Source organism: Citrobacter sp. Cpo109 (assembly GCF_030332565.1).
Taxonomy (GTDB): Bacteria; Pseudomonadota; Gammaproteobacteria; order Enterobacterales; family Enterobacteriaceae; genus Citrobacter; species Citrobacter portucalensis.
Genome location: NZ_JAOWHQ010000069.1, coordinates 115343 through 172650, shown reverse-complemented (window position 1 = coordinate 172650; position 57308 = coordinate 115343). Strand labels below are relative to the sequence as shown.

Annotated in this window: 57 protein-coding genes and 7 tRNA genes (2 of these 64 running past the window's edge); 51 read left to right on the top strand and 13 right to left on the bottom strand. The window is 51.4% G+C overall.

The window, feature by feature from the left end; translation table 11 throughout:
- The 12 genes from nagB to OGY71_RS18715 form a co-directional block, all read left to right on the top strand.
- Positions 1 to 2, top strand: a 2-nt sliver of a protein-coding gene (nagB, locus tag OGY71_RS18770) for a glucosamine-6-phosphate deaminase (protein WP_003022803.1). It extends 799 nt beyond the left edge of the window; just 2 of its 801 coding nucleotides fall inside the window; the start codon falls outside the window, past its left edge; its stop codon straddles the left edge of the window (only 2 of its three bases are visible, at positions 1 to 2).
- A 61-nt stretch (positions 3 to 63) separates the two neighbouring features.
- Positions 64 to 1212, top strand: coding sequence for an N-acetylglucosamine-6-phosphate deacetylase (gene nagA / locus OGY71_RS18765; protein WP_003831339.1), 1149 nt, complete (start codon positions 64 to 66; stop codon positions 1210 to 1212).
- A gap of 8 nt (positions 1213 to 1220) precedes the next feature.
- Positions 1221 to 2441 (top strand): DNA-binding transcriptional regulator NagC, encoded by a 1221-nt coding sequence (gene nagC, locus OGY71_RS18760; protein ID WP_003831335.1) that lies wholly within the window; start codon positions 1221 to 1223, stop codon positions 2439 to 2441.
- Positions 2442 to 2607: 166 nt separating this feature from the next.
- On the top strand, positions 2608 to 3360 hold the full coding sequence (gene nagD / locus OGY71_RS18755) for a ribonucleotide monophosphatase NagD (protein WP_003022792.1): 753 nt from the start codon (positions 2608 to 2610) through the stop codon (positions 3358 to 3360).
- 251 nt (positions 3361 to 3611) lie between these two features.
- Positions 3612 to 5276, top strand: coding sequence for an asparagine synthase B (gene asnB, locus OGY71_RS18750; RefSeq protein WP_003831332.1), 1665 nt, complete (start codon positions 3612 to 3614; stop codon positions 5274 to 5276).
- Positions 5277 to 5499: 223 nt separating this feature from the next.
- Positions 5500 to 5576, top strand: a tRNA-Met gene (locus OGY71_RS18745).
- 8 nt (positions 5577 to 5584) lie between these two features.
- A tRNA-Leu gene (locus OGY71_RS18740) sits at positions 5585 to 5669 on the top strand.
- A 23-nt stretch (positions 5670 to 5692) separates the two neighbouring features.
- Positions 5693 to 5767, top strand: a tRNA-Gln gene (locus tag OGY71_RS18735).
- 37 nt (positions 5768 to 5804) lie between these two features.
- A tRNA-Gln gene (locus OGY71_RS18730) sits at positions 5805 to 5879 on the top strand.
- Between the two features lie 21 nt (positions 5880 to 5900).
- A tRNA-Met gene (locus tag OGY71_RS18725) sits at positions 5901 to 5977 on the top strand.
- Positions 5978 to 6020: 43 nt separating this feature from the next.
- A tRNA-Gln gene (locus OGY71_RS18720) sits at positions 6021 to 6095 on the top strand.
- A gap of 36 nt (positions 6096 to 6131) precedes the next feature.
- Positions 6132 to 6206 (top strand) — tRNA-Gln (locus OGY71_RS18715).
- 120 nt (positions 6207 to 6326) lie between these two features.
- Here the strand turns inward: OGY71_RS18715 and ubiF are convergent.
- A complete protein-coding gene (gene ubiF / locus OGY71_RS18710; protein ID WP_003831329.1) occupies positions 6327 to 7502 on the bottom strand; it encodes a 3-demethoxyubiquinol 3-hydroxylase in 1176 nt (391 codons plus the stop codon).
- Between the two features lie 145 nt (positions 7503 to 7647).
- Here ubiF and miaB point away from each other — a divergent pair, with 145 nt between their 5' ends.
- From miaB to rihA, 10 genes are all read left to right on the top strand, one after another.
- Complete coding sequence (miaB, locus tag OGY71_RS18705; RefSeq protein ID WP_003831327.1) at positions 7648 to 9078, top strand: tRNA (N6-isopentenyl adenosine(37)-C2)-methylthiotransferase MiaB; 1431 nt, start codon at positions 7648 to 7650, stop codon at positions 9076 to 9078.
- A gap of 206 nt (positions 9079 to 9284) precedes the next feature.
- Positions 9285 to 10331, top strand: a complete 1047-nt coding sequence (locus OGY71_RS18700; protein WP_003022776.1) for a PhoH family protein — start codon at positions 9285 to 9287, stop codon at positions 10329 to 10331.
- Entirely contained in the window at positions 10328 to 10795 is a 468-nt protein-coding gene (ybeY, locus tag OGY71_RS18695; protein ID WP_003831323.1) for an rRNA maturation RNase YbeY, read from the top strand. The genes OGY71_RS18700 and ybeY overlap by 4 nt, the downstream gene beginning before the upstream one ends.
- 129 nt (positions 10796 to 10924) lie before the next feature.
- Positions 10925 to 11803 carry a CNNM family magnesium/cobalt transport protein CorC gene (corC, locus tag OGY71_RS18690; protein WP_003022770.1) on the top strand — a complete coding sequence of 293 codons (879 nt, stop codon included), beginning with the start codon at positions 10925 to 10927 and terminating at the stop codon, positions 11801 to 11803.
- A gap of 24 nt (positions 11804 to 11827) precedes the next feature.
- Complete coding sequence (lnt, locus tag OGY71_RS18685) at positions 11828 to 13366, top strand: apolipoprotein N-acyltransferase (protein WP_063940705.1); 1539 nt, start codon at positions 11828 to 11830, stop codon at positions 13364 to 13366.
- A gap of 419 nt (positions 13367 to 13785) precedes the next feature.
- Positions 13786 to 14694, top strand: coding sequence for a glutamate/aspartate ABC transporter substrate-binding protein GltI (gene gltI / locus OGY71_RS18680; RefSeq protein ID WP_003831318.1), 909 nt, complete (start codon positions 13786 to 13788; stop codon positions 14692 to 14694).
- A gap of 159 nt (positions 14695 to 14853) precedes the next feature.
- Positions 14854 to 15594, top strand: a complete 741-nt coding sequence (gltJ, locus tag OGY71_RS18675) for a glutamate/aspartate ABC transporter permease GltJ (RefSeq protein WP_003831316.1) — start codon at positions 14854 to 14856, stop codon at positions 15592 to 15594.
- A complete protein-coding gene (gltK, locus tag OGY71_RS18670; RefSeq protein ID WP_003831315.1) occupies positions 15594 to 16268 on the top strand; it encodes a glutamate/aspartate ABC transporter permease GltK in 675 nt (224 codons plus the stop codon). The genes gltJ and gltK overlap by 1 nt, the downstream gene beginning before the upstream one ends.
- Positions 16268 to 16993 (top strand): glutamate/aspartate ABC transporter ATP-binding protein GltL, encoded by a 726-nt coding sequence (gltL, locus tag OGY71_RS18665; RefSeq protein ID WP_003022754.1) that lies wholly within the window; start codon positions 16268 to 16270, stop codon positions 16991 to 16993. Before gltK ends, gltL begins: the two co-directional genes overlap by 1 nt.
- Before the next feature lie 116 nt (positions 16994 to 17109).
- Positions 17110 to 18045, top strand: a complete 936-nt coding sequence (gene rihA / locus OGY71_RS18660; protein WP_267390874.1) for a pyrimidine-specific ribonucleoside hydrolase RihA — start codon at positions 17110 to 17112, stop codon at positions 18043 to 18045.
- Positions 18046 to 18141: 96 nt separating this feature from the next.
- Here the strand turns inward: rihA and OGY71_RS18655 are convergent, their stop codons facing one another.
- Positions 18142 to 18624: a zinc ribbon-containing protein gene (locus OGY71_RS18655; RefSeq protein WP_003022748.1), complete on the bottom strand. Its 483-nt coding sequence runs from the start codon at positions 18622 to 18624 to the stop codon at positions 18142 to 18144.
- Positions 18625 to 18859: 235 nt separating this feature from the next.
- On the opposite strand from OGY71_RS18655, the gene leuS reads away from it, so the two are divergent.
- The 4 genes from leuS to nadD are packed head-to-tail and all read left to right on the top strand — an operon-like array spanning position 18860 to position 23730.
- Entirely contained in the window at positions 18860 to 21442 is a 2583-nt protein-coding gene (leuS, locus tag OGY71_RS18650) for a leucine--tRNA ligase (RefSeq protein ID WP_003831305.1), read from the top strand.
- Between the two features lie 14 nt (positions 21443 to 21456).
- Positions 21457 to 22056, top strand: a complete 600-nt coding sequence (lptE, locus tag OGY71_RS18645) for an LPS assembly lipoprotein LptE (RefSeq protein ID WP_003831304.1) — start codon at positions 21457 to 21459, stop codon at positions 22054 to 22056.
- The gene (holA, locus tag OGY71_RS18640; RefSeq protein WP_149335039.1) at positions 22056 to 23087 is read left to right on the top strand and encodes a DNA polymerase III subunit delta; all 1032 of its coding nucleotides are present in this window, start codon (positions 22056 to 22058) and stop codon (positions 23085 to 23087) included. Before lptE ends, holA begins: the two co-directional genes overlap by 1 nt.
- Position 23088: 1 nt before the next feature.
- Complete coding sequence (gene nadD / locus OGY71_RS18635; protein ID WP_191221717.1) at positions 23089 to 23730, top strand: nicotinate-nucleotide adenylyltransferase; 642 nt, start codon at positions 23089 to 23091, stop codon at positions 23728 to 23730.
- On the opposite strand, the gene cobD is transcribed toward nadD, so the two are convergent.
- Complete coding sequence (gene cobD, locus OGY71_RS18630; RefSeq protein WP_286613536.1) at positions 23705 to 24799, bottom strand: threonine-phosphate decarboxylase CobD; 1095 nt, start codon at positions 24797 to 24799, stop codon at positions 23705 to 23707. The genes nadD and cobD overlap by 26 nt on opposite strands.
- Positions 24800 to 24895: 96 nt before the next feature.
- On the opposite strand from cobD, the gene OGY71_RS18625 reads away from it, so the two are divergent.
- The 10 genes from OGY71_RS18625 to lipA all read left to right on the top strand — a co-directional run bounded on the left by OGY71_RS18625 (position 24896) and on the right by lipA (position 34369).
- The gene (locus tag OGY71_RS18625) at positions 24896 to 25507 is read left to right on the top strand and encodes an adenosylcobalamin/alpha-ribazole phosphatase (protein WP_063940710.1); all 612 of its coding nucleotides are present in this window, start codon (positions 24896 to 24898) and stop codon (positions 25505 to 25507) included.
- A gap of 254 nt (positions 25508 to 25761) precedes the next feature.
- A complete protein-coding gene (gene rsfS / locus OGY71_RS18620) occupies positions 25762 to 26079 on the top strand; it encodes a ribosome silencing factor (protein WP_003022728.1) in 318 nt (105 codons plus the stop codon).
- A gap of 3 nt (positions 26080 to 26082) precedes the next feature.
- A complete protein-coding gene (gene rlmH / locus OGY71_RS18615) occupies positions 26083 to 26550 on the top strand; it encodes a 23S rRNA (pseudouridine(1915)-N(3))-methyltransferase RlmH (protein WP_003022725.1) in 468 nt (155 codons plus the stop codon).
- 30 nt (positions 26551 to 26580) lie between these two features.
- Complete coding sequence (gene mrdA, locus OGY71_RS18610; RefSeq protein WP_003831292.1) at positions 26581 to 28482, top strand: peptidoglycan DD-transpeptidase MrdA; 1902 nt, start codon at positions 26581 to 26583, stop codon at positions 28480 to 28482.
- 2 nt (positions 28483 to 28484) lie between these two features.
- Positions 28485 to 29597, top strand: a complete 1113-nt coding sequence (mrdB, locus tag OGY71_RS18605) for a peptidoglycan glycosyltransferase MrdB (RefSeq protein WP_003022718.1) — start codon at positions 28485 to 28487, stop codon at positions 29595 to 29597.
- Between the two features lie 10 nt (positions 29598 to 29607).
- A complete protein-coding gene (gene rlpA, locus OGY71_RS18600; protein WP_286613535.1) occupies positions 29608 to 30717 on the top strand; it encodes an endolytic peptidoglycan transglycosylase RlpA in 1110 nt (369 codons plus the stop codon).
- A 142-nt stretch (positions 30718 to 30859) separates the two neighbouring features.
- Positions 30860 to 32071 carry a D-alanyl-D-alanine carboxypeptidase DacA gene (gene dacA, locus OGY71_RS18595; RefSeq protein ID WP_003022711.1) on the top strand — a complete coding sequence of 404 codons (1212 nt, stop codon included), beginning with the start codon at positions 30860 to 30862 and terminating at the stop codon, positions 32069 to 32071.
- Positions 32072 to 32177: 106 nt separating this feature from the next.
- Complete coding sequence (gene ybeD, locus OGY71_RS18590; protein ID WP_003022706.1) at positions 32178 to 32441, top strand: DUF493 family protein YbeD; 264 nt, start codon at positions 32178 to 32180, stop codon at positions 32439 to 32441.
- Positions 32442 to 32555: 114 nt separating this feature from the next.
- On the top strand, positions 32556 to 33197 hold the full coding sequence (lipB, locus tag OGY71_RS18585) for a lipoyl(octanoyl) transferase LipB (RefSeq protein WP_003831286.1): 642 nt from the start codon (positions 32556 to 32558) through the stop codon (positions 33195 to 33197).
- Positions 33198 to 33403: 206 nt separating this feature from the next.
- Entirely contained in the window at positions 33404 to 34369 is a 966-nt protein-coding gene (lipA, locus tag OGY71_RS18580; RefSeq protein WP_003022702.1) for a lipoyl synthase, read from the top strand.
- 98 nt (positions 34370 to 34467) lie between these two features.
- Here lipA and tatE read toward each other — a convergent pair whose 3' ends face one another.
- On the bottom strand, positions 34468 to 34671 hold the full coding sequence (gene tatE / locus OGY71_RS18575) for a twin-arginine translocase subunit TatE (protein ID WP_003022699.1): 204 nt from the start codon (positions 34669 to 34671) through the stop codon (positions 34468 to 34470).
- Positions 34672 to 34799: 128 nt separating this feature from the next.
- Positions 34800 to 35588: a deaminated glutathione amidase gene (locus OGY71_RS18570; protein WP_048214698.1), complete on the bottom strand. Its 789-nt coding sequence runs from the start codon at positions 35586 to 35588 to the stop codon at positions 34800 to 34802.
- 90 nt (positions 35589 to 35678) lie between these two features.
- Here OGY71_RS18570 and crcB point away from each other — a divergent pair, with 90 nt between their 5' ends.
- Positions 35679 to 36062: a fluoride efflux transporter CrcB gene (gene crcB / locus OGY71_RS18565; RefSeq protein WP_003831281.1), complete on the top strand. Its 384-nt coding sequence runs from the start codon at positions 35679 to 35681 to the stop codon at positions 36060 to 36062.
- 52 nt (positions 36063 to 36114) lie between these two features.
- Here crcB and cspE read toward each other — a convergent pair whose 3' ends face one another.
- Together cspE and pagP are read right to left on the bottom strand one after the other, a co-directional pair.
- A complete protein-coding gene (gene cspE, locus OGY71_RS18560; protein WP_000034825.1) occupies positions 36115 to 36324 on the bottom strand; it encodes a transcription antiterminator/RNA stability regulator CspE in 210 nt (69 codons plus the stop codon).
- Between the two features lie 189 nt (positions 36325 to 36513).
- The gene (pagP, locus tag OGY71_RS18555; protein WP_003831280.1) at positions 36514 to 37077 is read right to left on the bottom strand and encodes a lipid IV(A) palmitoyltransferase PagP; all 564 of its coding nucleotides are present in this window, start codon (positions 37075 to 37077) and stop codon (positions 36514 to 36516) included.
- A 462-nt stretch (positions 37078 to 37539) separates the two neighbouring features.
- Between pagP and dcuC the strand changes: the two genes are divergently transcribed.
- Positions 37540 to 38925 carry an anaerobic C4-dicarboxylate transporter DcuC gene (dcuC, locus tag OGY71_RS18550; protein ID WP_003022136.1) on the top strand — a complete coding sequence of 462 codons (1386 nt, stop codon included), beginning with the start codon at positions 37540 to 37542 and terminating at the stop codon, positions 38923 to 38925.
- A gap of 116 nt (positions 38926 to 39041) precedes the next feature.
- Here dcuC and dpiA read toward each other — a convergent pair whose 3' ends face one another.
- A complete protein-coding gene (gene dpiA / locus OGY71_RS18545) occupies positions 39042 to 39722 on the bottom strand; it encodes a two-component response regulator DpiA (protein WP_003831279.1) in 681 nt (226 codons plus the stop codon).
- Positions 39691 to 41352, bottom strand: a complete 1662-nt coding sequence (gene dpiB / locus OGY71_RS18540; RefSeq protein WP_286613534.1) for a sensor histidine kinase DpiB — start codon at positions 41350 to 41352, stop codon at positions 39691 to 39693. Before dpiB ends, dpiA begins: the two co-directional genes overlap by 32 nt.
- Positions 41353 to 41743: 391 nt before the next feature.
- Between dpiB and citC the strand changes: the two genes are divergently transcribed.
- From citC to rna, 8 genes are all read left to right on the top strand, one after another.
- Positions 41744 to 42820, top strand: coding sequence for a [citrate (pro-3S)-lyase] ligase (gene citC / locus OGY71_RS18535; protein WP_048214699.1), 1077 nt, complete (start codon positions 41744 to 41746; stop codon positions 42818 to 42820).
- Positions 42817 to 43113 (top strand): citrate lyase acyl carrier protein, encoded by a 297-nt coding sequence (citD, locus tag OGY71_RS18530; RefSeq protein WP_003831276.1) that lies wholly within the window; start codon positions 42817 to 42819, stop codon positions 43111 to 43113. The genes citC and citD overlap by 4 nt, the downstream gene beginning before the upstream one ends.
- Positions 43110 to 44018 (top strand): aldolase/citrate lyase family protein, encoded by a 909-nt coding sequence (locus tag OGY71_RS18525; protein WP_003831275.1) that lies wholly within the window; start codon positions 43110 to 43112, stop codon positions 44016 to 44018. The genes citD and OGY71_RS18525 overlap by 4 nt, the downstream gene beginning before the upstream one ends.
- Positions 44019 to 44027: 9 nt before the next feature.
- Positions 44028 to 45560, top strand: a complete 1533-nt coding sequence (citF, locus tag OGY71_RS18520) for a citrate lyase subunit alpha (protein WP_164563011.1) — start codon at positions 44028 to 44030, stop codon at positions 45558 to 45560.
- 3 nt (positions 45561 to 45563) lie between these two features.
- On the top strand, positions 45564 to 46118 hold the full coding sequence (gene citX, locus OGY71_RS18515; protein ID WP_126955861.1) for a citrate lyase holo-[acyl-carrier protein] synthase: 555 nt from the start codon (positions 45564 to 45566) through the stop codon (positions 46116 to 46118).
- Positions 46087 to 46992, top strand: a complete 906-nt coding sequence (gene citG / locus OGY71_RS18510) for a triphosphoribosyl-dephospho-CoA synthase CitG (protein ID WP_164563012.1) — start codon at positions 46087 to 46089, stop codon at positions 46990 to 46992. Before citX ends, citG begins: the two co-directional genes overlap by 32 nt.
- A gap of 25 nt (positions 46993 to 47017) precedes the next feature.
- The gene (citT, locus tag OGY71_RS18505; RefSeq protein WP_003831271.1) at positions 47018 to 48481 is read left to right on the top strand and encodes a citrate/succinate antiporter CitT; all 1464 of its coding nucleotides are present in this window, start codon (positions 47018 to 47020) and stop codon (positions 48479 to 48481) included.
- Between the two features lie 110 nt (positions 48482 to 48591).
- Positions 48592 to 49398, top strand: coding sequence for a ribonuclease I (gene rna / locus OGY71_RS18500; RefSeq protein WP_126955862.1), 807 nt, complete (start codon positions 48592 to 48594; stop codon positions 49396 to 49398).
- 41 nt (positions 49399 to 49439) lie between these two features.
- Here rna and OGY71_RS18495 read toward each other — a convergent pair whose 3' ends face one another.
- Together OGY71_RS18495 and OGY71_RS18490 are read right to left on the bottom strand one after the other, a co-directional pair.
- On the bottom strand, positions 49440 to 50063 hold the full coding sequence (locus OGY71_RS18495) for a flavin reductase family protein (protein ID WP_286613533.1): 624 nt from the start codon (positions 50061 to 50063) through the stop codon (positions 49440 to 49442).
- Positions 50064 to 50159: 96 nt separating this feature from the next.
- On the bottom strand, positions 50160 to 50990 hold the full coding sequence (locus OGY71_RS18490; protein ID WP_003831266.1) for an alpha/beta fold hydrolase: 831 nt from the start codon (positions 50988 to 50990) through the stop codon (positions 50160 to 50162).
- 275 nt (positions 50991 to 51265) lie between these two features.
- On the opposite strand from OGY71_RS18490, the gene rnk reads away from it, so the two are divergent.
- Together rnk and uspG are read left to right on the top strand one after the other, a co-directional pair.
- A complete protein-coding gene (gene rnk, locus OGY71_RS18485) occupies positions 51266 to 51676 on the top strand; it encodes a nucleoside diphosphate kinase regulator (protein WP_003831264.1) in 411 nt (136 codons plus the stop codon).
- Positions 51677 to 51859: 183 nt separating this feature from the next.
- Entirely contained in the window at positions 51860 to 52288 is a 429-nt protein-coding gene (gene uspG / locus OGY71_RS18480) for a universal stress protein UspG (protein WP_003022101.1), read from the top strand.
- An 82-nt stretch (positions 52289 to 52370) separates the two neighbouring features.
- Here the strand turns inward: uspG and ahpF are convergent, their stop codons facing one another.
- Complete coding sequence (gene ahpF, locus OGY71_RS18475; protein ID WP_003831260.1) at positions 52371 to 53936, bottom strand: alkyl hydroperoxide reductase subunit F; 1566 nt, start codon at positions 53934 to 53936, stop codon at positions 52371 to 52373.
- A gap of 154 nt (positions 53937 to 54090) precedes the next feature.
- Positions 54091 to 54654: an alkyl hydroperoxide reductase subunit C gene (gene ahpC / locus OGY71_RS18470; protein WP_002894394.1), complete on the bottom strand. Its 564-nt coding sequence runs from the start codon at positions 54652 to 54654 to the stop codon at positions 54091 to 54093.
- 374 nt (positions 54655 to 55028) lie between these two features.
- Between ahpC and dsbG the strand changes: the two genes are divergently transcribed.
- The 3 genes from dsbG to OGY71_RS18455 all read left to right on the top strand — a co-directional run.
- The gene (gene dsbG / locus OGY71_RS18465) at positions 55029 to 55775 is read left to right on the top strand and encodes a thiol:disulfide interchange protein DsbG (protein ID WP_164563013.1); all 747 of its coding nucleotides are present in this window, start codon (positions 55029 to 55031) and stop codon (positions 55773 to 55775) included.
- A 203-nt stretch (positions 55776 to 55978) separates the two neighbouring features.
- Positions 55979 to 56905, top strand: a complete 927-nt coding sequence (citR, locus tag OGY71_RS18460; protein WP_003831212.1) for a DNA-binding transcriptional repressor CitR — start codon at positions 55979 to 55981, stop codon at positions 56903 to 56905.
- A 139-nt stretch (positions 56906 to 57044) separates the two neighbouring features.
- Positions 57045 to 57308, top strand: the start of a protein-coding gene (locus tag OGY71_RS18455) for a phosphoadenosine phosphosulfate reductase (RefSeq protein ID WP_063940720.1). 960 nt of this gene lie beyond the right edge of the window; only the first 264 of its 1224 coding nucleotides appear in the window; it begins with the start codon at positions 57045 to 57047; the stop codon falls past the right edge of the window.

The following is a 57308-nucleotide window of genomic DNA, read 5'->3' as shown; positions in this document are numbered from 1 at the left end:
AATTGATGTCTCCGCCCTGTCGATAAGTTGCAGGGCGGCATTTTTTTGAAATCGGGGGTCGGAATGTATGCTTTAACCCAGGGCCGGATCTTTACCGGTCACGAAATTCTTGATGACCATGCGATTGTTGTCGCCAATGGCCTGATCGACAGCGTTTGCCCACTGGCTGAATTACCGTCAGGGATTGAACAGCGCTCACTGAATGGGGCCATTGTTTCCCCCGGTTTTATTGATGTACAGCTGAACGGCTGCGGCGGTGTGCAGTTTAATGATACGGCAGAAGCCGTGACCGTTGAAACGCTGGAAATCATGCAGAAAGCCAATGAAAAATCTGGCTGCACCAACTATCTGCCAACGCTTATCACCACCAGCGATGACCTGATGAAACAGGGTGTTCGCGTGATGCGTGAATACCTGGCGAAACACCCGAATCAGGCATTAGGACTTCATCTTGAAGGACCGTGGCTGAACCTGGTGAAAAAAGGTACCCATAATCCGGGATTTGTCCGTCAGCCGGACGCTGCACTGGTTGATTTCCTGTGCGATAATGCGGATGTGATCACCAAAGTCACACTGGCACCAGAAATGGTCCCGGTAGAGGTCATCACCAAACTGGTGAATGCGGGTATCGTGGTTTCTGCGGGTCACTCCAATGCAACGGTAAAAGAAGCAAAAATTGGCTTCCGCGCAGGCATCACCTTTGCGACACATCTGTTCAACGCGATGCCGTACATTACCGGCCGTGAGCCCGGTCTGGCGGGCGCTATTTTGGATGAAGCCGATATCTACTGCGGTATCATCGCCGATGGCCTGCACGTTGACTACGTTAACATTCGTAATGCCAAACGCCTGAAAGGCGACAAGCTGTGCCTGGTCACCGATGCGACCGCGCCGGCAGGTGCAAACATTGAACAGTTCATTTTCGCTGGTAAAACAATATACTACCGCAATGGACTGTGTGTTGATGAGAACGGTACGTTGAGCGGTTCATCATTAACCATGATTGAAGGCGTACGCAATCTGGTCGAGCATGCAAATATCGCCCTCGACGAAGTCTTACGCATGGCAACGCTCTACCCTGCTCGCGCCATCGGCGTCGACAAACAACTCGGCAGCATCGCGCCAGGCAAAGTAGCCAACCTGACTGCGTTCACGCACGACTTTAAAATCATCAAGACCATCGTTAATGGCAACGAGGTCGTTACTGAGTAAGAGAAAGAATGACACCAGGCGGACAAGCTCAAATAGGTAATGTTGATCTCGTAAAACAGCTTAACAGCGCGGCGGTTTATCGCCTGATTGACCAGCATGGGCCAATCTCGCGAATTCAAATTGCCGAGCAAAGCCAGCTTGCCCCCGCCAGCGTAACCAAAATTACGCGTCAGTTGATCGAACGCGGGCTGATCAAAGAAGTCGATCAGCAGGCCTCCACCGGGGGCCGCCGCGCTATCTCTATCGTCACAGAAACCCGCAATTTCCACGCCATCGGCGTACGCCTGGGTCGCCACGACACAACGCTCACGCTCTATGATATGAGCAGTAAAGTGGTTGCTGAAGAGCATTACCCTCTCCCGGAGCGCACCCAGGAAACGCTGGAATATGCTCTGCTCAACACCATTGCCATCTTTATTGAGAACTGCCAGCGGAAAATCCGTGAGCTGATCGCAATTTCTGTCATCTTGCCAGGCCTTGTCGATCCTGAAAGCGGCGTCATCCGCTATATGCCGCACATTCAGGTCGAAAACTGGGGGCTGGTCGAAGCGCTCGAAAAACGCTTCAAGGTTACCTGCTTTGTCGGTCACGATATCCGCAGTCTGGCGCTGGCCGAGCACTATTTCGGGGCAAGCCAGGATTGCGAAGACTCCATTTTGGTGCGTGTGCACCGCGGAACCGGGGCGGGAATTATTTCTAATGGCCGAATTTTTATCGGTCGCAATGGTAACGTGGGTGAGATTGGTCATATTCAGGTAGAGCCGCTGGGTGAGCGCTGTCACTGCGGTAACTTCGGCTGTCTGGAAACCATTGCCGCCAATGCCTCCATCGAACACCGCGTGCAGAACTTATTGAAACAGGGTTATCCAAGCCGGCTCACGCTGGATGATTGCAGCATCAAAGCTATCTGTAAGGCGGCAAATAAAGGCGATAACCTGGCAGCAGAAGTCATTGAGCACGTTGGTCGCCACCTGGGTAAAACCATCGCCATCGCTATCAACCTGTTTAACCCACAAAAAATCGTCATTGCGGGCGAAATTACCGAGGCTGATAAAGTGCTGCTGCCTGCAATAGAAAGCTGTATCAACACGCAGGCGTTGAAAGCGTTTCGCCACAATTTACCGGTGGTTCGTTCCACGCTGGATCACCGCTCTGCCATTGGCGCCTTTGCGTTGGTGAAGCGTGCGATGCTCAACGGTACACTGCTGCAACGTTTGCTGGAAAACTAATACACGTCATCCTTCGAGCTGCCTCTGCGTTAGCTGCATCTGCTCACCCCGGTCACTTACTTCAGTAAGCTCCAGGGGTTCGCAGACTTGCCGCCTTGATGCAACTCGAATGATGTAGTGTATTTTGTGTATAGTAATGCCTTCTTTTTTTAATGTCGGATTGTCCATGGCCATTAAGAATGTAATTTGTGATATCGACGGCGTGCTGATGCACGACAATGTTGCCGTACCAGGTGCGGCAGAATTTCTGACTGGGATCCTGGAAAAAGGCCTGCCGTTAGTCCTGCTGACTAACTACCCTTCGCAGACCGGGCAAGATCTGGCAAACCGCTTCGCCACCGCGGGTGTGAATGTCCCTGATAGCGTCTTTTATACTTCCGCGATGGCTACCGCTGATTTCCTTCGTCGCCAGGAAGGAAAAAAGGCCTATGTGGTGGGTGAAGGCGCGTTAATTCACGAACTGTACAAAGCTGGATTTACCATTACCGACGTGAACCCCGATTTTGTGATTGTTGGCGAGACACGTTCCTATAACTGGGACATGATGCATAAAGCAGCATATTTTGTCGCCAACGGCGCGCGTTTTATCGCCACTAACCCGGATACCCACGGTCGCGGCTTTTATCCCGCCTGTGGAGCACTCTGTGCCGGTATTGAGAAAATCTCAGGTCGTAAACCGTTTTATGTCGGCAAACCCAGCCCGTGGATTATTCGCGCGGCTCTCAACAAAATGCAGGCGCACTCGGAAGAAACCGTTATCGTTGGCGACAACCTGCGTACCGATATTCTGGCTGGTTTTCAGGCGGGTCTGGAAACTATCCTGGTACTGTCTGGCGTATCCAAGCTTGATGATATTGACAACATGCCGTTCAGACCAAGCTGGATTTACCCATCCGTTGCTGAAATAGACGTCATTTAATCTCTTTAGCCGGATAACAACATCTGTAAGTTATCCGGCCTGAAAAATACATCCATTCAATAAAATCACCACTTCACTGTTGATTCATCAATAATTGCGCTCATTACATAATCTTTTTTCACCAATCCACAATGACTATTGCGTTTTTTATTTTCTGACCCGTAATTCGCTTGCGCCCTCTCCAGCTTTGCGGCATTTTCTTTATCAAGCAAACATAAAAAGCATCACGCAACAGGTTAACGGAGAAGGTTATGTGTTCTATTTTTGGCGTATTCGATATTAAAACTGACGCAGTTGAACTGCGTAAAAAAGCCCTGGAACTGTCTCGTCTGATGCGCCACCGCGGCCCGGACTGGTCAGGTATTTACGCCTGTGATAACGCCATTCTGGCGCACGAACGTCTGTCCATCGTCGACGTCAATGCCGGTGCTCAGCCGCTGTACAACATGAAGAAGACACATATCCTGGCGGTTAACGGTGAAATTTATAACCACCAGACACTGCGTGCTGAATACGGCGATCGCTACCAGTTCCAGACCGGTTCCGACTGCGAAGTTATCCTCGCGCTGTATCAGGAAAAAGGACCCGCTTTCCTCGATGACCTGCAAGGGATGTTCGCTTTTGCCCTGTACGACAGCGAGCAGGACGCCTACCTGATCGGTCGTGATCATATCGGGATCATCCCGCTGTATATGGGTTACGACGAGCACGGTAACTTCTACGTTGCGTCTGAAATGAAAGCGCTGGTTCCTGTCTGCCGCACAATCAAAGAATTCCCGGCCGGTAGCTATTTGTGGAGTAAAGACGGTGAAATTCGTCAGTACTACCAGCGCGACTGGTTTGAATACGATGCCGTCAAAGACAACGTTACCGATAAAAACGAGCTGCGCCAGGCGCTGGAAGATGCGGTGAAAAGTCACCTGATGTCAGATGTTCCTTATGGAGTTCTGTTGTCCGGTGGTCTGGATTCATCCGTCATTTCCGCGATCACTAAAAAATACGCGGCACGCCGTGTTGAAGATCAGGAACGTAGCGAAGCCTGGTGGCCACAGCTGCACTCCTTCGCCGTCGGCCTGGAAGGCGCTCCGGATCTAAAAGCTGCGCAAGAGGTGGCGAACCATCTGGGGACCGTGCACCATGAGATCCACTTCACCGTGCAAGAAGGTCTGGATGCGATCCGCGACGTGATTTACCACATCGAAACTTACGATGTCACGACGATTCGCGCCTCGACGCCAATGTACTTAATGTCGCGTAAAATTAAAGCGATGGGCATTAAAATGGTGTTGTCGGGTGAAGGTTCGGACGAGGTGTTTGGCGGCTACCTCTATTTCCACAAGGCGCCAGATGCAAAAGAACTGCACGAAGAAACTGTACGCAAGCTGCAAGCGCTGCATATGTTCGACTGCGCCCGTGCCAACAAAGCCATGTCGGCCTGGGGTGTAGAAGCTCGCGTGCCCTTCCTGGATAAGAAATTCCTTGATGTGGCGATGCGCATCAACCCGCAGGACAAAATGTGCGGCAACGGCAAAATGGAAAAACACGTTCTGCGCGAATGTTTTGAGTCCTACCTGCCGGCAAGCGTCGCATGGCGTCAGAAAGAACAGTTCTCTGACGGTGTCGGTTACAGCTGGATTGACACCCTGAAAGAGGTGGCTGCAGAACAAGTTTCTGACCAACAACTGGAAACTGCCAGCTTCCGTTTTCCGTACAACACGCCATCGTCAAAAGAAGCGTATTTGTACCGTGAGATTTTCGAAGAGTTGTTCCCGGTAGCAAGCGCTGCCGAATGTGTGCCTGGCGGGCCGTCGGTTGCCTGTTCTTCTGCCAAGGCGATCGAATGGGATGAGGCGTTTAAAACCATGAACGATCCGTCTGGCCGTGCCGTTGGCGTACACCAGTCTGCTTATAAATAAGTTAATCCTTAGATAAGAGCCCTGCGGGGCTCTTTTTTTATGTTTGTTTTCTGTGCAAAAAAACAATTAATAACTAATAATTGCCGAATATTGCGTCATGCTGTTCGCAACCTAACCAAACAGTCACATTCCAGCTATTTTCAATGAAAAAGGGGTTGACGCTTCAAGGCTCAATACGCATAATGCGCCCCGCAACGCCGATAAGGTTACGCGAAAAAAAGATGGCTACGTAGCTCAGCTGGTTAGAGCACATCACTCATAATGATGGGGTCACAGGTTCGAATCCCGTCGTAGCCACCATCTTTTTTGCGGGAGTGGCGAAATTGGTAGACGCACCAGATTTAGGTTCTGGCGCCGCAAGGTGTGCGAGTTCAAGTCTCGCCTCCCGCACCATTCACCCGTAAGCGTTGCACGGATGGGGTATCGCCAAGCGGTAAGGCACCGGTTTTTGATACCGGCATTCCCTGGTTCGAATCCAGGTACCCCAGCCATTTTTTCTTCGATATAGCGGTTCACCGCAACGGTCATTGGGGTATCGCCAAGCGGTAAGGCACCGGTTTTTGATACCGGCATTCCCTGGTTCGAATCCAGGTACCCCAGCCATCGAAGAAAATGTTAGTATTTGGCTACGTAGCTCAGCTGGTTAGAGCACATCACTCATAATGATGGGGTCACAGGTTCGAATCCCGTCGTAGCCACCATATTAAGGACGTATCGACTCGTTCGGTAAATCCAAAAAATTGTTGGGGTATCGCCAAGCGGTAAGGCTCTGGTTTCTGATACCAGCATTCCGAGGTTCGAATCCTCGTACCCCAGCCAATTTCAAAAAGTCGTCCACTCTGTGGGTGCACCCGTTGGGGTATCGCCAAGCGGTAAGGCTCTGGTTTCTGATACCAGCATTCCGAGGTTCGAATCCTCGTACCCCAGCCATATTAAAAAAGCTCGCTTCGGCGAGCTTTTTGCTTTTCTGACGCCGGATGACGGCAAGCTTTACCCGGCCTACATGAGCTGTAGGCCTGATAAACGTAGCGCCATCAGGCACCACTCGAGCTACAACCCTAACGCATACTTCAGTGCCTGACGTTTCAGTACTCCAGCGCGCTCTGCGGCCATGAGCCCGAGATTACGCATGATGCGCAGCGGCTGCAGGTTATTGCTAAATCCAGCATAGAACAGATCCATACCGCTTTGCATGATGAAATTGTCAGTCATACGGCGATTCTGATAGCGCTTGAGCACCGGCTGACTGGCCCAGGATTCACCGTAGCTGCGCGCGTTCACCAGCACATCAATCAACGCATCAACATCACGAAAGCCCAGATTGACGCCCTGCCCCGCCAGCGGATGAATGGTATGCGCGGCATCACCTACCAGCGCCAGCCCCGGTTGCACATATTGCAGCGCATGACGACGCGTAAGCGGGAACGCCCCCGCAGCCACTGGCATCACCTTACCGAGTCGCGATGGAAAATGTTTAGCAATCTCCGTCTGCAATTGCGGCATATTCAGCGCTTGCAATTGGCGGATGCGAGCCGGTGAGTCGTACCACACCAACGAGGCCCAGTTATCAAACAGCGGTAAAAACGCGCGCGGGCCGTCAGGCGTAAATTGCTGCCAGGTGCTGTCTCCCGGTGAGTTTTCGCATTGCACGGTTATCAACATACAGGACTGCGCGTACTGCCAGGCATGGATACCAATCCCGGCCATTTTTCGCACCTGAGAGTTGGCACCATCGGCGCCGATGACCAGCTTCGCGCTGATGGTTTCGCCGCCTGCCAGCTCAAGCTCATGTCGATCGTTATGTTGATGCAAAGAAATCAGGGACGCCGGTACGCGCAGCGTGACTTTAGGGTGAGCTTCCAGAGCCTGCCAGAGCGCCTGTTGCAGGACCGTGTTTTCCACCATATAGCCCAACAGAGGCAGCTTAAGCTCGGCGGCATCAAACATCACATGGGCATTTTCCCACTCCCACGTTTCCAGTCGACGATAAGGATGGCTGCGCATCCCCTGCACCGTATCCCAGACGCCCAGCCCTTTTAGCAACGACACCGATGCGGAACTTATGGCAGAAATTCTGACATCAGGCTGTCCGTCAGCCACAAACGGCGCGGGAACGGCATGCTCAATGACCGTTACCGTAAATCCATGCTGCGCCAGTCCAAGCGCCAGCGCGCCGCCGACCATCCCCCCGCCGACAATGGCAATTTCCGTTGGTTGATTTGTCATGGTCAATTATCCAGTTACATGTATTGTGTAAGTTTACAGGATTTTTTACCCCTTGAGGCTGACATCCGTCATACTGGTCACAACCGCGCCAAAGCAGTACACTATGCGCCCTGCATTTCAGCCACAATTTCGCAAGAGCAAGTCGATGACCAAAAAACTCCATATTAAAACCTGGGGCTGTCAGATGAACGAATACGATTCATCGAAGATGGCCGATCTGCTGGATGCCACTCATGGGTATCAACTGACTGACGTGGCGGAAGAAGCGGATGTGCTGCTGCTGAATACCTGCTCAATCCGTGAGAAGGCTCAGGAAAAAGTGTTCCATCAACTGGGCCGCTGGAAACTGTTAAAAGAGAAAAATCCCAAGCTCATCATTGGGGTCGGTGGCTGTGTTGCGTCTCAGGAAGGCGATCATATTCGCCAGCGCGCGCATTACGTCGATATTATTTTTGGGCCGCAAACGCTGCACCGCCTGCCTGAAATGATCAACAAAGTGCGTGGAAGCACGACCCGTAGCCCGGTGGTTGATATCAGTTTCCCGGAGATCGAAAAGTTCGACCGCCTGCCGGAACCGCGTGCTGAAGGTCCAAGCGCGTTTGTGTCCATCATGGAAGGTTGTAATAAATATTGTACTTACTGCGTGGTGCCCTACACCCGCGGTGAGGAAGTCAGCCGTCCGGCGGATGATATTCTGTTTGAAATCGCCCAGCTTGCAGCCCAAGGCGTGCGTGAAGTGAACCTGCTGGGGCAAAACGTGAACGCCTGGCGTGGTGAGAACTACGACGGCACGATCGGATCTTTTGCCGATCTGTTACGTCTGGTCGCAGCGATCGACGGTATTGATCGTATCCGCTTCACCACCAGCCATCCGATCGAATTCACCGATGATATCGTTGAAGTTTATCGCGATACGCCAGAGCTGGTGAGCTTCCTGCATCTGCCGGTACAGAGCGGTTCAGACCGCGTACTGAACCTGATGGGGCGTACCCATACCGCGCTGGAATACAAAGCGATCATCCGCAAACTGCGCGCTGCGCGTCCGGATATCCAGATTAGCTCCGACTTCATCGTTGGCTTCCCGGGTGAGACCACGCAGGATTTCGAGCAGACCATGAAGCTGATTGCTGACGTCAATTTTGACATGAGCTACAGCTTTATTTTCTCTGCGCGTCCTGGCACCCCTGCCGCCGATATGGTTGACGACGTACCGGAAGAAGAGAAGAAACAGCGTCTGTACATTCTACAGGAGCGTATCAACCAGCAAGCTATGGCCTGGAGCCGCCGTATGGTCGGCACGACCCAGCGCATTCTGGTTGAAGGCACATCGCGTAAGAGCATCATGGAACTGTCAGGCCGTACCGAAAATAACCGTGTGGTGAACTTTGAAGGCAACCCGGATATGGTCGGTAAGTTCGTGGACGTAGAAATTACCGATGTCTGGACTAACTCCCTGCGCGGTAAAGTGGTGCGTACCGAGGACGAAATGGGCCTGCGCATCGCAGAATCCCCTGAGTCGGTTATTGCGCGTACGCGCAAAGAAAACGATCTGGGCGTCGGTATTTATCAGCCTTAATCCTGCTGAAAAACGTAAACAAGGCCCGATGGCACTATGCTTATCGGGCCAACACTCCCAGGCTCGCTGCTCCAGCGGGCCTTGTAATCAGCCCTGTCATCCCCATATTTATTGCAATGCTTGCGCCTTTCCCCCATGGCGTGAATAATTTCCTTAGATGCCGGTAAATGTTCAGCGTCCGGCGAGACATGCATAAGAGGAACAGTTTGAACATAGACACTCGCGAAATCACCCTTGAACCCGCAGACAACGCCCGCCTGTTGAGCCTTTGCGGCCCCTTTGATGACAACATCAAACAGCTGGAACGTCGCCTCGGCATCGAAATTAACCGCCGTGACAACCACTTTAAGCTGACCGGTCGCCCCATTTGCGTCACCGCGGCGGCAGATATTTTACGTAGCCTGTACGTCGATACCGCCCCAATGCGCGGTCAGACGCAGGACATCGAGCCTGAACAAATTCATCTGGCGATCAAAGAAGCGCGTGTGCTTGAGCAAAGCGCAGACAGCGTGCCTGAATTTGGCAAAGCGGTGAACATCAAAACCAAGCGTGGAGTAATTAAGCCGCGTACACCGAACCAGGCACAGTACATTGCGAATATCCTCGACCACGACATCACCTTTGGCGTTGGCCCTGCGGGTACGGGTAAAACGTATCTCGCCGTTGCCGCTGCGGTCGATGCGCTTGAGCGTCAGGAGATCCGTCGCATTCTGCTGACCCGTCCGGCAGTGGAAGCGGGCGAAAAACTGGGATTCCTGCCAGGAGATCTCAGCCAGAAAGTCGATCCGTATTTACGACCGCTGTATGACGCGCTGTTCGAAATGCTCGGTTTTGAAAAGGTTGAAAAGCTGATTGAGCGTAACGTCATTGAAGTTGCGCCGCTGGCTTATATGCGCGGTCGTACGTTAAACGATGCGTTCATCATTCTTGATGAAAGCCAGAACACTACCATCGAACAGATGAAAATGTTCCTGACCCGTATCGGCTTTAACTCTAAAGCGGTCATCACAGGTGATATCACCCAGATTGACCTGCCGCGTAGCACCAAATCTGGTCTGCGTCATGCCATTGAAGTACTGGCTGAAGTCGACGAAATTAGTTTTAATTTCTTCCATAGCGAAGACGTGGTTCGCCACCCGGTGGTTGCCCGTATCGTCACGGCGTATGAAGCCTGGGAAGAAGCAGAACAGAAACGCAAAGCCGAGCAGGCTGCAGAACGCAAGCGCGAAGCTCAGGAGCAGGAACAAAAATGAGTCAGGTTATCCTCGATTTACAGCTGGCATGTGAAGACGAATCCGGTCTGCCAACAGAAAGTCAGTTTCAGGGCTGGCTGGATGCGGTGATCCCGCAGTTTCAGGAAGAGTCTGAAGTGACGATTCGTCTGGTCGATGACGCGGAAAGCCACGACCTGAACCTGACCTATCGCGGGAAAGACAAATCCACCAACGTGCTCTCTTTCCCGTTTGAGGCTCCGCCGGGCATCGAGATGCCGCTGCTGGGCGATTTGATCATCTGCCGTCAGGTGGTTGAGAAAGAAGCGCAGGAGCAAGGCAAACCGCTTGAGGCCCACTGGGCGCACATGGTGGTGCACGGTAGCCTACATTTACTCGGCTACGACCATATTGAAGACGATGAAGCGGAAGAGATGGAATCCCTCGAAACAGAGATTATGCTTGCTCTGGGCTATGAGGATCCGTACATTGCCGAGAAAGAGTAAGCATTTCGACATCTTGTAGGCCTGATAAGGCCTACCTGGTTTGAAGTACAATGAAGAGATATGCCGTCAACAGCTGAGTAAACGCATGACGCGCTTTGTATTAACTAACATGAGAACCCATACGACGCCATGAGCGACGACAATTCACACAGTAGTGACACCTTAAACAGCAAAAAGGGATTTTTTTCCCTGTTACTGAGCCAACTTTTCCACGGTGAACCGAAAAACCGCGACGAACTGTTGGAGCTGATCCGTGATTCCGGGCAAAACGACCTTATCGATGAAGATACGCGCGATATGCTCGAAGGGGTAATGGATATTGCGGACCAACGTGTTCGCGACATCATGATCCCTCGCTCCCAGATGATTACCCTGAAACGCAACCAAACTCTGGACGAATGCCTTGATGTCATTATCGAGTCTGCCCACTCGCGTTTCCCGGTAATTAGCGAAGACAAGGATCACATTGAAGGGATTCTGATGGCCAAAGATCTGCTGCCGTTTATGCGTAGCGATGCCGAAGCCTTCAGCATGGAGAAAGTGTTACGCCAGGCGGTTGTCGTCCCTGAAAGCAAGCGGGTTGACCGCATGCTGAAAGAGTTCCGCTCCCAGCGTTATCATATGGCTATCGTCATCGACGAGTTTGGCGGTGTCTCAGGTCTGGTGACCATTGAGGACATCCTTGAACTGATTGTCGGTGAAATTGAAGACGAGTACGACGAAGAAGACGATATTGATTTCCGTCAGCTCAGTCGCCACACCTGGACTATTCGTGCGCTGGCGCCGATTGAAGACTTCAACGAAGCTTTCGGCACGCATTTCAGCGATGAAGAAGTGGATACCATTGGCGGGTTGGTCATGCAGGCCTTCGGTCATCTGCCCGCGCGTGGAGAGACCATCGACATTGATGGTTACCAGTTCAAAGTGGCAATGGCCGATAGCCGTCGTATTATTCAGGTTCATGTCAGAATTCCGGACGACTCACCCCAGCCCAAACTGGACGAATAAACCCGAAACTGGATCTAAGACTACATGGCATTTGCCCCATTAATTGAACGCCAGCGCATTCGCCTGCTGCTGGCGTTATTATTCGGTGCCTGCGGGACACTGGCTTTCTCACCGTATGACATCTGGCCCGCTGCGATTGTTTCGCTGATGGGTCTGCAGGCTCTCACCTTCAACCGTCGTCCGCTCCAGTCTGCCGCTATCGGCTACTTCTGGGGACTGGGACTGTTTGGCTCAGGCATCAACTGGGTTTACGTCAGTATCGCGCAGTTTGGCGGTATGCCGGGCCCCGTTAACGTCTTCCTCGTGGTTCTGCTTGCTGCTTACCTTTCCCTCTACACCGGCCTGTTTGCCGGCGTTTTGGCGCGTCTGTGGCCGAAAACTACCTGGACACGCGTAGCGATTGCCGCGCCGGTAGTCTGGCAAATCACTGAATTTCTACGCGGCTGGGTACTGACCGGTTTTCCGTGGCTGCAGTTCGGCTACAGCCAGATCGACGGTCCGTTAAAAGGGCTGGCGCCGGTAATGGGCGTTGAGGCGATTAACTTCCTGCTGATGATGGTTAGTGGCCTGCTGGCACTTGCGCTGGTAACGCGTAACTGGAAGCCGCTGGCTGCCGCCGCAGTTCTTTTCGCTCTGCCCTTTCCGCTACGTTATATTCAGTGGTACACGCTGGAGCCGGAAAAAACCACCCAGGTCTCGATGGTGCAGGGTGACATCCCGCAGTCGCTCAAATGGGATGAAGGCCAGTTACTCAACACCCTGAAGATTTATCTCGACGCCACCCAGCCTGAGATGGGCAAATCACAGCTCATCATCTGGCCAGAATCCGCTATTCCTGACCTGGAAATTAACCAGCAGCGTTTTCTGAGTATGATGGATGACCTGCTGAAATCGAAAAACAGCACGCTGATTACCGGTATTGTAGACGCGCGTCTGAACAAGCAGAATCGTTACGACACTTACAACACCATCATCACACTGGGTAAAGACAGCCCATACAGCTACGACTCCAGCAACCGCTACAACAAAAACCATCTGGTACCGTTTGGCGAGTTTGTCCCGCTGGAATCTATCCTGCGCCCGCTAGCGCCATTCTTTGACCTGCCAATGTCTTCGTTCAGCCGCGGTCCTTATGTACAGCCACAGTTGCATGCACACGGGTTTAAGCTGACCGCTGCCATCTGCTACGAAATCATTCTTGGCGAACAGGTACGGGATAACTTCCGCCCGGATACGGACTACCTGCTGACTATCTCCAACGATGCATGGTTTGGTAAATCTATTGGCCCGTGGCAGCACTTCCAGATGGCGCGTATGCGTTCCCTGGAGCTGGCGCGACCTCTGCTGCGTAGCACCAACAACGGTATTACGGCGGTGATTGGTCCGCAGGGCGAAGTGCAGGCGATGATCCCGCAGTTTACCCGCCAGGTGCTGACCACCAGCGTGACGCCAACGACGGGCTTAACCCCTTATGCCCGTACCGGAAACTGGCCGCTCTGGCTGCTAACCGCGCTGTTTGGCTTTGGCGCAGTGGTAATGAGTCTGCGCCAACGTCGTAAATAAACCAGTACCCCATCAAATGTAGGCCGGATAAGGCGGTACGCCGCCATCCGGCAGTTGTGCCGCATCGTGCCTGATGGCGCTACGCTTATCAGGCCTACTCCCCCCTTCCTCTCTTCCAATGCCCATTCTGGCACGTCTATTGCTTTGTTCTACAAGGCAAACGCTGTTTTGGCTGAATGTGCAACCTGGTCGCACCAAAGTTGAGCGCCGGTAGCACCTGAAAAGTGCAACAAGATATTTTTGCCCCCAAATGGTGCGGCGCACTTCGCAAAAATAAACAATAATACAGCAAATTCTTTACATTCATCCAAACTAAATGTTAACAAACACATACAAGACTGCACGTTTTAGTAGCAAACAATAACAACATCACAATGAGTATCAATGCGTCCCTGGCGCAGACGATAAAGGAGTTGGATATGCAATTACGTAAGCTCGCCACTGCCATGCTGGTCATGGGAATGTCCGCCGGTCTGGCGCACGCAGAAGACGCAGCACCAGCGGCAGGCAGCACGCTGGATAAGATCGCCAAAAATGGCGTGATCGTTGTCGGCCACCGTGAATCATCAGTACCGTTTTCTTACTACGATAATCAGCAAAAAGTGGTCGGTTATTCACAGGATTACTCCAACGCGATCGTTGACGCCGTGAAGAAAAAGCTGAACAAGCCTGATCTGCAGGTGAAACTGATCCCGATTACTTCTCAAAACCGTATCCCGCTGCTGCAAAACGGCACCTTCGATTTTGAATGTGGATCCACCACCAACAACGTCGAGCGCCAAAAACAAGCGGCTTTCTCTGACACCATTTTCGTTGTCGGCACCCGTCTGCTGGCGAAAAAAGGCGGCGACGTCAAAGATTTCGCCGATCTGAAAGGTAAAGCCGTAGTCGTGACTTCGGGTACCACCTCCGAAGTTCTGCTGCACAAGCTGAATGAAGAACAAAAAATGGATATGCGCATCATCAGCGCGAAAGACCACGGTGACTCTTTCCGTACTCTGGAAAGCGGTCGCGCCGTTGCCTTTATGATGGATGACGCCCTGCTGGCTGGCGAGCGCGCGAAAGCGAAGAAACCAGACAACTGGGAGATCGTCGGCAAGCCACAGTCTCAGGAAGCCTACGGCTGTATGTTGCGCAAAGATGATCCTGAGTTCAAAAAGCTGATGGACGACACTATCGCCAAGGCACAAACCTCAGGCGAAGCTGAGAAATGGTTTGATAAGTGGTTTAAAAATCCAATTCCACCGAAGAACCTGAACATGAATTTCGAACTGTCAGACGAGATGAAAGCTCTGTTCAAAGAACCAAATGATAAAGCGCTTAACTAACTAAAATAAATGGGAGGCTTCCCCTCCCTCTCGATTGTTACTCGGCACGGACAGACTATAAGCCTGATGGTCGTTCCCCATCAGGCCTGAAAACCGCAAAACGCCGAATAACAATCTTCGAGGGTAGCGCTGCTACCCTTTTTTTTCTGGAGTAGATTTATGTCTATAGACTGGAACTGGGGTATTTTTTTACAACAAGCCCCGTTCGGCAACACCACCTATCTCGGCTGGCTCTGGAGTGGTTTCCAGGTCACTGTCGCGTTATCCATCACCGCCTGGATTATCGCTTTCCTCATAGGCTCTTTATTCGGCATCTTACGTACCGTTCCAAATCGTTTCCTTTCTGGGATCGGCACACTGTACGTTGAGCTGTTTCGTAACGTTCCGCTCATCGTCCAGTTTTTTACCTGGTATCTGGTTATTCCGGAACTGCTGCCGGAAAACATTGGGATGTGGTTCAAGGCTGAGTTGGATCCCAACATCCAGTTCTTCCTCTCATCGATGCTTTGTCTGGGGCTGTTTACCGCCGCGCGCGTCTGCGAACAGGTTCGCGCCGCAATTCAGTCTCTGCCTCGTGGGCAGAAAAACGCCGCACTGGCGATGGGGCTAACGTTGCCGCAGGCCTACCGCTATGTTCTGTTGCCAAACGCCTACCGCGTGATTGTTCCGCCAATGACCTCAGAGATGATGAACCTGGTGAAGAACTCCGCTATCGCCTCCACCATCGGCCTGGTCGATATGGCGGCACAGGCGGGCAAACTGCTGGATTACTCCGCCCACGCATGGGAATCGTTTACCGCTATCACTCTGGCTTACGTCCTGATTAACGCCGTCATCATGCTGGTGATGAATCTCGTTGAACGTAAAATCCGCCTGCCTGGCAATTTGGGAGGCAAATAATGTACGAATTTGACTGGAGTTCTATCATCCCTTCCCTGCCGTATCTGCTGGATGGGTTAATCATCACGCTGAAAATCACCGTTACGGCGGTAGTCATTGGTATTGTCTGGGGAACCATCCTTGCAGTAATGCGTCTGTCCAGCTTCGCGCCGATTGCCTGGTTTGCGAAAGGCTACGTCAACGTATTTCGTTCTATTCCGCTGGTCATGGTGCTGCTGTGGTTCTACCTGATTGTGCCCGGCTTCCTGCAAAACGTACTGGGTCTGTCGCCAAAAACCGATATTCGCCTGATCTCAGCAATGGTCGCGTTTTCGATGTTTGAAGCCGCGTACTATTCCGAGATTATCCGTGCCGGTATCCAGAGTATTTCTCGTGGGCAATCCAGCGCCGCGCTGGCTCTGGGGATGACCCACTGGCAGTCGATGAAGCTCATTATTCTGCCGCAGGCATTCCGCGCGATGGTACCGCTGCTGCTAACCCAGGGCATCGTACTCTTCCAGGATACCTCGCTGGTCTATGTATTAAGTCTGGCAGACTTCTTCCGTACCGCCTCTACCATTGGCGAGCGTGACGGCACACAGGTTGAAATGATCCTGTTTGCTGGCGCCGTTTATTTTGTATTCAGTCTGAGCGCATCGTTGTTGGTCAGCTATTTGAAGAAAAGGACAGTTTAATGATTACCCTGAAAAATGTTTCTAAATGGTATGGTCACTTTCAGGTGCTGACCGACTGCTCCACGGAAGTGAAAAAAGGGGAAGTGGTGGTGGTCTGCGGCCCGTCAGGCTCAGGTAAATCAACGCTTATCAAAACGGTGAACGGGCTGGAGCCGGTACAACAGGGCGTCATCACCGTTGATGGTACCGTGGTGAATGATAAAAAAACCGATCTGGCCAAACTGCGCTCTCGCGTTGGTATGGTGTTCCAGCACTTTGAACTGTTCCCTCACCTGTCGATCATTGAGAACCTGACTCTGGCGCAGGTAAAAGTGCTCAAGCGCGATAAAAAGCCGGCCCGCGACAAAGCGCAAAAGTTACTGGAACGCGTTGGTCTGTCAGCACATGCCGAAAAGTTTCCAGCTCAGCTCTCAGGGGGCCAGCAACAGCGTGTCGCTATCGCCCGGGCGCTGTGCATGGATCCTATCGCCATGCTGTTTGACGAGCCGACGTCGGCGCTTGATCCTGAAATGATCAACGAAGTACTGGACGTTATGGTTGAACTGGCCAATGAAGGGATGACCATGATGGTGGTAACCCACGAAATGGGCTTTGCGCGTAAAGTGGCGAACCGGGTGATCTTCATGGATGAAGGGAAAATTGTTGAAGACTCACCGAAAGAAGAGTTCTTCGCTAATCCGAAATCGGACCGCGCCAAAGACTTCCTCGCGAAAATACTGCACTAATCTTGCTGGCGCGCACCTCCATGTGCGCGCCACCTCACGCTTTATCTCTTCGCCTCTCGAAACACATACAGCCCAGCGTTAACCTTGTCACAAAGTCCCACTTACAAGGAGCAACAATGGCACTTCCTATCCTGTTTGATTGCGATCCGGGTCATGACGACGCTATCGCAATTGTGCTCGCCCTCGCCTCACCAGAACTGGATGTGAAAGCGATAACCTCATCAGCCGGTAACCAGACACCTGACAAAACGCTGCGTAACGTGTTGCGCATGTTAACGTTGCTCAACCGTACGGATATCCCAGTGGCTGGTGGCGCAGTGAAACCACTAATGCGCGATCTGATTATCGCCGATAACGTTCACGGCGAGAGTGGGCTGGATGGCCCTGCGCTGCCGGAACCCGCTTTTGCGCCACAAGACTGTACCGCCGTGGAACTGATGGCGAAAACCCTGCGTGAAAGCCCGGAACCGATGACCATTGTCTCCACCGGGCCGCAAACTAACGTAGCATTGCTTCTGAATAGCCATCCTGAGCTGCACGCCAAAATCGCCCGTATCGTAATTATGGGTGGTGCGATGGGCCTCGGAAACTGGACGCCCGCAGCCGAGTTCAACATCTTCGTGGATCCCGAAGCCGCCGAAATCGTATTCCAGTCGGGTATTCCGGTGGTAATGGCAGGGCTTGACGTCACGCATAAAGCGCAAATACATCGGGAAGATACCGAACGATTCCGCGCTATCGGCAATCCTATTTCGACGATCGTGGCTGAGCTACTCGACTTCTTCTTTGAATATCACAAAGATGAAAAATGGGGATTCATCGGCGCACCACTGCATGATCCATGCACCATTGCCTGGCTGCTGAAACCTGAACTGTTTACCACCGTTGAACGCTGGGTCGGCGTGGAAACTCAGGGTAAATATACCCAGGGAATGACCGTGGTGGATTACTATTTCCTGAGCGGCAGGAAGCCAAACGCCACCGTAATAATAGACGTTGATCGTCAAGGGTTTGTCGATTTGCTGGCAGAACGGCTGAAGTTTTACGCCTAATACACGCCGGATGGCGCTAACGCTTATCCGGCCTACAAAATCGTGCAATTTGTAGGCCGGATAAGACGCTTTGCGTCGCCATCCGGCAAAAAGCGATCACGGCTCAAACGGTCGGCGCTGGAACTGATCGTGTCCGCATTTTGGACACAGCGGCAGCACATCCGGGGTGTAAACCGCTAAATGGAAGTGGCACTTCTCGCAGACCAGATTACCTAATCCGACCACCTCACCGCTGTGATAAACCCCGTGATGACTGAGATCCTGGAACACTTCTCGCCATTCGAGCTGCGTTTTATCGGTAATATCGGCCAGTTCCTGCCAGATACTCTCCTTGATAACCCGCATAAAGACGCTGTCTGTCTCCTCATCGAGACTTTCTTCATAGCTCAGAGCAAACTCTTCCAGGTCACGTCTGACGGCCCGGGTGAGCTCTTCCACCTCGGTTCGCGTTAACTCCCCGGTCTGCATAACTCGTTGACGCGCTTGCTCCACCAACGCATCAATATCGCGTTCGCCATTACGCAGACGTTCGCTCAGTGAAGCCACCAGTTCACGGTAATATTGAGCAACCTTGTTCATCGCTTCGCCTCCTGGGTCGTTAACTGTCTATAATAATAGACGTTATTTACGCTACGCTTTGCAAGACTGTCCACAGAGTGTGTAAATTCGTGCAAGAATTATCCTTGCGGGAATTCAACGCTGAATGCGCGAAAGGCTGTTTTGGCGCGGGCGTTTGGGCTATGCTATGCGGATCTGAAACACCACATCTAGAGCTACGTTTGTAGCTGTATTGAAAACAGGACCACTGGCTGCCATGCAAGAGCAATACCGCCCGGAAGAGATAGAATCCAAAGTACAGCTTCACTGGGATGAGAAGCGCACATTTGAAGTTACCGAAGACGAGAGCAAAGAGAAGTATTACTGCCTGTCTATGCTTCCCTATCCTTCTGGTCGACTACACATGGGCCACGTACGTAACTACACCATCGGTGACGTGATCGCCCGCTACCAGCGCATGTTGGGCAAAAACGTACTGCAGCCAATTGGCTGGGATGCGTTCGGTCTGCCTGCAGAAGGCGCTGCGGTTAAAAACAATACCGCGCCAGCACCATGGACGTACGACAACATCGCATACATGAAAAACCAGCTCAAAATGCTGGGTTTCGGTTACGACTGGAGCCGTGAGCTGGCGACCTGCACCCCAGAATACTACCGTTGGGAACAGAAATTTTTCACCGAGCTGTACAAAAAAGGCCTGGTGTATAAGAAAACGTCTGCGGTCAACTGGTGCCCGAACGACCAGACCGTACTGGCGAACGAACAGGTTATCGACGGCTGCTGCTGGCGTTGCGATACCAAAGTCGAGCGTAAAGAGATCCCACAGTGGTTCATCAAAATCACCGCTTACGCTGACGAACTGCTGCGTGACCTGGATAACCTGGATCACTGGCCTGACACCGTGAAAACGATGCAGCGCAACTGGATTGGCCGTTCTGAAGGCGTGGAAATCACCTTCGATGTGAACGGTTACGACAACACGCTAACCGTTTACACCACCCGCCCGGACACCTTTATGGGTGCGACCTATCTGGCCGTTGCCGCAGGTCACCCGCTGGCGCAGAAAGCTGCTGCAAATAATCCAGAACTGGCCGCCTTCATTGACGAATGCCGCAACACCAAGGTTGCTGAAGCCGAAATGGCAACCATGGAGAAGAAAGGCGTCGACACGGGCTTTAAAGCCGTTCACCCGCTGACTGGCGAAGAAATCCCCGTTTGGGCGGCAAACTTCGTCCTGATGGAATACGGTACGGGCGCAGTCATGGCCGTTCCGGGCCACGATCAGCGCGATTACGAGTTTGCGACAAAATATGGCCTGACCATCAAGCCAGTAATTCTGACCGCTGAAGGCGCAGAGCCGGATCTGTCCGAACAAGCTCTGACCGAAAAAGGCGTGCTGTTTAACTCCGGTGAGTTTGACGGCCTCGGCTTCGAAGCTGCCTTCAACGCCATTGCTGACAAGCTGGTAGCGAAAGGCGTGGGTGAACGTAAAGTGAACTACCGTCTGCGTGACTGGGGTGTTTCCCGTCAGCGTTACTGGGGGGCGCCAATTCCGATGGTGACGCTGGAAGACGGTACCGTACTGCCGACGCCAGAAGATCAGTTGCCGGTTATTCTGCCGGAAGACGTGGTTATGGACGGCATCACCAGCCCAATAAAAGCCGATCCGGAGTGGGCAAAAACCACCGTTAACGGCATGCCTGCGCTGCGCGAAACCGACACCTTCGATACCTTTATGGAATCCTCCTGGTACTACGCGCGCTATACCTGCCCGCAGTACAACGAAGGGATGCTGGATCCAGAAGCCGCAAACTACTGGCTGCCGGTTGATATCTACATTGGTGGTATTGAACACGCCATCATGCACCTGCTCTACTTCCGCTTCTTCCACAAGCTGATGCGCGATGCGGGCATGGTCAACTCTGACGAACCGGCCAAACAGCTGCTGTGCCAGGGTATGGTGCTGGCTGATGCGTTCTATTACGTTGGTGCAAACGGCGAGCGTAACTGGGTTTCTCCGGTTGATGCCATCGTTGAGCGCGACGAAAAAGGTCGTATCGTCAAAGCTCAGGACGCAGAAGGCCATGAACTGGTCTATACCGGCATGAGCAAAATGTCCAAGTCGAAAAATAACGGTATCGACCCGCAGGTCATGGTTGAACGTTACGGCGCTGACACGGTACGTCTGTTCATGATGTTCGCTTCTCCGGCTGATATGACGCTGGAATGGCAGGAATCCGGCGTTGAAGGGGCGAACCGCTTCCTGAAACGTGTATGGAAGCTGGTTTACGAACATACTTCCAAAGGCGATGTTGCTGCCCTGAACGTTGATGCGTTGAGCGAAGACCAAAAAGCGCTGCGTCGCGACGTACATAAAACCATTGCTAAAGTTACCGATGATATCGGTCGTCGTCAGACCTTTAACACCGCAATTGCGGCGATTATGGAGCTGATGAACAAGCTGGCGAAAGCACCGCAGGAAGACGAACAAGACAGAGCCCTGATGCAGGAAGCGTTACTGGCCGTCGTTCGCATGCTGAACCCGTTCACCCCACACGTTTGTTTCACGATGTGGGAAGCACTGAAAGGCGAAGGCGATATCGACAACGCACCGTGGCCGGTGGCGGACGAAGCCGCAATGGTTGAAGACTCGACGCTGGTTGTGGTTCAGGTGAACGGTAAGGTCCGTGGCAAAATTACCGTTCCGGTAAATGCGACAGAAGAACAGGTTCGTGAACGTGCTGGCCAGGAGCATCTGGTGGCAAAATATCTTGATGGCGTTACCGTACGTAAAGTGATTTATGTACCGGGTAAACTCCTCAATCTGGTCGTTGGCTAAGCGCGGGAGGAAGCGTGCGACTTCTGACAACATTGTTGTTATCTCTGGCGGTGCTTGTCACCGCCGGATGTGGATGGCATCTGCGTAATACTACGCAGGTCCCACCCTCAATGAAAACCATGATTCTGGACTCTGGGGATCCAAACGGCCCATTAAGCCGCGCGGTTCGTAATCAGCTGCGTCTGAACGGCGTTACGCTGCTAGAGGACGGCTCAATGCGTAAAGATGTGACGTCCTTACGTCTGGGCGCGGTCAGCATATCGCAAGATACGGCGTCGGTATTCCAGAACGGTCAAACGGCTGAATACCAGATGGTGATGTTCGTGAGTGCTACTGTGCTGATTCCAGGTCATGATATTTATCCAATCAGCGCCAAAGTTTATCGTTCGTTCTTTGACAACCCACAGGCTGCACTGGCGAAAGATAACGAGCAGGATATGATCATCAAAGAGATGTATGACAAAGCGGCTGAACAGTTAATTCGTAAGCTGCCAAGCGTACATCTTGCCGATACTCTGTCATCCAATGCTGATGATGATGCTAAGCCAGCGGCGACAAAAGCCGCAGAGCCTGCGTCATCTCCGGCGCGTGTTTCCACCACGCTGGGTAACTGATGCTCAAGTTGTACCCTGAACAACTCCGCGCACAGCTCAATGAAGGGCTGCGCGCGGCGTATTTGCTCTTAGGTAACGATCCTCTCTTATTGCAGGAAAGCCAGGACGCTATCCGTCAGGCAGCAGCAAAGCAAGGATTCGAAGAACACCACGCTTTCACCCTGGACAATAGCACCGACTGGGGAGAGATTTTTTCACTCTGCCAGGCGATGAGCCTGTTTGCCAGCCGTCAAACCCTACTTTTGCAGTTGCCTGAAAATGGCCCCAATGCCGCCATTAACGAACAGCTCGCTTCACTCGTCACACTGCTACATGATGACCTGCTGCTGATTGTTCGCGGCAACAAACTGACTAAAGCGCAGGAAAACGCCGCATGGTATACCGGACTTGCCAATAATGCGGTGCAGGTAAGCTGCCAGACGCCGGAGCAAGCACAGCTTCCTCGTTGGGTCGCTGCCAGGGCGAAGCTTAACAATCTACAACTGGATGACGCAGCCAATCAGCTGTTGTGCTATTGCTATGAAGGTAATCTGTTAGCGCTGGCGCAAGCGCTGGAACGGCTAGCGTTGCTTTGGCCTGATGGCAAACTAACGCTGCCTCGCGTGGAGAAAGCCGTTAACGATGCCGCGCACTTTACCCCGTTCCATTGGGTGGATGCGCTGCTGATGGGCAAAAGCAAACGCGCGCTGCACATTCTGCAACAGTTACGTCTGGAAGGCAGTGAGCCGGTTATTTTGCTACGTACGATACAGCGCGAATTACTGCTGTTGGTCAACTTAAAACGGCAGTCAGCCCATACGCCTTTGCGCACGTTGTTTGATAAACACCGGGTGTGGCAAAATCGCCGGGGTATGATGGGAGACGCGCTAAACCGGCTGAACCCTGCGCAGTTGCGTCAGGCGGTAACGTTGTTAACGCGTACGGAAATTACGCTTAAACAAGACTATGGTCAGTCAGTGTGGGCGGAACTTGAGGGGCTTTCCCTTTTGCTCTGTCATAAATCGCTGGCCGATGTTTTTATTGATGGTTGATATGAAATCATTGCAGGCTCTGTTCGGCGGCACCTTTGATCCGGTGCATTATGGTCATCTTAAACCAGTTGAAATTCTGGCGAATCTGATTGGCCTTTCCCGGGTCATTATCATGCCCAATAACGTGCCGCCGCATCGTGCGCAACCCGAAGCGTCCGGCGAACAACGTCAGCGCATGGTTGAACTGGCCATTGCCGATAAGCCGCTGTTCTCCCTTGATAAACGCGAACTGAAACGCGATACCGCCTCCTACACCGCGCAAACGCTCAAAGAGTGGCGCGAGGAGCAAGGACCGGAAGTACCGTTAGCGTTTATTATTGGCCAGGACTCACTACTTACCTTTCCGTCCTGGCATGACTACGACACGATTCTGGGTAACACCCACCTCATTGTCTGCCGACGTCCGGGCTATCCGCTCGAAATGGCGCAGGAAAAGCACCAGCAGTGGCTGGAGGATCATCTGACCCATTCGCCAGATGACCTGCACAACTTGCCTTGCGGGAAAATTTATCTGGCTGAAACGCCGTGGTTTAACATCTCCGCCACGCTCATCCGTGAGCGTCTGGAAAAAGGCGAGCCGTGCGACGACCTGATGCCAGCTGCAGTGCTTGACTATATCAATCAGCAAGGGTTGTACCGCTAAGGACCTTGCGTAAAGCCGCCAACAGGCGGTTATTCTCTTCCTGGCTGCGAACGGCTACCCGATAATAGCGCGCATCCAGCCCCGGATAATTAGCACAACTGCGAATCAAGACATGTTGCTCCAGCATTGCGCGTTGCAGATCAAAACCCGCCCGCTCGCAGCGCAATAAGCGATAATTTGCCCTGCCAGGATACACCGTCAGGCCGGGCAGTTCTTTCAACTGCCGATCAAACCTCGCGTCCTCTTGCTCCAGCCACTTCCACGTTGCCTGCTGATATGCGCTGTCGTGTAAAATAATCTCGCCTGCCAGTGCAGCAAATGCGTTAATTGACCACGGCATTTGTCGACGGCGCATCTGTGCAACAGCCTGTTCATTACTGTTGACCAGATACCCCAACCGGAGCCCCGGTATCGCATAGAACTTGGTGAGAGAGCGCAGCACCCAAATATGCGGGTTATCACGAAGCAGCGGAATAAACCCCGGCTCCCCGGCAATAAAATCGATAAACGCTTCATCAAGGATCAGATTGATCCCAAGCAACTCACAACGCGCGGCTATTTCGCGCAGCAGGCGGTTATCTGGCAGCAAGCCAGTGGGATTGTTGGGCGTACAGAGAAACAGGCAGTCCAGCTCTGAGGTTAACGCATCGATGATTGCATCAGTAAGCTGCCAACCATCGTCTTCGCGTAGCGCAAACTCATGGATCGTACAGTCTTCCCATTGCAGCGCCCGACGATATTCAGCAAACCCGGGCGTCACGATCATCGCATGGCGTGGTTTAAGACCTTGCACCAAAGTGAAAATCGACTCAGTCTCGCCGTTTCCGGCAAGTATCCATGAGGCAGGAATCTGATGATGCTCCGCCAGCGCCGCATGCAGTTTAGCGTAATCAACATCCGGGTAATGCTCCGCGCAGTCCAGGTTGTCGACGATCGCGCGTTTTAAACTTGCCGGCATACCCAGCGGATTAATATTCGCGCTAAAATCCAACAATTGCTCAGGCGAGATGCCCAACAGTTCGGCGGCTTCTCGGGTATTGCCACCATGCGCGCTCTTCAATAAAGACATCGTGCCGCTCCACGCAAAAAAAGGTATTTTAGTGAAAAATCTCTGCGCAATCAGGGCAAACATCATGTTTTGTGCGAATAACCTCAAGAGGAAAAAATGAGACTCTGGTTAGTACGTCATGGAGAAACTGAAGCCAATGTCGCTGGTTTATACAGCGGCCACGCCCCCACACCGCTAACGGGACGGGGTATCGCTCAGGCGCAAACACTGGGTACGCTGTTACGCCATGTGCCTGTCGACAACGTTCTGTGCAGCGAGTTGGAACGTGCCCGCCATACAACGCAGTTGATCTTAGGCGATCGCGAGGTTCCTGTGCGCAACATGCCTGAGCTCAATGAGATGTTTTTTGGTGACTGGGAAATGCGCCATCATCGCGATCTGGCGCGAGAAGACGCCGAAAACTACGCCGTGTGGTGTAACGACTGGCAGAATGCGACGCCAACCAATGGTGAAGGTTTTCAGGCGTTTTCCCAGCGCGTGGAACGCTTTATTGCTCAGCTCGCTGATTACAAAACGAGCCAAAACCTGCTGGTGGTGAGTCATCAGGGTGTTCTGAGCGTGTTGATCGCCCGTCTGCTGTCCATGCCGGCTGCAGCAATGTGGCATTTTCGCGTCGAACAAGGTTGCTGGAGCGCAATTGATTTTTGCGACGATTTTGCGGTTCTTAAAGTGCTCAACAGCCGGGCAGTATGGCACGACGGGGAGTGAACGCACTGTTTTTTCTGCCGAAGGGCTTCTCTCCCATTGACACCCCATGACAGGCTGTTATTCTCCGCAACCTGACTTTTCCCGCCCTTCAGAGCTTTGCAGAAATTGTTTTACAAAAATGGCGATGCATTCTGCGGCGTGGGGTGGGATGATAGCGCACTTCAAAAGCGCTTTCGGAGACATTTGTCCCGATATCGCCTCTGGTTCAGGTATACTAACAGACGTTTTTAACTCTTTTCACCCAGGGGGAACACTTGCAGGGTAAAGCACTTCAGGATTTTGTAATCGACAAAATTGATGACCTGAAAGGTCAAGACATCATCGCCTTAGACGTTCAGGGCAAATCCAGCATCACTGATTGCATGATTATCTGCACCGGCACGTCCAGCCGTCATGTAATGTCTATCGCAGACCACGTTGTTCAGGAATCCCGCACAGCTGGCCTGCTGCCGCTCGGCGTAGAAGGCGAGAACGTTGCAGACTGGATCGTCGTTGACCTCGGTGATGTGATTGTCCACGTGATGCAGGAAGAAAGCCGTCGCCTGTATGAACTGGAAAAACTCTGGAGTTAATGCGTGAAGCTGCAACTTGTCGCTGTGGGTACGAAGATGCCTGACTGGGTGCAAACCGGGTTTACGGAGTATCTCCGTCGGTTTCCGAAAGATATGCCCTTTGAGCTGATCGAAATCCCGGCAGGAAAACGCGGCAAGAACGCGGATATTAAACGCATTCTCGACAAAGAGGGTGAGCAGATGCTGGCTGCCGCAGGCAAAAACCGCATCGTCACCCTTGATATCCCTGGTAAACCCTGGGACACGCCGCAACTGGCGACTGAACTGGAACGCTGGAAACTGGACGGTCGTGACGTCAGTCTGTTGATTGGCGGGCCGGAAGGTCTCTCTCCTGCCTGTAAGGCGGCAGCGGAACAAAGCTGGTCACTCTCTGCGTTAACCCTTCCTCACCCTCTTGTTCGGGTTCTGGTTGCGGAGAGTCTGTACAGGGCGTGGAGCATCACCACCAACCATCCTTATCACCGTGAGTGATCATTGATTCTTGAGTAGATTAAGCAGCGGATGAAACTACAGAATTCTTTTCGCGACTATTCGGCTGAGTCCGCGCTGTTTGTGCGCCGGGCGCTGGTCGCTTTTTTGGGGATTTTGCTGCTCACCGGCGTGCTGATCGCCAACCTTTATAATCTGCAAATCGTTCGCTTTACTGATTACCAGACCCGCTCGAACGAAAACCGCATCAAACTGGTGCCTATCGCCCCCAGTCGCGGCATCATTTATGACCGTAACGGAATTCCGCTCGCCCTTAACCGCACCATTTATCAGATAGAAATGATGCCGGAAAAGGTCGACAACGTTCAGGATACCCTCGACGCGCTGCGTAACGTCGTAGACCTGACGGACGACGACATTGCCGCCTTTAAAAAAGAGCGCGCCCGTTCACACCGCTTCACCTCCATTCCGGTAAAAACTAACCTGAGTGAAGTGCAGGTGGCACGGTTCGCCGTTAATCAATATCGCTTTCCCGGCGTCGAAGTTAAAGGCTATAAACGCCGCTATTACCCCTACGGCTCTGCGCTGACCCACGTCATTGGCTACGTATCGAAGATCAACGATAAAGACGTGGACCGCCTGGACAAAGACGGCAAGCTGGCCAACTACGCGGCAACGCACGACATCGGTAAGCTGGGTATTGAACGCTATTATGAAGACGTACTTCACGGCCAGACCGGTTATGAAGAAGTTGAAGTGAACAACCGTGGCCGCGTCATTCGCCAGTTGAAAGAAGTGGCGCCGCAGGCCGGGCACGATATCTATCTCACCCTTGACCTGAAACTCCAGCAGTACATTGAAACGCTGCTGGCGGGCAGTCGTGCCGCGGTGGTAGTCACCGACCCGCGTACCGGTGGCGTTCTCGCACTGGTGTCCATGCCGAGCTACGACCCGAACCTGTTTGTCGATGGTATCTCGAGTAAAGATTACTCCGGGTTGCTCAATGACCCGAATACCCCATTGGTTAACCGCGCGACTCAGGGTGTCTACCCTCCTGCTTCGACGGTTAAACCTTACGTCGCGGTTTCTGCATTAAGTGCGGGCGTCATCACCCGCAATACTGGTCTGTTCGATCCGGGTTGGTGGCAATTACCGGGCTCTGAAAAACGTTACCGCGACTGGAAAAAATGGGGGCACGGCCATCTGAACATCACCCGTTCTCTGGAAGAGTCGGCGGATACGTTTTTCTATCAAATCGCCTATGATATGGGGATAGACCGCCTTTCAGAATGGATGAGCAAGTTTGGCTACGGCCAATATACGGGCATCGATCTTGCCGAAGAGCGCGCCGGAAACATGCCAACCCGCGAGTGGAAGCAAAAACGGTTTAAAAAGCCATGGTACCAGGGTGATACCATTCCGGTCGGCATCGGTCAGGGTTACTGGACGGCAACCCCTATCCAGATGAGTAAAGCGCTGATGATCCTTATCAACGACGGTTTGGTAAAAGTCCCGCATCTGCTGATGAGCACAGCAGAAAACGGCAAGCAAGTGCCGTGGATACAGCCACACGAACCACCTGTTGGTGACATTCATTCCGGTTATTGGGAAATCGCAAAAGACGGCATGTACGGTGTAGCCAACCGTCCTAACGGTACTGCACACAAATATTTCGCTGGCGCACCTTACAAAATTGCGGCGAAATCCGGTACTGCACAGGTCTTTGGCCTGAAAGCCAATGAAACCTATAACGCACATAAGATCGCCGAGCGCTTACGTGACCACAAGTTGATGACGGCCTTCGCACCCTATGATAAGCCCCAGGTTGCTGTCGCCATAATCCTTGAAAACGGTGGCGCGGGCCCGGCTGTGGGTACCATTATGCGCCAGATCCTTGACCACATTATGTTGGGCGACAATAACACCAATCTGCCTGCAGAAAACCCCGCGGTTGCAGCAGCGGAGGACCAATAATCGTGACGGATAATCCGAACAAAAAAACATTCTGGGACAAAATCCACATCGATCCCACGATGTTGCTTATTTTGCTGGCGCTGCTGGTTTACAGCTCGCTGGTCATCTGGAGCGCCAGCGGCCAGGATATTGGCATGATGGAGCGCAAGGTCGGTCAGATCGCGATGGGCCTGGTCATCATGGTGGTGATGGCGCAAATCCCGCCCAGGGTTTATGAGGGCTGGGCACCCTATCTCTACATCTTTTGCATCATTCTGTTGGTGGCGGTAGATGCCTTCGGCGCTATCTCCAAAGGCGCGCAGCGCTGGCTGGATTTGGGGATTGTGCGTTTTCAGCCTTCCGAAATCGCCAAGATTGCCGTGCCGCTGATGGTCGCGCGCTTCATCAACCGTGATGTTTGCCCGCCATCGCTAAAAAATACCGCCATTGCGTTAGTGCTGATATTTATGCCCACCCTGCTGGTGGCCGCCCAGCCAGACCTCGGAACTTCAATTCTGGTCGCCCTTTCCGGTCTGTTTGTTCTGTTCCTTTCTGGTTTGAGCTGGCGTTTAATCGGTGTTGCGGTGGTCCTGGTTGCGGCGTTTATCCCGATACTGTGGTTCTTCCTGATGCATGATTATCAACGTCAGCGTGTCATGATGTTACTCGATCCGGAAACTGATCCGCTGGGTGCGGGTTATCACATCATTCAGTCTAAAATTGCTATTGGCTCCGGCGGTCTACGTGGTAAGGGCTGGCTACACGGTACGCAGTCGCAGCTTGAGTTTTTACCCGAACGTCATACAGATTTTATCTTCGCGGTATTAGCGGAAGAACTGGGTCTGGTAGGGATCTTAATTCTGCTGGCGCTGTACATTTTGCTGATTATGCGCGGATTATGGATCGCTGCCCACGCGCAAACCACCTTTGGTCGCGTTATGGCGGGTGGTTTAATGTTGATATTATTCGTTTATGTCTTCGTAAATATTGGTATGGTGAGCGGTATTCTGCCCGTGGTTGGCGTTCCTCTCCCACTGGTCAGTTACGGAGGCTCGGCACTTATCGTGCTGATGGCTGGGTTCGGGATTGTTATGTCGATCCATACCCATAGAAAAATGTTGTCGAAAAGCGTGTAAGGGGTACGCAATGCGTAAGCAGTGGCTTGGTATCTGCATCGCAGCAGGAATGCTCGCGGCGTGTTCGAGTGATGATGGTCAGCAACAGGGTGCTGTCGCGCCGCAGCCTGCGGTGTGTAATGGTCCGATTGTTGAAATCAGCGGGGCCGATCCGCGCTTTGAACCCCTGAACCCAACGGCGAATCAGGACTATCAGCGTGATGGTAAGAGCTACAAAATCGTCCAGGACCCTTCCCGCTTTAGCCAGGCAGGGCTTGCCGCTATCTATGATGCGGAACCCGGAAGCAACTTAACCGCGTCTGGTGAAGCGTTCGACCCGATGCAGTTAACCGCAGCGCATCCGACGCTGCCAGTCCCAAGCTATGCCAGAATAACTAACCTGGCTAATGGCAGGATGATTGTCGTGCGCATTAACGATCGCGGCCCTTATGGCAACGATCGCGTGATTTCACTTTCACGTGCAGCAGCCGACCGTCTGAATACCTCCAACAATACCAAAGTGCGTATCGACCCGATCATCGTCGCCCAGGATGGTTCCTTGTCCGGGCCGGGAATGGCTTGTACCACGGTAGCGAAACAAACCTATGCCCTGCCCGCGCGTCCTGACTTAAGCGGCGGTGGCAATATGGGCAGCATACCTGCGCCATCGGATGCGGGTCAGCCGCAAGGCGATATTCGTCCGATCAGCAATTCCACGTTGAAAAGCGATGATACAACCGGTGCGCCAGTGAACAGCAGTGGATTCCTCGGTGCGCCGACCACGCTCGCTGCTGGCGTGCTGGAAGGTAGCGAGCCGACTCCGGCTCCGCAACCGACCACCACCGCACCGGTAACACCAACCGCACCAGCAGCAACACCAGCCGCCATCGCTGCACCTGCGCCAGCGGCAGTAGCCAACGGACGCTACGTGGTTCAGGTTGGCGCAGTCAGCGAGCAGTCGCGTGCGCAGCAGTATCAAAAACGTTTAAGCCAGCAATTTGGCGTCCCAGGTCGGGTGGTACAAAACGGCGCAGTCTGGCGTATCCAGATGGGGCCGTTCGCCAGCAAAGCTGAAGCCTCCACATTGCAGCAGCGTCTTCAAGCCGAGGCGCAATTACAGTCCTTCATCACCGGCGTGTAATAACGTAAATCAGGTATCTGAACTGTCAGTTTCTGTAAATGACATTAACAAAGTCACGCGGAAAGTCAGATGCCTGCCCGTTTTGCATTTGCTATAGTAGGGCACTTTTTTTAATTTCATCACGGACGTCGTAGTTCAGACCATGAAGACCACTTTTTCCGCTCGTTTCGTGCAGCGTATGGCGCTCACCGCGGCTCTCTGCGCAGCTTCTCTCTCTGCTGCCCATGCCGATGACCTGAATATTAAAACCATGATCCCGGGTGTTCCGCAGATCGATGCGGAGTCATATATCCTGATTGATTACAATTCAGGCAAAGTTCTGGCAGAACAGAACGCTGACACTCGCCGCGATCCCGCCAGTCTGACCAAAATGATGACCAGCTACGTCATCGGCCAGGCGATGAAAGCCGGGAAATTCAAAGAAACTGATCTGGTCACCGTCGGCAATGACGCCTGGGCTACAGGTAACCCGGTCTTTAAAGGTTCATCATTGATGTTCCTGAAACCTGGCATGCAGGTTCCTGTTTCTCAGCTTATCCGTGGTATCAACCTGCAATCCGGGAATGACGCGTGCGTGGCAATGGCGGACTTCGCAGCCGGTAGCCAGGATGCTTTCGTCGGTCTGATGAACAGCTATGTGAACGCGCTGGGCCTGAAAAACACCCACTTCCAGACCGTTCATGGTCTCGATGCTGACGGTCAGTACAGCTCGGCTCGCGACATGGCGATGATTGGTCAGGCGCTGATTCGCGACGTGCCTAACGAATACTCTATCTATAAAGAAAAAGAGTTCACCTTTAACGGCATCCGTCAGTTAAACCGTAACGGCCTGCTGTGGGATAACAGCCTGAATGTCGACGGTATCAAAACCGGTCATACCGACAAGGCTGGCTATAACCTCGTTGCATCCGCAACCGAAGGTCAGATGCGTCTGATCTCCGCCGTCATGGGTGGCCGCACCTATAAAGGTCGTGAAACCGAAAGTAAAAAACTGCTTACCTGGGGCTTCCGTTTCTTTGAAACCGTGAACCCACTGAAAGTCGGTAAAGAGTTTGCTTCAGAGCCCGCCTGGTTTGGTAATACCGATCGTGCATCGTTAGGCGTAGATAAAGATGTCTACCTGACTATTCCGCGCGGCCGCATGAAAGATCTGAAAGCAAGCTATGTGCTGAACACCACAGAACTGCACGCACCGCTGCAGAAAAACCAGGTTGTCGGCACCATCAACTTCCAGTTGGATGGCAAAACCATTGAGCAGCGCCCGCTGGTAGTCCTGCAGGAAATCCCTGAAGGCAACTTCTTTGGGAAAATCATTGATTACATTAAATTAATGTTCCATCACTGGTTTGGCTAAAAATCGAACACTTGAAAGTGTGATTTACGTCCCCATATACTAGGTATCCAGATAACTCCCACGCGCTGTGGGAGTTATTATTTATTGATGTAACGCCGGAGCTGACATGAAAACCAAACTTAACGAACTGCTTGAATTCCCTACTCCATTTACTTACAAAGTAATGGGGCAGGCGTTGCCTGAGCTGGTTGATCAGGTGGTTGAAGTGGTACAGCGCCATGCGCCAGGTGATTACTCTCCGACGGTAAAACCGAGCAGCAAAGGCAACTACCACTCGGTCTCAATCACTATTACTGCTACACACATTGAGCAGGTTGAAACGCTGTACGAAGAATTAGGCAATATCGATATCGTACGCATGGTACTGTAAAAACCTGTTGGTTACCCGCTGCATCCCCGCTCGGGTAACCCCTCCCCCCTGTGATATACTTTTCCCCCTCTTTTATATTCTCTACTCTATGTGAGTATCTACGGAGATGCCGTTTTGTATCAGGATAAAATTCTTGTCCGCCAGCTCGGTCTTCAACCTTACGAGCCAGTTTCTCTGGCCATGCACGAATTCACCGATACCCGCGATGAAAACAGTTATGACGAAATCTGGCTGGTAGAGCATTATCCTGTTTTTACCCAGGGTCAGGCAGGTAAAGCAGAGCACGTACTGATGCCGGGAGATATTCCGGTGATCCAGAGCGATCGTGGCGGTCAGGTGACTTATCACGGGCCGGGCCAGCAAGTCATGTATGTGCTGTTGAACCTGAAGCGTCGTAAACTTGGCGTTCGCGAACTGGTTACGCTGCTGGAGCAAACCGTTGTGAATACCCTTGCGGAAATCGGTATTGACGCCCACCCGCGAGCCGATGCGCCTGGCGTATACGTTGGAGAGAAGAAAATCTGCTCTTTGGGGTTACGTATTCGTAAAGGTTGTTCATTTCACGGCTTAGCGCTCAATGTGGATATGGACTTGTCGCCTTTCCTGCGTATCAATCCTTGTGGTTATGCCGGAATGGAAATGGCGAAGGTATCGCAGTGGGATAGCACCGCCACGACCGAGAGCATTCGCCCAAGGCTGCTGGCCAACATTCTGGCGCTGTTGGGTAACCCACCGCACGAGTACATTGCGGACTGAAAATACGCGCATACTTTGCCACGGCATATGTTGTGGCAAATGGCACAAAACAACAACTATTTTACATTTTGCCAGCCTGTCAGGCTGCTTTCTGGCCCGTTTCAATGATATACTGCGTATCACTAATTCAAAAATAGTTGATAAATGCAACATTCCCTTGAATTGAAACGCTTTCCTTCGTAATTCGCAACTGGAACACGCAAGCTATGAGTAAACCCATTGTGATGGAACGCGGTGTTAAATACCGCGATGCCGATAAGATGGCTCTTATCCCGGTAAAAAATGTGGCAACAGAGCGTGAAGCCCTGCTGCGTAAACCGGAATGGATGAAAATAAAACTGCCAGCGGACTCCACTCGCATCCAGGGCATCAAAGCGGCAATGCGCAAAAATGGCCTGCACTCTGTCTGCGAAGAAGCTTCCTGCCCTAACCTGGCTGAATGTTTCAATCACGGAACTGCAACCTTTATGATCCTCGGCGCAATCTGTACCCGCCGTTGCCCATTCTGTGACGTTGCCCATGGCCGTCCGGTTGCTCCTGATGCTAACGAGCCGTTAAAACTTGCTCAGACGATTGCTGACATGGCGCTGCGCTATGTCGTCATTACCTCCGTTGACCGCGACGATCTGCGTGACGGCGGCGCTCAGCACTTTGCTGACTGCATCACCGCTATTCGTGAGAAAAGCCCGTCGATTAAAATCGAAACGCTGGTGCCTGACTTCCGTGGTCGTATGGATCGCGCGTTGGATATCCTCACCGCCACGCCGCCGGATGTGTTTAACCACAACCTCGAAAACGTACCGCGCATTTATCGCAATGTACGCCCTGGGGCTGACTACAACTGGTCACTGAAGCTTCTGGAACGTTTCAAGGAAGCGCACCCGGAGATTCCAACCAAATCAGGTCTGATGGTCGGTCTGGGCGAAACCAATGCGGAAATCATTGAAGTCATGCGTGACCTGCGCAGCCATGGTGTCACCATGCTGACATTGGGACAGTATTTACAGCCAAGCCGCCATCACCTGCCGGTTCAACGCTATGTGAGCCCGGATGAGTTCGATGAGATGAAAGCCGAAGCTATGGCCATGGGCTTTACCCATGCAGCCTGCGGTCCATTCGTTCGCTCTTCATACCATGCTGACATGCAGGCCAAAGGGCTGGAAGTGAAGTGATCGTGTAATACTCACTTACATTTCGGCAATAAAAAAACCGGCAAATTGCCGGTTTTTTTTCATGCAGAGTATGCAGTATGAGCATCATGCTCCTGACATTACTCTTTATGAGAAAGCTTCTCAGCCTGAACGCTACCATCAGCATCTTTCTTAGCATCGGCATTATCGTCATTCATTGCTTTCTTGAAGCCCTTGATTGCCGTTCCCAGGTCTCCACCCAGTGTACGTAACTTCTTGGTACCAAACAGCAGAACAACCAGTGCGGCAACCACCAGCAGTTTGGTAATACTAATCTCACCCATAGATACCTTCTTGACTTAAACCAGGCTGCATAAAGCGCCATATTAACCTGAGAATATTAACGGCCTTTCGACGCGCGCACACAATAGCAATCTGTAACAAGGTGAATCAAGCCTTGTTTAAAAAAACGTCATAATAATTGCGGTGGCGCAAAGCGTCGGTTACTTAACACCGGGAGTTGTGCCCTAACCTGCCTCACCCGCTCGGCGGAAACCTCGGCCATAATTAGCGCGGGCGTTTCTGCCGCAGCAGCAATGGTCACACCAAAGGGGTCGATGACCCTGCTTTGGCCGATATTCTTGTTACCGCACTCTCCCGCCGCAATCAGGTAACACGTCGCATCTAACGCTCTTGCCGCCAAAAGCGTAGCCCAGTGATGCTCTTTAAGCGATCCCCGAACCCAGGCTGCGGGTAAGACAAGAATTTCCGCTCCCTGCAATGCGTGCACCAGCGCCAGCTCAGGAAAGCGCAGATCATAACAGGTCATTAACCCTACTTTTAACCCGTCTACGTCCAGCAGCGGCGCTATGGCGTCCCCTGCATCAACATTACGTGACTCCTGAATCGAAAAGGCATCATAGAGATGTAATTTAGCGTAATGGGCCACGACCTGACCTGCCCTTAGCGCCACCAGCATGTTAAACGCCCGGCCTGGCACAGAAGGAACATGAATCGTCAGGATTGTCGTCATCTCGTTTTGCGCGCTTTCTCGCAGCAAGCGCGTCAAAAATCCGCCCTCCAGCAGTTGAGCTGATTTCACTGATAGGTCTGGGTCCAGATCGTCACGGGCCAGAAGCGCCTCCGGTAATACCAGCAGCGACGCCCCCTCTCCTGCAGCCTGTGACATCAATAAGACGCAGGTTTCTGCATTTTTTTCCCATGAAGGTCCCACGGCAAATTGCCCTGCTGCAACGAACATATTCCCTCCAGAAAACGTTGTTAGGCTCGCCAACCACGATTATTCAGCGTTACACTCATCCTATATACAATCAAATAGCAGGATTATGCAGTGTTACAACTCCTTTTAGCGGTTTTTATCGGTGGTGGTACAGGTAGTGTAGCAAGATGGATGTTGAGCATGAGGTTTAACCCGCTCCATCAGGCCATCCCATTCGGTACGCTGGCTGCAAACTTACTTGGCGCATTTATCATTGGTATGGGTCTGGCGTGGTTTAATCGCATGACTAACATTGATCCAATGTGGAAGGTACTGATTACCACTGGCTTTTGCGGGGGACTAACAACGTTCTCCACTTTCTCAGCTGAGGTGGTGTTTTTGCTACAGGAAGGACGCTTTGGTTGGGCTATGGTGAATGTACTGGTTAATCTGTTGGGATCATTTGCGATGACCGCCCTGGCATTCTGGCTGGTTTCAGCCTCTCCCGCGCACTGAAGCGAAAAAAAACCCGCAATTAAGCGGGTTTTGAATGCTTGCTGTCGTATGCTTACAGAGCGATTACGTTTGCAGCAGAAGGGCCTTTGGCACCGTTAGTGATTTCGAACTCTACACGCTGACCTTCAGCCAGAGTTTTAAAACCATTGGTCTGGATTGCAGAGAAGTGTACGAACACGTCTTTGCTGCCATCTTCCGGAGTAATGAAACCGAATCCTTTGGACTCATTAAACCACTTAACGTTACCTTTAATCTTAGACATCAAAATTACCTTTACATGAAAAATAGACACAAATGCTGTGTCGGGTATCAGTACAACAATTGTGGTGGACTTTGTCCAGTCGAACTTTATCAAAAAGTGATAAATGTCGCGTTATTTTTCAGTTAAAGTTAATATAACACTGTTTTTAAAAGACTTTTTAATAATCCACCTGACAATACAGGTAGTCCATCAAAACTGGAAACGCATCCATGCAAAGTAGACGTTACCGTTGTTGTACGTTCCCGGAATGTAGGTCATCTGGAACGTTGCCGGACCATACCCTATCGATGCCAGCGGTAACAGCACGGGTACCGGAATGTAGTTCCAGTTATCGCGCGCGGTAAAACCAGCGGTAAAACCGAGACCTGTATGGAAATTTTCATCTGCCAGCGGTCGCCAGGTTTTTTCCCAGCCATAACCACCAATGGGTTCCCATTTATTGTAGGAATCCTTAAAGGCCATTATATAAAGCCCGTGCCAGTTACCTTTATCATCCCAACGGGATTGACCAAAGCCCGCCCCCCATGGGCGTTCATTGTAGCGATCCGTTTTTTCTTTATCATAAGCAAAACGCGCATGCCAGGTAATAGCCGGCACGTACAGATCATAATGTTCTGGCTGCTGCCAGGTTTCACTGACATTGTCTTTAAAAGTAGCGAACCAACCTTTATCTTCAGCAGCGCCCTGGGGAATGAAAGCTAACTGAATAAAAAGAAATGAAAAAATGAGAAAATATCGTTTAGCGACAATCACAACTTAATTACCATCCTGGGATTTATTATTAATTGTAGCAAACCCAACCTTAATGTTAGCTTAACAAAAATGCGCAGCTAAAAAATCAGAATAATCCTCAGCCTATAATTTTTAAGATAATTATCCATGAGTTTATTGAGCCATCTAATAGGAACTATTTTCTCTTTATTGCCAATAAATTGTTCTTTCCTCCGAAAAAAGTTAAATATCATCACAATAAATTAACAATTAACAATCAATATCACCACAAAACACATACATCAGCGCTGCGCTTCACAGTTTCTTATTGTGAGATTCTTTTTTTAACCACGATGCTGAAAAAACGGCTTAGCCATCGCTTGAATCCGTATTTTTATTGATTTTAATCAGCAAGAGTTATCGGTTTATTAGGCACATTCTGTCACCACTTTTTACTTTTTTTAGTTTTTTTACTTTCTGGGCAGCAATGCGACAGGGGAAACGATGTTGACATTTATTGAACTCCTTATTGGGGTTGTGGTTATTGTGGGTGTAGCGCGCTACATCATTAAAGGTTATTCCGCGACAGGCGTACTGTTTGTTGGCGGTCTGGTTTTGCTGATTATCAGTGCGCTGATGGGGCATAAAGTTTTGCCGTCCAGCGCGGCATCGACAGGCTATACGGCAACAGACATTGTTGAATATATTAAAATTTTGCTGATGAGCCGTGGTGGCGATCTCGGCATGATGATCATGATGCTGTGTGGTTTTGCCGCTTATATGACCCATATTGGCGCGAACGATATGGTCGTTAAGCTGGCCTCCAAGCCTCTGCAATACATCAACTCTCCTTACCTGCTAATGATTGCCGCCTATTTTGTCGCCTGCCTGATGTCACTGGCGGTTTCGTCAGCAACCGGTCTGGGCGTATTGCTGATGGCAACACTGTTCCCGGTCATGGTTAACGTAGGGATCAGCCGTGGCGCCGCAGCGGCCATTTGCGCCTCCCCTGCTGCAATTATTCTTTCACCAACATCCGGTGATGTGGTGCTGGCGGCAAAAGCTGCGGAAATGCCGCTGATCGATTTCGCCTTTAAAACCACGCTGCCAATTTCCATTGCCGCCATCATTGCTATGGCGATTGCCCACTTTTTCTGGCAGCGTTTTCTGGATAAAAAAGAGAACATTTCTCATGAAATGTTAGATGTAGCTGAAATCACCACGACTGCCCCGTCATTTTACGCCATTCTGCCGTTTACCCCGATTGTTGGCGTCCTGATTTTTGATGGTAAATGGGGCCCGCAGCTGCATATCATTACGATTCTGGTTCTGTGCATGCTCATCGCAGCTATTCTGGAGTTCGTACGTGGGTTCAACACCCAAAAGGTTTTCTCTGGTCTGGAAGTCGCTTACCGTGGCATGGCGGATGCCTTTGCTAACGTGGTGATGTTGTTAGTCGCTGCGGGTGTTTTTGCCCAGGGTCTGAGCACAATCGGCTTTATTCAGAGTCTGATTTCTATCGCCACCTCGTTTGGTTCGGCGAGCATTATTCTGATGATGGTGCTGGTGATCCTGACTATGCTGGCGGCAATGACTACGGGTTCCGGTAACGCTCCGTTCTATGCCTTCGTTGAGATGATCCCTAAGCTGGCGCATTCCTCCGGCATTAACCCTGCTTACCTTGTTATCCCGATGCTGCAGGCGTCAAACCTTGGACGCACAATCTCCCCGGTCTCCGGCGTGGTGGTTGCTGTTGCAGGTATGGCGAAGATTTCTCCGTTCGAAGTGGTGAAACGTACTTCGGTTCCGGTTCTGGTTGGGCTGTTGGTTGTGATTATCGCAACTGAAGTGATGGTACCAGGCTCTTCTTCAGCCGTCGTTGGCGGCTGATACTCAGTGAAATGTAGGCCGGATAAGGCATTCACGCCGCATCCGGCATTTCGACTGCAACGTTGCCGGATGTCGATGCTAAAGCATCTTATCCGGCCTACGTCAGAAATTAGCATTTAGCCGCCGTGATAGATACGCTGCGGCCTACCCACCTTACCGTGAATAATCTCCGCAATAATCAAATGACGGCTGGCACAGTACTCCAGGTAGCGTCTGGAAGTCGTTCGGCTGATGGTGAGCGCCTGGGCGATCGTTTCTGCTGTATGGTGTACCGTCGGATCGGCGAATAATTTCAACACTGCATTCAGCGTTAACGCATCAATCCCGGTCGGTAAATCCCCTTTCGGCTCGCCCCGCGCGTAGGCATTAAACATCTCATCTATCTGCTTTTGACTGGCGCTATCATTACCGGCCAACATGCGTCGACGCTGTTGATAACGCGTCAGGGTCTGCCCCAGCCGCTCGTAGGCAATGGGTTTGACCAGGTAATCAAACGCGCCGCTGCGCACAGCTTCGGAGACTGTTTCCATGTCGCTGGCCGCCGTGGTAAACACCACACCGCCCGGATAACGCGCCTGGGTTAGCTCATGCAATAAGGTAATTCCCTTGCCGTCCGGCAAGTAGTTATCGAGCAGAATCAAACCGGGCTTAAAACGCTCAATCATCATCCTCGCCTGCGCAAGATTACCCGCCAGCCAAATCTGGCTGAAGCCGGGTATATGGCGGATATATTCAGCATGCATTTCCGCCAGTAGCGTTTCATCCTCAACGATCAATAGCGTTAATGGTTCCGTCATTGTTTTTTTTCACTTTCGGAAGAAATAAAGAAAATAAGGTGCCGCAGGGGGAGTTATCTTCGAGCGTAATCACCCCGTCACAGCGCCTCACATAACTTGCAATAAGATACAAACCGATGCCATGTTCACCTGGTTCATCGGTACGGGTGCTCACACCCTGTTCAAATATTTTTTCACGCAATGTTTCCGGCACACCGCATCCCTGATCGGCAACTTCGATGATCACGTCATCCCCTTCATCGCTCAAATAAAGCTCTACGACCTTGTTGCCTTGCTGGGTGCGCAAGCTCGCTTCAAATGCATTATCAAGCAGATTGCCAACAATTGCTGCAAACTCTGTGCTATCCAGCCCCTCGGGGAGTTGATGCAGTTGGCTGCCCGGAACAATAGTCATGGTGAGACCCAGTTCCCGCGCGCGCTGCACCTTGCCAAACAACAGACCGGCTACCTGACGATCGGCAAACGCGCCGCGCAGGCTGTCAATCAGTTGCTGTTGCGCCTGGGATTCTCCCTGCACCATGGCCAGAACCTTGTCATACTCTTTCATTTGCAGCAGACCATTGATGGTCGACATCCAGTTCAGGTGCTCATGACGCAGCGTTCTCAGGCTCTCTACATACTGTTTGATCTGCGTTAACTGCGCATTAAGAGTAGCAATTTCATCTTTACTACGAAAACTGATGATTGCCCCAAGCAGTTCGTCACCGGAGCGAATCGCCTCACGGTTGGCGATAACGCTCAGTCCATTAAAGTTGACCATCGCATCCTGTCGTTTTTCCGCAATCTGTTGGGTGAAAAAGTCCGCTGGCTGAACCACCTCACTCACCGGTTTTCCAAGCCACTTTCTCCCAGGTGAAGACAGCCCCAGCATTTTCCTCGCACTGCGATTTATTGCGGTGATATATCCATCAGGATCCACGGCAATCAATCCTTCATATACCGAGCTAAACAACGCTTCCTGCTGACGTACCACCCGCGCAATTTGTTTCGGTTCCATACCCAACATCTGCCGACGAATATGGGCAGCGAAAAAACAGGAGAGCAGCATAAGTACCAGCAACAGCAGGATAAACACGCCGGCCATCGGAAGTAAGAAGTCCGATCGCCAGCTATCGATTTTGCTGATCAGATAACCAATTGAGACTACGCCAATGATTTTGCCATCGTCATCAAAGATGGGCGTTTTAGCGCGCATTGCCATCCCGATGGACCCTTTACCGGTAATAAAGTAGCTCTCCCCTTTTTCCAGCGCGCCGGGTTTGGTGAACTGCATCGGATAGCCAATCTTTTCCGGGTTCGGATGATATAGACGAATGGAGTTGGTATCCCCGATAACCACATAGTCGAAGTCAGTTCCGCTCTGCAGTTTGTCGGCAATCGTCGCCAGCCGCTTGTAATCACGATGCTTAACCGCCGTGATGATACTGTCGTTAGAGGCGATGATTTTGGCCTGATTCATTGCCATATCGCGGACATGCGTTGCCAGATAATCTTCAAAGCTGGCGGTAAAGTATTGTGCCAGGGCGGCAATGATAAAAACAGAAACGACCAGAATAAGCAGAAAGATACGTAAAGGAAACGCCAGACTGCGGAAAAAAGGAAACCGTGTTTTATTTTTCTGTTCTGTCATCACATTTTTCCTCACCGACGTTAACTAAAACTAATTTCTCATTGTAGTTGTAATTAAAATGTTCTATTTACACGTTATGGTATAAAACATGATCGTTGCAGATTCCCCACCTTAAATCAATTAAACAAATTAAAACCACACCTTATTTTAGGGTTAAATTAATTAAAAAACTTAAAACCATAAAACACATTAAAACCTTCTAACTTATTGTGAAATAAATCAAAAATTACCTCCAAAATACCCCTTACGATGTATGCATCAGGGAAAAAAAGAAATACTCCGTAATAAAAAACCATTCCCTTCAATTGCAAACAAAACGTTATCAGGTTGCTAAACAGAGCAACAAAAACAGAAACCCAGTAACAAATATAGCATCGGGGCTCTATTCACTATGTTCGGTAATAATATATTCACGCAAGTTAAACGCTCAGAAAATAAAAAGATGGCGGCTATCGCGCAATTTCTGAAAGAGAATGATTTGAGCGTAGATACGACCGTCGAAGTATTTATCACCGTCACCCGTGACGACCGTCTGATTGCCTGCGGTGGTATCGCTGGGAATATTATTAAGTGTGTCGCAATCTGTGAATCTGTCCGTGGCGAGGGCTTAGCGCTAACGCTGGCGACTGAGTTAATCAACCTTGCCTATGAACGCCATTGTACGCACCTCTTCATCTATACCAAAACCGAGTACGAATCGCTGTTTAAACAGTGCGGTTTTTCTACGCTCACCAGCGTTCCCGGCATTATGGTATTGATGGAAAACAGCACCACACGTCTGAAACGCTACGCCGAGTCACTGGCAAAACAGCGTCATGATGGGAAAAAAATTGGCTGTATCGTCATGAACGCCAACCCCTTCACCAACGGACACCGTTTTCTGATCCAACAGGCGGCCGCGCAATGTGACTGGCTGCATCTATTTTTGGTGAAAGAAGATACCTCACGTTTTCCGTATGAAGACCGCCTGGATCTGGTGCTTAAAGGAACAAAAGACATTCCGCGTTTAACCGTGCATCGCGGTTCGGAGTACATCATTTCCCGCGCCACATTCCCGTGTTACTTCATCAAAGAGCAGAGCGTTATTAACCACTGCTACACCGAAATAGACCTGAAAATCTTCCGCCAGTATCTGGCTCCGGCTCTCGGCGTCACGCACCGCTTCGTCGGTACTGAGCCGTATTGCACCGTCACCTCCCAGTATAACAACGATATGCGTTACTGGCTGGAGACCCCAATGCTTCCCGCCCCACCGATTGAACTGGTGGAAATTGAGCGGCTGTGCTTCCAGGAGATGCCGATTTCCGCCTCCTGGGTGCGCAAGCTGCTGGTTAAAAAAGATCTCACGGCTATCGCATCCCTGGTCCCTGACGCCACGCTGCAGTATCTGCAAAGCATGGTTGAACGAGCCTCATCGGGTGCGGCAGTCCGCCAAAATACCCCCGCATTAGCAACAGGTGAAAAATGAAAATAAACCAGGCAGCCGTCGCAGGCACACTCGAGTCCGGTGATGTGATGATTCGCATCGCCCCACTCGATTCGCAGGATATTGACCTGCAGGTTAACAGTAGCGTCGAAAAGCAGTTCGGTGATGCCATACGGGCCACCATTCTGGACGTTCTGTCCCGCTACAACGTACGCGGCGTGCAATTGAATGTTGATGATAAAGGCGCACTGGACTGCATTTTACGTGCGCGACTGGAAGCACTACTGGCCCGCGCTGGCGGTATTCCGGCACTGCCATGGGAGGATTGCCAGTGATTTCCGAATCTTTGCAACAACGTAAAACCCGTACTCGCCGCAGCATGTTGTTCGTACCGGGCGCCAATGCCGCCATGGTCAGCAACTCGTTCATCTACCCGGCAGATGCGCTGATGTTCGACCTGGAAGACTCTGTCGCGTTGCGTGAAAAAGATACCGCTCGCCGCATGGTGTACCACGCGCTGCAGCATCCGCTGTATCACGACGTTGAAACCATCGTGCGTGTAAACGCACTCGACTCCGAATGGGGAATCAACGACCTTGAAGCTGTGGTACGCGGCGGTGCTGACATCGTACGTTTACCGAAGACCGATACCGCGCAGGATGTCATCGACATCGAAAGCGAAATTCTGCGTATCGAAAACGCCTGTGGCCGTGAGCCAGGCAGCACCGGTCTGTTAGCCGCCATCGAATCGCCGTTAGGCATTACCCGCGCGGTAGAAATTGCCCATGCTTCCGAACGTCTGATCGGTATTGCCCTGGGTGCGGAAGACTATGTACGTAACCTGCGCACTGAGCGCTCACCGGAAGGTACTGAACTGCTGTTTGCCCGCTGCTCTATTTTGCAGGCTGCACGTTCTGCCGGTATTCAGGCGTTCGACACCGTGTATTCCGATGCCAACAACGAAGCGGGTTTCCTGCACGAAGCCGCACACATCAAGCAGTTGGGTTTTGACGGCAAATCGCTCATCAACCCGCGCCAGATCGAACTCCTGCATAACCTGTACGCCCCAACGCGCAAAGAGCTGGCTCACGCCCGTCTGGTTGTGGAAGCCGCTGAAGCCGCTGCTCGCGAAGGTCGTGGCGTAGTTTCCCTGAACGGCAAAATGGTCGACAGCCCGGTTATCGAGCGCGCCCTTCTGGTTATCTCCCGTGCAGAACTTTCCGGCATTCGCGAAGAATAAGGCAAAAAAATGACGCAGAAAATCGAACAGTCTCAACGCCAGGATCGCGTGGCGACCTGGAGCCGTCATGCAGAAAGTGAGCTTTCCGCTTATCAGAGCACCGCAAAAGTAGAATTGCAGGCGCAAAAACCGCGCGACAAAAAGCTGTGCACTAACCTGGAAGACGCTATTCGTCGTTCAGGTTTACAGGATGGTATGACTATCTCTTTCCACCACGCTTTTCGTGGTGGCGATCTGACGATTAACCTGGTGATGGACGCCATCGCCAATATGGGCTTTAAAAATCTGACGCTGGCCTCCAGCTCTCTGAGCGACTGCCATGCTCCGCTGGTTGAGCACATCCGTCAGGGCGTGGTTAGCCGCATTTATACCTCCGGTCTGCGTGGCCCGCTGGCGGAAGAAATCTCACGTGGCCTGCTAGCCGAACCGGTACAAATTCACTCCCACGGTGGCCGCGTGCACCTGGTGCAAAGTGGCGAACTCAGCATTGATGTGGCGTTCCTCGGCGTGCCGTCCTGCGACCAGTTTGGCAACGCCAACGGTTATACCGGTAAAGCGTGCTGCGGCTCACTGGGCTATGCCCGCGTAGACGCCGAAAACGCGAAACAGGTTGTCCTGCTGACTGAACAGCTGCTGCCCTATCCGCATAACCCGGCCAGCATTACGCAGGATCAGGTAGATCTGATCGTGCAGATCGATCAGGTCGGCGATGCGGACAAAATTGGTGCCGATGCGACCCGCATGACCACCAACCCGCGTGAACTGTTAATCGCCCGTAGCGCGGCTGAGGTCATTGCTAATTCCGGCTACTTCAACGAAGGCTTCTCACTGCAGACAGGAACCGGCGGCGCCTCTCTGGCCGTTACGCGTTTCCTGGAAGACAAAATGCGCAGCCGCGATATCCGTGCCGACTTCGCGCTGGGCGGCATTACCGCTACCATCGTTGACCTGCACGAAAAAGGCCTGATTCGCAAACTGCTGGACGTTCAGAGTTTTGACCGTAACGCCGCAGAATCGCTGGCCCGCAATCCAAACCACATTGAGATCAGTGCCAACCAGTATGCCAACTGGGGCTCAAAAGGCGCATCCGTCGATCGTCTGGACGTCGTGGTGCTCAGCGCGCTGGAAGTTGATACCAGCTTCAACGTTAACGTACTGACCGGTTCTGACGGCGTACTGCGCGGCGCATCCGGTGGTCACTGCGATACCGCGGTTGCCGCTGCGCTGTCTATCATCGTCGCGCCGCTGGTTCGCGGACGCATCCCGACCCTGGTTGATAACGTGCTGACCTGCGTAACCCCAGGCTCCAGCGTTGACATTCTGGTCACTGACCACGGTATCGCCGTCAACCCTGCACGTCCGGAACTGGCAGAACGTCTGAAAGAAGCCGGTATGAAAGTGGTGTCCATTGAATGGCTGCGCGAACGTGCACAGCAGCTCACCGGTCAGCCACGCGCTATCGAATTCACTGACCGCGTGATTGCCGTTGTGCGTTACCGCGATGGTTCAGTGATTGACGTTGTGCATCAGGTGAAGGAATAAACCATGCACCTGCTCCCTGAATACGCCACCCGACACGAGGTTTCCATTCCCGAGCTGCTCGCCAGCCGCGATGAGAGACAGGCAAGGCAACAGGAGTGGCTGACACGCCACTCTGCGCCGCTGGTCTCGTTTACCGTCGTCGCACCGGGACCGATTAAAGACAGCGAATTAACCCGTCGTATCTTTAATCACGGCGTAACCGCCTTGCTCGCGTTGGCGGAACAATCCACCTGGATTGTCAGGGAGCAAACAGCGCTGGTTTCTGCCAGCGGTCCAGAAGGTCTTTTGTCTATTGAGGCTCCAGCCCACGACCTCAAGCTCGCCACAATTGAACTTGAGCATTCACACCCGCTGGGACGGCTATGGGACATCGATGTCCTGACCCCTGAAGGGGAAATTCTGTCCCGGCGTCATTTCGCACTCCCTGCCCGCCGCTGTCTGCTGTGCGAGCAAAGTGCTGCCGACTGTGCGCGGGGTAAAACCCACGCGCTTTCCGACTTACTCACTCAGATGGAGGCACTGCTGCATGATGCCGATTCCCGCAACATCAACCAATAACGCAGTCCTCCCTCTGGATCTGCCTGATGCTTACGCAACGCTTGCGTGGCGCGCCATGTTGACTGAAGTCAACCTGTCGCCCAAACCCGGTCTGGTAGATCGTATTAACAACGGCGCGCATAAAGATATGGCGCTGGAAGATTTTCATCGCAGCGCTGAAGCGATTCGGTCATGGCTGCCACGTTTTATTGAATATGGGGCGTTTAGCGCACAGCTGTCGCCTGAGGATGTATTGAAAGGACTGCGCCCTCTGGGCATGGCCTGCGAAGCCGATATGTTCCGCGCCACCGCCGGGGTGAACACCCATAAAGGGAGCATCTTTTCACTGGGACTGCTGTGCGCCGCCATTGGCCGCCTGCACCAGCTCCAACTCACTGTTACCGCTGAAACCATTTGCTCTACGGCAGCAACATTTTGCCGTGGCCTGACCGAGCGCGAACTGCGCCAGAACAATCAACAACTCACGGCTGGCCAACGTCTTTATCAGCAACTGGGATTAACCGGCGCACGGGGCGAAGCCGAAGCGGGATATCCGCTAGTCATCCAGCATGCCCTGCCGCACTACCGCGCACTGCTGACTCAGGGCCGCGACCCTGAACTGGCGTTACTCGACACATTATTGCTGCTGATGTCTATCAACGGCGACACCAACGTGGCTTCACGTGGCGGCGCAGAAGGTCTGCGTTGGCTACAGCAGCAGGCCACCGCCCTGATGCAGCAAGGGGGGATTCGTACCCCTGCCGATCTCGAATATCTACACCAGTTCGACCAACAGTGCATTGAACGCAACCTCAGTCCCGGAGGCTGCGCCGATCTGCTGATCGTCACCTGGTTTTTAGCTCAGATTTCACAAGTTCATCATTATCACAATTAAAGATCCTTTCCGGAGAATCACACACATGTCTTTAGCAAAAGATAAAATATGGAAGTTATTGGCCCCCCTGGTCGTCATGGGTGTCATGTTTCTTATCCCCGTCCCTGATGGAATGCCTCCACAGGCCTGGCACTACTTTGCCGTATTCGTGGCAATGATTGTCGGTATGATCCTTGAGCCAATCCCGGCAACAGCGATCAGCTTTATCGCCGTAACGATCTGCGTTATCGGCAGCAACTATCTGCTGTTTGATGCTTCAGAACTGGCCGACCCGGCGTTTAAAGCGGGCAAGCAAGCGCTGAAATGGGGTCTGGCTGGCTTCTCCAGCACCACCGTGTGGTTGGTGTTTGGTGCGTTTATCTTCGCACTGGGTTATGAAGTCACCGGTCTGGGTCGTCGTATCGCGCTGTTCCTGGTGAAATTCATGGGTAAACGTACCCTGACGCTGGGTTATGCGATTGTTATCATCGACATTTTGCTGGCACCGTTTACTCCATCTAACACCGCGCGTACCGGTGGCACCGTATTCCCGGTAATCAAAAACCTGCCGCCGTTGTTTAAATCATTCCCGAACGATCCTTCCGCGCGCCGTATCGGTGGATATTTGATGTGGATGATGGTCATCAGTACCAGTCTGAGCTCTTCGATGTTCGTGACCGGCGCTGCACCTAACGTACTGGGTCTGGAATTCGTCAACAAAATTGCCGGTATTCAAATCAGCTGGTTGCAGTGGTTCCTTAGCTTCCTGCCGGTCGGTATTATTTTGCTGATCGTTGCTCCGTGGCTGTCATACGTTCTGTACAAACCAGAAGTTACTCACAGTGCTGAAGTTGCCGCTTGGGCCGGTGATGAACTGAAAGGCATGGGTAAACTGACCCGTAAAGAGATAACGCTGATCGGTCTGGTATTGCTCAGTCTGGGTCTGTGGGTCTTCGGTGGTAAACTGATTGATGCAACCGCAGTGGGCCTGCTGGCTGTTTCCCTGATGCTGGCGCTGCACGTTGTACCGTGGAAAGACATTACCCGTTATAACAGCGCATGGAACACTCTGGTTAACCTCGCCACGCTGGTCGTTATGGCGAATGGTTTAACCCGTTCAGGCTTCATCGACTGGTTCGCCAACACTATGAGCACGCACCTGGAAGGCTTCTCGCCTAACGCGACCGTGATCGTTCTGGTACTGGTGTTCTACTTTGCTCACTACCTGTTTGCCAGCCTTTCCGCTCACACCGCCACCATGCTGCCGGTTATTCTGGCCGTCGGTAAAGGTATTCCGGGCGTCCCGATGGAACACCTGTGTATCCTGCTGGTACTGTCCATCGGTATCATGGGCTGTCTGACTCCATATGCAACAGGCCCTGGCGTTATCATCTACGGCTGTGGTTATGTGAAGTCCAAAGACTACTGGCGTCTGGGTGCTATCTTCGGCGTTATCTACATCGCTATGCTTCTGCTGGTCGGCTGGCCGATTCTGGCAATGTGGAGCTAATCATCCCGGTTCACGCCTGATGAAAATGATGCCAGTCAGCTAAACCTGACTGGCATTTTTTATGATTAAATAGATGATATTCAGAATTTATATAAGTGTCCGAAATCATCATGACATCAACATGGCGTTATTCTTCGTTGCTGGCAGCACTCCTGCTGCCAGTTTCTGCAACTCAGGCCGATGAACTTCAGGCAAAACAATACGCTGATTTTGACAGCTACGTGCTGGCTCTCTCCTGGCAAACCGGATTTTGTCAGAGCCAACACGAGCGTAATCGTCAGGAGCCTGACGAATGTCGTTTGCAAAAAGAGAGCGCAGACAAAGCGGATTTCCTGACCGTTCACGGTTTATGGCCCAGCCTGCCTAAATCCATTGCCGCCCGTGGAGTAGACAACCGCCGTTGGATGCGTTTTGGCTGCGCGACTCGCCCCATTCCCAACCTGCCTGAAGCCCGCGCAAGCCGTAAATGCGCGGCCCCCGAAACCGGACTGTCGCTGGAAAGCGCGGCAAAACTCAGCGCTGTAATGCCCGGTGCTGGAGGGAGATCCTGTCTGGAACGTTACGAATATGCCAAACATGGCGCGTGTTTCGGTTTTGATCCCGACACATACTTCGGCACTATGGTACGGCTGAATAATGAGGTTAAGAACAGCGAGATGGGCAAATTCCTGGCGGAAAACTACGGCAAAACCGTCAGCCGTAACGCATTTGACACCGCCGTTGCCAAAAGCTGGGGCAAAGAGAACGTCAAAGCTGTGAAGCTAAGCTGCCACGGTAATCCATCGTATCTCACTGAGATCCAGTTATCCCTGAAAGCCGACAACATCAACCAGACGTTATCTGCCCAGTCATTCTTACCGCAACCGCATCCGGGTAACTGCGGTAAACAGTTTATTATCGACAAAGTGGGATACTGAAACTTGCGACCGACGCTGCGAGCTGGCGTCGGTCCGTAAACTTAGCGTTTTGCACGGGCGTCCGGGCGAACTAAATCAAAACGGTGTGTTTCACTGATCGAATAATACGCCGTTGGCCCACCTGCACGCAGCACCGGCTTCGCTTTCGCCGTCTGATAGATGCCGTCTTCCAGGAGCGTTTCATCTATGTGAATGCCTACCACTTCCCCCAACACCAGCCAGGTATCAACCGGTGAGCCATCAGCAGTAGTTAGTTGCAGAGTTTGCGATAAACGACACTCAAAATTGACCGGGCTTTGCGCCACGCGCGGCACGTTGACTATCCGGCTATCTGCCTTGCTAAGCCCGGCGGCAAAAAACTCGTCCTCACCGTACGGCAAGCTGGCTGACGTTTCGTTCATCGCAGTGGCCAGCTCAAGAGTCGTCAGGTTCCAGACAAATTCACCGGTTTCGATAATATTCTGCACGCTGTCTTTCCAGCCGCTGCTGGCGAAACCGATAATCGGCGGGTGATAGTTGAAACAGTTAAAGAAACTGTATGGTGCCAGATTGTGCCGACCGTTGCTGTCACGCGACGCAATCCAGCCAATCGGGCGCGGTCCAATGATGGCATTTAGCGGATCATGCGGTAAGCCGTGTCCCTGTGACGGTTGATAGAAATACATAGCGTTCCCTGTTGAAGTTAACGTCAGCGCAGCACAAATTATGCTTCGCTCATCCCCCTGGAAAAAGAAGATCAGCGTAGAACAATCTGCCAACGATTACGACTGAATAAAGTTGAGCAGGTCACCGTTGATCTGTTGCTTATGGGTGGTGCAAATGCCATGCGAGCCGCCGACATATACCTTCAATTGCGAGTCCGGCAGTATTTCCGCCGCGACCTTTCCGCAGGTTTCAAACGGGACAATCTGATCGTCATCACCGTGGATCACCAGCGTCGGGATGGTCATCTTTTTGAGGTCTTCACGCAGATCTGTTTCCGAAAACGCGTGTATACAGTCGTACAATGCTTTGATGGAACCTTGTAAACCTTGTTCAACAAAGCTTTCGCGAACGGCTTTCGACTCTTTTGCGCCAGGACGATTGTAGCCATAGAATGCAGCGGTCAGCTCATAGAAAAAGGCGGCGCGATCGTTCACAACCCCCTCACGGATGCCATCGAATACCTCTTTCGGCACGCCATTTGGGTTAAAGTCAGTCTTGATCATGATGGGCGTCACTGCGCCAATTAACACCGCTTTTGCCACCCGCTGCGTCCCATGCCGGCCAATATAACGAGCCACTTCCCCACCGCCGGTAGAGTGTCCAACATGTACGGCATCTTTAAGATTGAGATGCGCGGTAAGTTCAGCCAGGTCATCAGCATACTGATCCATATGATGACCATCCCAGGGTTGGGCCGAACGCCCATGTCCACGCCTGTCATGGGCGATCACACGAAATCCTTTCGATCCAAGGAACAGCATCTGATCTTCAAACGCGTCTGCCGTCAGCGGCCAACCGTGACTGAACACAATAGGTTGTCCACTTCCCCAGTCTTTAAAATGCAAATAGCTGCCGTCTTTCAAGGTAAGTTTGTCGTACTGGCTCATGAGATCTCCTGTCGCGGAACACTGAGTTGTTTGACGCGCCCGCAGCGAGCGCTTAAAAAGCATAATGCAAATTGGAGAACGATCACGTTTTTCGGCTAAAATCACACCATATGCGACAATATTGATGATTTACCTGAATGTGAACTAAATCACTTCAAACATGGGGTAAGTCTCAGTATCATCATAAAAGCTAAACCCTTGCCGCCTGACGGTGAGGGTTTTCTTTTGGGATTATTTACCTGCGCACCCGCAGTATCGACGACATGGAGTAATAAATGTCCAGACCAACTATCATCATTAACGACCTCGATGCGGAACGCATTGACCGCCTGTTGGAGCAACCTGCGTTTGCTGGTTTACCGATTGCCGACGCCCTTAACGCCGAGCTGGATCGTGCCCAAATGTGTTCTCCAGAAACCATGCCGCACGACGTCGTGACCATGAACAGCCGCGTGAAATTCCGCAATCTGAGTGATGGCGAAGTCCGTGTGCGTACCCTGGTGTATCCGGCCACTATGACTGACAGCAACACACAGCTTTCGGTAATGGCACCTGTCGGCGCTGCACTTCTGGGGCTGCGCGTTGGTGATACCATTCACTGGGAACTGCCAGGCGGGACCTCAACGCACCTCGAAGTTATCGAGCTTGAGTACCAGCCTGAAGCCGCAGGCGACTACCTGCGCTAACTCTGTCTTATCAAAGCCACTCGCTTTATCTTACAGGGGATGCATCCGCATCCTCTTTCCGGTTAGATCTCCCTGCTCCTCGCTTTCTTTCCTGTTCGCAAAACATAAATCTGTGTCGTGACTGACAGAATCGTTTTTAATACTATGCTGTTATGTGTTCATGTAATGACAAGGAGAATGTTTATGTACAACACAATCATAATGCCTGTTGATGTATTCGAAATGGAACTGAGCGACAAGGCTATTCGCCATGCAGAATTTCTGGCCCAGGATAAAGGGGTTATCCATCTGCTACATGTGCTGCCAGGCTCAGCGAGCTTAAGCCTGCACCGCTTTGCAGCCGATGTCCGTCGTTTTGAAGAACATCTGCAACACGAAGCGGAAACCCGTCTGCAAACGATGGTCGGTCACTTCAGCATCGATCCTTCCCGTATTAAACAACATGTCCGCTTTGGCAGCGTACGTGACGTGGTCAACGAGTTGGGTGAAGAGTTGAATGCGGATGTCGTTGTCATTGGGTCGCGTAACCCATCAATCAGCACCCATCTACTCGGCTCAAACGCTTCCAGCGTTGTCCGTCACGCGACTTTGCCAGTGCTGGTTGTTCGTTAACAGCCACTGATTTGATAAAGAAAACCCCTGCCAGGTTAACGCCTGACAGGGGTTTTTATAGTGCAGGTGAGTCTTACTTTTTTTATGCTACTGTCGTGCGAATCAGATAATCAAACGAACTTAACGAAGCCTTCGCGCCTTCACCTGTCGCGATGATAATCTGCTTATACGGTACGGTTGTGCAGTCGCCGGCAGCGAAAACGCCTTTCACGCTGGTTTCGCACTTGGCATCGATGATGATTTCACCCATACGGTTACGTTCAACGGCACCTTCCAGCCAGTTGGTGTTCGGCAGCAGACCAATCTGAACAAAGATACCTGCCAGTTCCACATTGTGAACATCGCCGCTCACACGGTCACGATACTCCAGGCCAGTAACTTTGCTGCCATCGCCTTTCACTTCTGTCGTTTGCGCATTCAGAATGATGTCGACGTTTTTCAGACTGCGAAGCTTATTTTGCAGCACCTGGTCGGCCTTCATTTCAGGAGCAAATTCCAGCAGCGTCACATGTTCAACAATACCTGCCAGGTCGATAGCCGCTTCAACGCCGGAGTTACCGCCGCCAATCACCGCAACACGCTTGCCTTTAAACAGCGGACCATCACAGTGCGGGCAGTAGGTTACGCCTTTGGTGCGATACTGATCTTCGCCCGGAACGTTCATGTTGCGCCATTTCGCGCCGGTGGCGATGATAATGCTGCGTGCTTTCAGCACCGCGCCGGAGGCCGTTTCAATCTGATGTAGACCGCCTTCCTGCGCTGCCGGGACCAGTTTGCTTGCGCTCTGGCTGTCGATCACATCAACATCATAATCATCAACGTGTGCTTTCAGCGCGCCAGCCAGTTTCTGACCTTCGGTTTTCGGCACCGAGATGTAGTTTTCAATATCTACAGTATCAAGAACCTGACCGCCAAAACGCTCGCCCATCAGACCGGTGCGAATGCCTTTACGTGCAGAGTACACCGCTGCCGCCGCACCTGCAGGACCAGAGCCGACAATCAACACGTCATAAGCATCGCGCTTATTCAGCTCTTCAGCCGCACGTTTTTCTGCGCCAGTATCCACTTTCGCCACGATCTCAGTCAGCGTCATACGTCCCTGACCGAACTCTTTGCCGTTCATAAATACCGCCGGAACGCCCATCACGTTACGATCGGTGATTTCGTTCTGGAATGTACCGCCGTCAATCGCCGTATGCTTGATACGTGGGTTCAGCACCGCCATCAGGTTCAGCGCCTGCACCACGTCCGGGCAGTTATGGCAGGAAAGCGAATAATAGGTTTCAAATTCAAAATCACCGTCGAGATCGCGGATCTGCTCAAGCAACGTCTGCGCCTCTTTTGAGGGATGGCCGCCAGTCCACAACAGCGCCAGCACCAGAGAAGTAAACTCATGACCCAGCGGAGAACCGGCAAAACGCGGTCCCTGGTGAGAACCGGGATTGGTAATAAGGAACGATGGCTTACGCACCGCCAGAGTATTGTCTTCTTTGAAGGTGACTTTTTCTGACAGTTCAGCAATTTCAGTCAGCAGTTCCTTAATTTCTGCCGATTTAGCGCTGTCATCCAGCGTCGCAATCAACTCAACAGGTTTGGTCAGTTTCTCAAGGTAAGCCCTGAGCTGGGTTTTCATATTTGTGTCGAGCATTCTTCTTCCCTCTCTGAAAACATCATCATGCAAGCCGATTTTGCGGGACTGCATTAATGCAACTTGCGTCATGGTGCTGGAATGAAACAGGCGCAAATTTGCGCCTGTGGAATGCCGGATGCACTACGTTTATCCGGCCTACAAACTATGCGACTTAGATTTTACCAACCAGGTCCAGAGATGGCGCTAAGGTTGCTTCACCTTCTTTCCATTTCGCCGGGCAAACTTCACCTGGGTGGGAAGCGACGTACTGTGCGGCTTTGATTTTACGCAGCAGGTCAGACGCATCACGGCCGATACCTTCAGCAGTAACTTCGATTGCCTGGATGATACCCTGCGGGTCAACAACGAAGGTTGCGCGGTCAGCCAGACCTTCATCTTCACGCATGTTGTCGAAGTTACGGGTCAGGGCGCCAGTCGGGTCGCCGATCATCGCGTATTTGATTTTTGCGATGGTTTCAGAGCTGCTGTGCCATGCTTTGTGGGTGAAGTGGGTGTCGGTAGAAACGGAATACACATCTACGCCCAGTTTCTGCAGTTCTTCGTAATGGTCTGCAACGTCACCCAGCTCGGTCGGGCATACGAAAGTAAAGTCAGCCGGGTAGAAGAAGAAGACGCTCCAGCGACCTTCGGTATCTTTCTCGGTTACTTCGATGAACTCACCGTTTTTGAACGCCTGGTTTTTGAAAGGTTTAATTTTGGTATTAATCAAAGACATCTGTACTTCCTCCGTGTTTTCGTTGAGAGATAAGTTAACGAAAATCTCTTCGCAGGGCTAATGCGTTTCCTTTATCAAATCAATAAGCGTTAACTAACAACCCACTCAAACTCATGTTGTGAACCTAAAGATAAATGTAAAAAAGGCCCCCTTTGCAGGGAGCCTCATTACCCGAGCTACCCGCAGGTAACGTCAGTGCCAGCAGAGCTGGCTATGTGTTGCGCTCTACATTACCTTAACAAAGGTCGTAACAGCGATGGGGATTACATCACCCAACTAAAGAAAGGGCAATCGACAGACCGTCGATCTTACCTATGGCTGTGATAGGTTTTGCAATTAAGCCCACTTTCCTGCTGATTTTATAAGGAAAATCAATGTTTAAACGCACCTTACTCTTAACTCTTCTCCCCGCTATCGTGCACGCAGATGAGCTCCCTGCCCCTGTTAAAGCCATTGAGAAACAGGGAATTACCATCCTGAAGCCCTTCGATGCACCGGGTGGAATGAAAGGCTATCTGGGAAAATACCAGGACATGGGGGTCACTATCTATGTCACGCCTGACGGTAAACATGCCATCTCCGGCTACATGTATAATGAAAAAGGCGAAAACCTCAGTAATGCGCTCATAGAAAAAGAGATCTATGCCCCTGCCGGACGTGAGATGTGGCAGCGAATGGAAAAAGCGTCGTGGATTCTGGACGGGAAAAAAGAGGCCCCGGTCATCGTCTACGTGTTTGCCGATCCCTTCTGTCCTTATTGCAAACAGTTCTGGCAGCAGGCGCGCCCATGGGTAGATTCCGGTAAAGTTCAGTTGCGTACATTACTGGTTGGCGTCATAAAACCCGAAAGCCCGGCCACCGCTGCGGCAATTCTGGCAACCAAAGATCCGGCTAAAACCTGGCATGACTATGAAGCCTCCGGCGGGAAAATGAAGCTGGAAATCCCGACTTCGGTCCATCCTGAACAGATGAAGGTACTGAATATCAACCAAAAACTCATGGATGATTTAGGTGCTAATGTGACGCCCGCGATCTACTACATGAGCAAAGACGATACGTTACAACAGGAAGTGGGATTACCCGATAAGGAAAAATTAAATATTATTATGGGGAATAAATAAAGGTTACAGAATGAGTGATTGTTATCGTTCTCATTTCAATCACTCTTTAAAATATATTTTTATCGTAACCATCAAGCAATCTGTGTTATTTTAGTTTAAGTTAATTATTCATTAAGCCATAAACATAAATTCTAAGAATGATTAGAATTTAAATTATTCAACAATTGAATTATCCTATACATTACCATCACAGGAAGGTATGCATGGCTAACCTCTATGACCTCAAAAAATTCGATCTTAACCTGTTAGTAATTTTTGAATGTATTTATCAACATTTGAGCATCAGTAAAGCTGCGGCAACACTGTATATCACCCCTTCAGCCGTCAGCCAGTCATTACAGCGACTGCGTACGCAATTTAACGACCCTCTGTTTATTCGCTCAGGTAAAGGCATCACGCCTACCGTAACCGGGATCAACCTTCATCATCACCTTGAGCAGAATCTGAATACGCTGGAACAAACCATTAATATTATGCACGGTTCCAGCCTGAAGAAGAAATTTGTCATTTACAGTCCGCAAATTACTATTAACTTAGGGGTAATTGAGTTAATCAATACGCTAAGGCAAAATTCAAATGTCGAAGTTGAACATCACGACATAATAATGACTGCCGATACTGCAGAGAACATCCTCGCATACAGGAAAGCAGATTTAATCATCACTACCGCTCCCGTATATAACAGGTCTATTGTATGTACGCTATTTAAAACTATTGAGTGTGTTTTAACATGTAGCAGTAATCACCCCAGAATGAATGAATCTGCTACCCTTACACAAATATTGGAGGAACAATTTACTTTGTATCTTACAGAGGAAGAGGGTATTAAAGAGTATCAAGCACAAGCCAACGCCTTACTAACTAATCGTAAAACTGGCTTTAGTAGCGACTCTATGACGTCAATTATTAATGTAATTTCCAGTACAGATATTATTGGTATAATCCCAAAACTTAGTTATGAATTCCATGCTGCCAGACTTAATTTAAAAGAAATCAATATAGATTTCAAAATCCCATCAATCAGATTATACTTAATGTACAACCGTGCCTCACTTAGTAATAAAAAATTCGCAGAATATATCAATACAATAACATCTGAAAATCAACAACCCACATCATCAACAGTATGACAAATCCATTTTTGGAATATAAAACGCAAACACATTTACATTACAAATATTTCTTTAGGCGTTGCTTATTTTAAAGATTGGCATACTTTATTGCAGGCATTTATTTTAGTATAAAATAAAACTCGGATATGGATGTGATATGTCTGTTTATAAAATACCGTTAAACCAGAATGTTCTTGAAGCTGCTCAGGAACGCATTACCTGGACGCTTGAGAATCTACCGCGTGTCTGCGTTTCTTTCTCTGGAGGTAAAGATTCGGGGTTGATGTTACATCTGACCGCTGCCATTGCCCGCCAGTTACAGAAAAAAATAAACGTCTTATTTATCGACTGGGAGGCTCAGTTTTCCTGCACTATCGACTATGTCCAGGCGCTACGTGAGAATTATTCCGATATCATCGAA

What these genes read in the sequence shown, in the direction of transcription:
- nagA (WP_003831339.1), top strand. Translation starts at nt 64, where the DNA reads ATGTATGCTTTAACCCAGGGCCGGATCTTTACCGGTCACGAAATTCTT.
- nagC (WP_003831335.1), top strand. Translation starts at nt 1,221, where the DNA reads ATGACACCAGGCGGACAAGCTCAAATAGGTAATGTTGATCTCGTAAAA.
- nagD (WP_003022792.1), top strand. Translation starts at nt 2,608, where the DNA reads ATGGCCATTAAGAATGTAATTTGTGATATCGACGGCGTGCTGATGCAC.
- asnB (WP_003831332.1), top strand. Translation starts at nt 3,612, where the DNA reads ATGTGTTCTATTTTTGGCGTATTCGATATTAAAACTGACGCAGTTGAA.
- ubiF (WP_003831329.1), bottom strand. Translation starts at nt 7,502, where the DNA reads ATGACAAATCAACCAACGGAAATTGCCATTGTCGGCGGGGGGATGGTC.
- miaB (WP_003831327.1), top strand. Translation starts at nt 7,648, where the DNA reads ATGACCAAAAAACTCCATATTAAAACCTGGGGCTGTCAGATGAACGAA.
- ybeY (WP_003831323.1), top strand. Translation starts at nt 10,328, where the DNA reads ATGAGTCAGGTTATCCTCGATTTACAGCTGGCATGTGAAGACGAATCC.
- corC (WP_003022770.1), top strand. Translation starts at nt 10,925, where the DNA reads ATGAGCGACGACAATTCACACAGTAGTGACACCTTAAACAGCAAAAAG.
- lnt (WP_063940705.1), top strand. Translation starts at nt 11,828, where the DNA reads ATGGCATTTGCCCCATTAATTGAACGCCAGCGCATTCGCCTGCTGCTG.
- gltI (WP_003831318.1), top strand. Translation starts at nt 13,786, where the DNA reads ATGCAATTACGTAAGCTCGCCACTGCCATGCTGGTCATGGGAATGTCC.
- gltJ (WP_003831316.1), top strand. Translation starts at nt 14,854, where the DNA reads ATGTCTATAGACTGGAACTGGGGTATTTTTTTACAACAAGCCCCGTTC.
- gltK (WP_003831315.1), top strand. Translation starts at nt 15,594, where the DNA reads ATGTACGAATTTGACTGGAGTTCTATCATCCCTTCCCTGCCGTATCTG.
- gltL (WP_003022754.1), top strand. Translation starts at nt 16,268, where the DNA reads ATGATTACCCTGAAAAATGTTTCTAAATGGTATGGTCACTTTCAGGTG.
- rihA (WP_267390874.1), top strand. Translation starts at nt 17,110, where the DNA reads ATGGCACTTCCTATCCTGTTTGATTGCGATCCGGGTCATGACGACGCT.
- OGY71_RS18655 (WP_003022748.1), bottom strand. Translation starts at nt 18,624, where the DNA reads ATGAACAAGGTTGCTCAATATTACCGTGAACTGGTGGCTTCACTGAGC.
- leuS (WP_003831305.1), top strand. Translation starts at nt 18,860, where the DNA reads ATGCAAGAGCAATACCGCCCGGAAGAGATAGAATCCAAAGTACAGCTT.
- holA (WP_149335039.1), top strand. Translation starts at nt 22,056, where the DNA reads ATGCTCAAGTTGTACCCTGAACAACTCCGCGCACAGCTCAATGAAGGG.
- nadD (WP_191221717.1), top strand. Translation starts at nt 23,089, where the DNA reads ATGAAATCATTGCAGGCTCTGTTCGGCGGCACCTTTGATCCGGTGCAT.
- cobD (WP_286613536.1), bottom strand. Translation starts at nt 24,799, where the DNA reads ATGTCTTTATTGAAGAGCGCGCATGGTGGCAATACCCGAGAAGCCGCC.
- OGY71_RS18625 (WP_063940710.1), top strand. Translation starts at nt 24,896, where the DNA reads ATGAGACTCTGGTTAGTACGTCATGGAGAAACTGAAGCCAATGTCGCT.
- mrdA (WP_003831292.1), top strand. Translation starts at nt 26,581, where the DNA reads ATGAAACTACAGAATTCTTTTCGCGACTATTCGGCTGAGTCCGCGCTG.
- rlpA (WP_286613535.1), top strand. Translation starts at nt 29,608, where the DNA reads ATGCGTAAGCAGTGGCTTGGTATCTGCATCGCAGCAGGAATGCTCGCG.
- dacA (WP_003022711.1), top strand. Translation starts at nt 30,860, where the DNA reads ATGAAGACCACTTTTTCCGCTCGTTTCGTGCAGCGTATGGCGCTCACC.
- ybeD (WP_003022706.1), top strand. Translation starts at nt 32,178, where the DNA reads ATGAAAACCAAACTTAACGAACTGCTTGAATTCCCTACTCCATTTACT.
- lipA (WP_003022702.1), top strand. Translation starts at nt 33,404, where the DNA reads ATGAGTAAACCCATTGTGATGGAACGCGGTGTTAAATACCGCGATGCC.
- tatE (WP_003022699.1), bottom strand. Translation starts at nt 34,671, where the DNA reads ATGGGTGAGATTAGTATTACCAAACTGCTGGTGGTTGCCGCACTGGTT.
- OGY71_RS18570 (WP_048214698.1), bottom strand. Translation starts at nt 35,588, where the DNA reads ATGTTCGTTGCAGCAGGGCAATTTGCCGTGGGACCTTCATGGGAAAAA.
- cspE (WP_000034825.1), bottom strand. Translation starts at nt 36,324, where the DNA reads ATGTCTAAGATTAAAGGTAACGTTAAGTGGTTTAATGAGTCCAAAGGA.
- dcuC (WP_003022136.1), top strand. Translation starts at nt 37,540, where the DNA reads ATGTTGACATTTATTGAACTCCTTATTGGGGTTGTGGTTATTGTGGGT.
- dpiA (WP_003831279.1), bottom strand. Translation starts at nt 39,722, where the DNA reads ATGACGGAACCATTAACGCTATTGATCGTTGAGGATGAAACGCTACTG.
- dpiB (WP_286613534.1), bottom strand. Translation starts at nt 41,352, where the DNA reads ATGACAGAACAGAAAAATAAAACACGGTTTCCTTTTTTCCGCAGTCTG.
- citC (WP_048214699.1), top strand. Translation starts at nt 41,744, where the DNA reads ATGTTCGGTAATAATATATTCACGCAAGTTAAACGCTCAGAAAATAAA.
- citD (WP_003831276.1), top strand. Translation starts at nt 42,817, where the DNA reads ATGAAAATAAACCAGGCAGCCGTCGCAGGCACACTCGAGTCCGGTGAT.
- citF (WP_164563011.1), top strand. Translation starts at nt 44,028, where the DNA reads ATGACGCAGAAAATCGAACAGTCTCAACGCCAGGATCGCGTGGCGACC.
- citX (WP_126955861.1), top strand. Translation starts at nt 45,564, where the DNA reads ATGCACCTGCTCCCTGAATACGCCACCCGACACGAGGTTTCCATTCCC.
- citG (WP_164563012.1), top strand. Translation starts at nt 46,087, where the DNA reads ATGATGCCGATTCCCGCAACATCAACCAATAACGCAGTCCTCCCTCTG.
- citT (WP_003831271.1), top strand. Translation starts at nt 47,018, where the DNA reads ATGTCTTTAGCAAAAGATAAAATATGGAAGTTATTGGCCCCCCTGGTC.
- rna (WP_126955862.1), top strand. Translation starts at nt 48,592, where the DNA reads ATGACATCAACATGGCGTTATTCTTCGTTGCTGGCAGCACTCCTGCTG.
- OGY71_RS18495 (WP_286613533.1), bottom strand. Translation starts at nt 50,063, where the DNA reads ATGTATTTCTATCAACCGTCACAGGGACACGGCTTACCGCATGATCCG.
- OGY71_RS18490 (WP_003831266.1), bottom strand. Translation starts at nt 50,990, where the DNA reads ATGAGCCAGTACGACAAACTTACCTTGAAAGACGGCAGCTATTTGCAT.
- rnk (WP_003831264.1), top strand. Translation starts at nt 51,266, where the DNA reads ATGTCCAGACCAACTATCATCATTAACGACCTCGATGCGGAACGCATT.
- uspG (WP_003022101.1), top strand. Translation starts at nt 51,860, where the DNA reads ATGTACAACACAATCATAATGCCTGTTGATGTATTCGAAATGGAACTG.
- ahpF (WP_003831260.1), bottom strand. Translation starts at nt 53,936, where the DNA reads ATGCTCGACACAAATATGAAAACCCAGCTCAGGGCTTACCTTGAGAAA.
- ahpC (WP_002894394.1), bottom strand. Translation starts at nt 54,654, where the DNA reads ATGTCTTTGATTAATACCAAAATTAAACCTTTCAAAAACCAGGCGTTC.
- dsbG (WP_164563013.1), top strand. Translation starts at nt 55,029, where the DNA reads ATGTTTAAACGCACCTTACTCTTAACTCTTCTCCCCGCTATCGTGCAC.
- citR (WP_003831212.1), top strand. Translation starts at nt 55,979, where the DNA reads ATGGCTAACCTCTATGACCTCAAAAAATTCGATCTTAACCTGTTAGTA.